This window comes from Paenibacillus sp. MCAF9, assembly GCF_052114265.1.
In the GTDB taxonomy this organism is placed as follows: Bacteria; Bacillota; Bacilli; order Paenibacillales; family Paenibacillaceae; genus Pristimantibacillus.
In genome coordinates this window covers 1-57671 of the sequence record NZ_JBFREL010000018.1, presented here as the reverse complement: position 1 = coordinate 57671, position 57671 = coordinate 1, and the positions used below count along the sequence as shown (strand labels likewise).

Sequence of the window (57671 nt, the reverse complement as noted above, 5' to 3'; positions counted from 1 at the left end):
GCTGGACAGATGGAAGCTTTTATCGTGCAGTGGCCTGCGATTGAGGGTGTGGTTGCCCTACGATCGGCTGCTATCTATAGCAGTATGGAGATTGGAATGGCTGAGGCGGGCGGGTATTTGCTCTCCGATCCTCCAGCGGCAGATAAGGCAGAGCAGCTTATAGCCCAGATGCTGGAGCAGCTAGAGCCAATGATGCAGGATACCCGTTACACCGCTTGGGATGCGGGGATGATTTTGCTGCGCGAAGGTCTTGAAGCCATTCTTGTATTATCTGCTTTACTTGCGTACTTGCAGCGTACCGGCAATCACGATAAACGCAAGTGGGTATGGTCTGGCGTATGGGTAGGACTTCTGCTTAGCGGTATTATGGCTGTTGTGCTAACGTATGCCATTGCTCAGGTCGCAGCTGGAAGTGCGCGTGAGTCGATTGAAGGTATTGCTGGCTTACTATCCGTTATTCTAATGATTACAGTTGGCAATTGGTTGCACAATAAGTCTAATATGAACAATTGGAATCAATACATCGACAAACAAATGGGCAGTGCGCTCGCAAGAGGAAGCCTATGGTCACTATTTGCTGTTTCGGGTCTAGCGATCTTCCGCGAAGGTGCGGAGACGACGATATTTTATGTTGGGATGGCACCGTCTATCGATCCGCTGCAGCTGGCTCTCGGATTTGGCGTTACGTTCATCCTGCTGATTGCACTTGGCTTTGCGATTATTAAATTTAGCGCGAAGCTTCCCATACGGCCATTTTTCCTTGTTGCATCCGCATTAATCTATTATCTCGTTGTTCGCTTCCTTGGCGAGAGCATACATTCCTTGCAGGTATCAGGGTGGGTTCCGTCACATACTGCTTCAGGCGTACCGACTATAGGGGCGTTAGGCGTATATCCGACTTGGGAAACTACACTGCCTCAGCTTGCAGTGCTAGTGTATATTATCGTAAAGATAAGTATAACGCAGCTGCGCAAAGCGGCATCACCCGGTAAAGCAGCAGAAGCCAAATAACGATGCAATGGAGCTGTTCCAAGAGCAGATAGAATCTGTTTTTGGGGCAGCTTATTTTTTTATTGATGCTTCATTATTATTAAATTGTGGTTAAGTTTAGTATGTAAGGCAAAATAATTACTCATAGCTTGCCAATAGGCGAATGGATTAGGTTTGTGGTATGATTTTTGAAAAGGGAGGAATCGGTATGAAAGGTCCGGGAATTCTTATTTCCGCATTAGTATTCGCGCTTCTTATCGCAATATTTGCGGTTATCAATATCGATTCGGTACATGTAAACTTTTTGTTTACGAAGGCAACCCTTCCGCTCATTCTCGTCATATTGGGATCGACGCTGCTTGGCGGCTTAACCGTAGGCCTGCTGGGGATGATTCGTCAGATTCGCTTGCAGCGAACGGTCAAATCATTAGAGAAGCAGCTTGCTGAATTTCAAACCGAGGCAGAGCTGCTTGGTTTATCCAAGGCAACGACTCGCACGGAGCCGAGCGAAGAGGCGGCAGTTCCACAAAAGGAATAATATAGTTATCAGATCGTGAGGCCATTCATGTTTATTTATACGTATGCATGCCATGAGGATGAAGCAGCTTTGTGTGAGCTGGAGCTGCAAGTCTTATTCGGCGAGAAGCCCAAACAAGGCGTTGTCATAAGTCAGCATAAGCTATCGGTTGATCGCAGCCCTTTCGTAAAACGGCGTATAGCCGTCATGCTGGAAGCTAACAGTATGGAAGAACTGATTGTTATGCTTCCGTCAATTGAGCTGGGTGGAAAAACGTTCAAGGTTGTTTATACGCAAGGCGATGAAGCCTTCACCTTCGATGAGCAAAGACAGCTCGAGAGAGCTGCCGGTGCGGTTATTCATGGCAAAGCCGATATGCGCAAAGCGGAGCAGCTGTTTGGTTTAATGAAGCTTTATGGTCGCTGGTACTTTGGACCGCTGGAAGAAAGCGGAGCTGTATGGCTGAGGCATCAGAATAAGCCGCAAAATTATTCAACTGCACTGCCAACAAGAGCAGCTCGTGCGATCGTGAATCTTGCGGCTGGGCAAGCAGCTGAACAGCTTAAGCTTATTGATCCGTGCTGTGGAATGGGAACCGTTCTGATTGAAGGCATGTCAATGGGAATCGACATTGAGGGGTTGGATCTCAATCCGCTTGCCGTGCGAGGCGCGCGCGCAAATCTTGCTCATTTTGGTTATCCAGACCGAGTAAGACTTGGCGATATGCGGCTTCTCGAAGGTCATTACGATGCTGCCATTGTAGATATGCCATACAATTTGTGCTCTGTCTTGCCAGAAAGCGAGCAGCTTGTTATGCTTGAAAGTGTAAGAAGGTGGGCGAAGCGAGCGGTTATTGTCACAACTGATCCAATGATGAGACAGCTAGAGCTGGCATCTTGGAGGATCATAAAAACCACAACCCTGAGTAAAGCCTCTTTTACCAGATATATAAGTGTAGTAGAATAAGAATTATGTAGCGCATGAAACGAGGTGAACCTATGTCTACAATCGAACAAAACGAATCCCAAGAGGAGCCTAAGAAGCTGACTCAAGCGGAGAAAGCGAAGCAATTGCTCGCTCAGAAGAAACAAGCGAAAGCTGGAGGAGCTCCAGGCCAATCGCATCTTTCTACGGGGACGCAGGCACTGAAGAGCCAGAACACGAAGAAAGTTAACAATCAGCGTAAAAAAATGGGTGTATAGCTGTTGATTCCAACTTTTTTTGAAATGCAGCAATAGCAACAATGAAGGACGCCAGCTGGTAACAGCTAGGCGTTTTTCTTATATAATAATATAAGAAGCAGGTTAATCAGCTTGAAATTCGCGGGTTCTTGCCTGAATTTACGGAAATTACAACAAAAGGCAAGAATGAATCAATCGACTATCCCGCATAATGAATATACACGGATGAATTAGAAAAAATAATAAAACATGAAAATGAATAACGTTTAAGTTAATTACGGAGGGATTCGTTATGACGGCGACCAAACCATCACGAATGAGTATCTATTTGCTTGCCGGTGTCGCAACATCCAATAGCATTTTTACGGAATGCAAGGTTAAGCTGGAACAAATGTTTCAATCCGATGGTGTCGAACCAGCTATCCACGTCATATTTCCTTATGGCGATGCCAGTCGCAGCTTGGTTAGACAAGTGCTAGAGGTGAAGAGCGACTTGTCCAACCGTTTAACGGCTGGCCGGATCGGCGGACAACATGCGCTGGAGAAAATCAAACAAACGATGAGCAGCGAGCGTTTATTGCTGATTGGACACAGCGGCGGCGGTGCCGCTGCTTATCAAGCGGCAAAAATGCTTTATGAGCAGGATCAAATCGAGGATTTTCGAATTGTGCAAGTTGGATCACCAAGAACGCCGATCGAGCCAAAGCTTCAAGAGCGCGTTAGTTATTTTCATTCCATCGACAGCTTGGGCAAGCTTAATGACCCGATTAGCCGAATAGGTACTTGGGGCGGATGGAGCATAAGCAAATATGCGATGCCAAGGTGGAATCGCATGAAGTACGCGCCAGGCTATGTTGAAGGAATTCCTACTGTGGGCGGGCATGCGGATTATTTTCGCCATACGGAGGATTTTAGCGACCAAGAGGCCGTTTGCAATCTAGATAAAACAGTGGACCGCGTGCGGGGTTGGTTGAAAGGGTGGGTCTGATCCTATACACTAAGGTGAGGGTAAGCAGCAGCTTCTAAAGTGAGATGCTTACGACCTAGGAGGTGAAGGACCCATGGCCAATACACATACGTACACAAAGAAAGAAGAAATTGCGAATGCCGTCACACATGGGATTGGGGCTGCACTCAGCATTGCGGCACTCGTCGTGTTGATCGTATTCGCGGCAACGAGGGGAACGGCCTTTCATGTTGTCAGCTTTACTATATATGGATCAGCCATGCTGCTGCTGTATGCAGCCTCAACGCTCGTGCACAGCTTCCCCGAGGGAAAAGCGAAGCGGGTATTTGAATCACTTGATCATTCGTTTATTTATGTCTTTATAGCAGGTACTTATACTCCGATTCTGTTCCATATCGTGCAAGGTACGCTTGGCTGGGTACTGTTTGGTATCGTTTGGGGAGCGGCATTAGTCGGTGTGGCGTTTAAAGCTTTTTTTGCCTCACGATTTTTATTCACATCAACGATTATTTACATCGCAATGGGATGGATTATCGTATTTGCTTGGAAGCCGCTCACAACGCATCTAGCTCCAGGCGGGGTGCAGTTGCTCGTAACAGGGGGATTGCTGTACACATTCGGAACGATATTTTATATGTGGCGTGCCTTTCCTTACCATCACGCCGTATGGCATTTGTTTGTACTTGGCGGTTCAATTGTCCATTTCTTTGCTATATTGCTATATGTTCTCCCAGCGAAATGACAAAGATTATTTGGACATAGAGAAGCAAATCTTACTCGCATGAAGCAAGCTGTGCGGGAGATGAGATTTGCTTTTTTTGTTTTTTTGCAGCAGCTCGGAATTAAACTTCAATTGCTGGGCACCAGCCTGGCGGCTCCGCGCAAATAGCCAAAGCAAAGGCGGGATCTTCTTGGGCAAGATCAGCGAAGTAGCTTGATAATATATGGTTTCCTGAGACTGAGCCCATACGGAATGAACGTTTCACCTCACCCTTTGCGTGCATATAGTAGTAAGTTTGTTTGGTTTTTGGTGATTGGTAAACGAGCGTAGGCAGATGGGGGACGATATCAAATTCATTTTGAAAACGCCAATGCGTACCAATGGATGCGTTGTAACTGCTTGCAAACTTCGGATCTCCGACTCGAGGTGCTCCATACGTATATATAATGGGATCAGTAAAAGCAGTGTTGTTCGCCAGATCGAGAGCAGCAAGGGTTGCAAGTGCTCCCCCAAGGCTGTGTCCTGTTATAAACAGCGGTCTGCCCTGTGGAAGCTGATTTATGATTTCAATGATTTGAGTCCGTGCTGACATATAGATGTCGGTAAACCCCTTGTGCGTTAGACCGGCATTTTTGACGGGGCGGTAAGTCGTTTGCTGGGCAATGAAATCAGATACCCAATCCACTGCAGAGTTGCTGCCGCGAAAAGCGAGCACAGACGCACGTTCAGATGTTAATACAAAACCGAATCGTTCATCGCTGTCGTCATATGCTTTAGCCGTAAATTCACTTACTAAGCTGTAGGTTCTAGGTACAAGAAATAATCCGTCCTTGTTATTGTATTGCATGTACGTTTGTCCGCAAACCGCAGCCAAAAACAGAGCTGTTCGAAAATCGAGATCCTGCGTGGTTAACGTACCTCTCGTATTTGCTGTCATACCATCCCTCCGCTCATACAACTCCGGTTCTCCCGATGTTTGTAATATATGATCAGCCCTGGAGATGGGTACCAGCGGAAAAAAATGGACTTCTTAAGGCAGCTCCAAGTATAATCGGGGAATAACGCGATTATGAAAGGGGATTCATAAATGACTCTTCAGATAGGTATTGCAGGTACAGGATGGTTTGGCATGATGCACGCGGAGAAGCTCGCTAAGCTTGCCGGCATCAAGGTAACTGCTTTCTTAGCAACTAGCCAGCAAAAAGCAGATGCAGCAGCACAGCGCTTTGAGGGTGCACGCGGTTATGATTCGATACATCGCATGCTTGATGATCGTAAGCTTGATGCGGTATATATTTGTGTACCGCCATTTGCGCATGGAGAGATTGAATCTGCATTGCTTGAAAGAAGCATTCCCTTTCTTGTAGAGAAGCCGCTTGGAGTGGACGAGCAGCTGCCATCTGAGATTTTGAAAGGAATCGAAGAGAAAAAGCTGATTACATCGGCTGGCTATCATTTCCGTTATATGGATGGAACCGACCGTGCAAGAGAGCTGCTGCGCGAGCGCACAACATTAATGGCGCTTGGCTATTGGATGGGCTCCATGCCGGGGGTAAGCTGGTGGCGCAAGATGGAAGGATCAGGCGGTCAATTTGTAGAGCAGACAACACATATTGTGGATCTGCTAAGGTATACGGTTGGTGAGATAAGTGAGGTTTACGCAGCTTACGGCAATCGATATATGAGCGGTGTAGAAGAAGGTGTAACGGTCCCTGATGTAGGCACAGTTACGCTGAAGCTAGTGGGTGGTACAGTTGCTACAATTAGCAATACTTGCGCTATTCCAGCTGGAGATCGTTCCGGCCTGCATATTTATACGAACAAAGGCGTGCTGGAGCTTGGCCATAGCGGATTGATTGACACAGAGGCTGGCCGCAGAACAGAGTACGCTAACCAAACGGATCCCTATGAGCTGGAAAATGAGGCTTTTCTTCATGCGATCCGAACCGGGGATGTTTCCCGCATTCGCTCCAGTTATGCGGATGCAGTAAGAACACATCAAGTGACAATTGCTGCTAATCAATCTGCTCGTACTGGATTGCCAGTTAAGCTTTAGAATATGATGTAAAAAACCGTCCATGAAGGTCATTGACCCTAGTGGACGGTTTTATTATGGGCTGACTATCATTATTGGCTTCGTTTTCTTTGGGAACGCGTTTGAGCTTGAGGGGGTTCACTTGATGCATTCGCAGAGGCTTTCTGCGAACGGCTGCTCTTCGAACGCTTGGAACGTTTTGTCTGAGAGGAAGAATCAGTAGTAACAATCTCCTTCGGATTGCGTCCATTTAACAAGTCGCCAGTCCAGCCTTTCTTCCAAAGCCATAAATACATGAAAATCGTAACGAATAAAATAAATACGTTCATCGCTGTAAAGCTCCACTTATTATCTTTAAATGGCAGGATCTCGAAGTTAACGCCCCATATACCGCCTATAATCGTAGCAGGCAGGAACAAGACAGTAAATATCGTGAGCGTCTTCATAATATCGTTGCCGCGAAAATTGGAGATGGCATCGTCCATTGAGATCAAGGTATCTATCTCCAGTGCGTAATGCTTCAGAAGCGCTTCGATTCTCTCCAGCTTATGCGTAATGCGTTTAAAGCTGTCCGTCTCGGTGAGTTCATCCATGAAAGCTTCCTGTGCAGCACTATGTACTTCTCTAATCGGAATGAAGAGATGACTCCAATGAAGCAAATCGTAACGCCTCTCAAAAATAGTATCGATAAGGCCGGTACGATTCTCATTGCGCATCGTCGTTTCAAGCTCTCCGAGTCTTTTTTCAAAACCATCAAGACCAGCATGGAACGTTTCCAGAATAATGCTCAGCATAATAAATAACGCTTCAGGAGCTGATTCGCAGCTCTCGAACTTTAGGTTATGGTCAATGGACTGAAGCCGGAGCGGAATGCGCATGTCATCATGCATCGTCAGCAGCCGGTCTTCTGTCAGCCAGAAGTGAAAAGGTTGAATATCCGATTGGTCGTCCGACACTTGGAACATAACAGTGCCGTATAGCAGCTTCTGCGAATGCGTCGCACCGCCAACGGATATATTGTTTGTTCTTCTGTCTGCGCATTCATCAATCCATGACGCACATTCCGGAAATAGCTGCTTTAGCTCGTCTCTCTGCTGCTGAGCCGCTTCCTGTTCCTGTTTGGTAATGGCTTTAATGGTCTTTTGTCCTTCGCTTGAAGAAACGGTTTGCCTTTGTGCACCTTTCCTGCTGGGCAAGGGCTCATTCCTTACGGTTTGCTGCCTCGCTTGCTGCAGTACATGCCATTCCCATCCTGCGGGATAGCGAAGCATCCGATGAATCATCGCTCTGCCTCCTGCTTGTCCGATTTTCCAATATCTATTCCTCCATCATACCGCGAACTTCAATGATGCACAACCTGATCATTTGATAACACAAAACCATCGTTATTCCATGTCAAATTTCAACACAATACGACTTAATCCGCCATAAGAAGGGCATACCAAGATTAGTATGCAACACAAGGAGGATAAGGCAATGGCAAAAAAAATAGGCATATTTGAAACGGAGCAGCAAGTCATAACGGCTATTGAACAGCTGGAGCAAGCGGGCTTCGTTCAAGGCGAGCTAAAAGTCATAGCGAAAGATTCTGAGCATTCTAGGCGAGTAGAAGCAGAGAGCGATGTCCATGTGGACGAGCTTAGAGAGCTCGAAGATATGCCTGACCGTCAAGGTTTGGGTAGTCTTGGCATGGCTGCAGCTGCTGGGTTTGCAGGAGCTGGCATGAATGCTGTTTATGGCATGACAGGTTACGGGACAGCGCCTTATGCTGCCGGAGGTTTTCCTTTTGCAGCGGCAATTCTGCTTGGCGATGACGATCACAGTGGAACGCTGCAGTCGCTTGGTCTTGAAAATGAAGAGGTTCGATTGTGCAGTGATGCTCTGCAAAGCGGTTCATTAATTGTTATTGTTGAAACTCTGGAAAGCAAATCGTTGTTTGACAAGGATGGCGGTCCGGATTTGTCACGGCTGGGGGCGGCAGAAGCTGTTTTTCGCGCCTGCAATGCCTCCAGCGTTATTGCTGGCGAATAGCTGCTGGTAACATTAGAAAGATAATATAGAGAAGTCTCACTTATCGCGCAGAAGCCATTTTTGCCGATAGGTGAGGCTTTTTAATTATGTATATAAGCCGTCCGACGGACGGCAGCCGCAATGAAAAGTTGTATCATTTATGTTGTTGATTATACATTTGCTAAGGATTTGCGATCCAGCTTTACGATTTCAGTTAAGGGATGCTCTTCGCCGATAATAAGATCACGCAGCAAATGGGATGCAAGCATGCTGTATACAGTACCGTTGCCGCCATAACCTAAGCAATAATAAACATTTTTCCAAGCGGGATCAGCACCTATAAAGGGCAAGCCGTCACGCGATTCGCCGAAGGTGGCGCACCATTCATAGGCAATGGGAGCCTGCAGCTCGGGAAATAAAGCCTTTAGCTGGCTGTGCAGCTTATCGCTGTGTTTCCTAAGTTCTTTATCGCTGTGAGTGGGCTTTTCAGTATGCTCATCCAAGCCGCCGACAACGACACGGCCGTCAATAGTCGTTCGCATATACAAATAGGGACGGGCAGTTTCCCATACGAGAAAGCGTTCGTGCCAGCTTTGAAGACTTGGCTGAACTTCAGTGACAAGCGCAAAGGAGCGATTCAGCTCTGCTTTGATCAGCTTGCCGCGAAGCTCTTCAGGCTCATACCCTACAGCATAAACAACATGCTCTGCTTCAATCTCATAACCGTCAGCTGTTTTTAGAAGATGGAGACCGCTTGGCAGCGTTTCATGTGCTACCACATCGGTTTGCTCATAAATCTCAAGCCCAGCTTCAGCAGCATCGTTTGCTACACCGTTTACGAACTGATAAGGATTTACCTCTGCGTCGCCGTGTGCAACGATCGCACCTGGCTTCTGAAACGGAAAATGTTTGGCGATGTCGCTCGGGGACCAGAATTCGACTTCAAGTCCACAAGCCTTTAAAGCCTCATATTCCCTTTTGAGTTTAGGAAGCTCCTGCTCCGAAGAGGCATAATATAGGCTGTTTCTTCTAATTAATCCTACATCGACAGAAAGGGAGTCAGCTGTTTTTTCAAGCATTTGGACTGCATCTCTGCACGCTTTATAGAAGATTTGGGCATCCCGCTCCCCGATTTGATCGATGAGGTCACAAAGCATAATATCGTTGCAAAATTGCAGGAGGCCTGTATTTGCTGAGGTGCTTCCGCCGGCTACCTGTCCCCGTTCAAGCATAATGGTGGAAAGGCCGCTTTTATTAAATACAGAAGAACAGATCGTACCTGACATCCCGCCGCCTATAACAGCCACTTGTGTTTTTTTGTTTTGCCGCAAGGGCGCATACACCTTGGGATTGTTTAATGTAACCGGCCAATATAAGTTACCGGTGTGCAGCTCTTTCATAGATCATCACTCCCTACGATAGTATTACCCGAATTTACGAATATGAAGCGATCGGGAGCTGATACTAACAAGAGGATGGATATTCAGCTAAACGGCGCTGCTTAGTCGCCTAAATTCCGCATCGCCATGCGGTATGCTGTAGGAGATTGGCCATGAAGCCGGCGGAATTGTTTGGAGAAGTACAGAGCATCCTGTAGACCGACTGATGCGGAAATTTGTTCAATGGTCAGCTCTGGCCGTTCCCTCAGCATGCGGCGTGCTTTATCGATTCGGAGCTTGAGCAGGAAAGTAACGGGAGATACGCCAATGCGCTGCTTGAACAAACGGGACAAGTACGCTCTATTGTAGCCAAGCGATTCCGCCATTTGTTCAATGGAGACCGGATGGGCATACTGCGTTGATAAGTAATGAATGACTTGTTGAAGCAAATGATCACCTTCTGCTTGGGAGGTACGGATTTCATTGCCGTTCTGGGTATTGAGCGCGCTTTTGTACTCGGCAAGGAGCAAATGCAAATAACCTACGGCCCTCATATCAGACGCAGCGCCTCCCCGCCGAAAGGTATCATAGATTTGACGAAACAAAGCAGCGGCTCGCCGCTTATCTGGCGTAAACACAACCTGTTGCTCGGCTGTTAAGCCAGCGGTTGCAACGAGATCGGCGGACAATGTGCCATGAAATGCGACCCAGCGATATTTCCATGGCGTGTCACCGTCAGATTCATAACTGATTAATTGTTCCGGCTCAATTAAGAACGTATGCCCTGCACGAAGCTCATGCTTAACCTCATCACAAATAAAGATGCCCGTTCCTTCCAGTACGATGTGCATCAAATAGAAGTCATAAACCTTGGGACCAAGCCGGTGGTACGGCTTCGTTTGGCTCTCGCCAGCAAACAATACATGGAGTAGGGAGTTTTTTCCATCACTGATAACGGGATTGGAGGCTACGGTATACATATCCTGCTGCATTTTACTTTACACCTGCTTTACAGTGGAATGCGAAGATGAACAATTGTAGAGTTTACACTATCATAGCATGTCCGATGTTTATGCGAGAAGTCACATTAATCCATATAAAAAGCACTTGCCGCCATTTAGTTTTACTGCTGCTTCCCGTATACTAAAGTTGTTATCCAAACATACAAAATCGATATAAAAAGGAACGTGATAGCAAATGGCAAACATTGAAGCGCTAACACAGCAGTTCATACAACAATACGGTGGAGACGCAAGCGACATCGCTGTATTTCATGCTCCAGGCCGCGTAAACTTGATCGGTGAGCATACAGATTACAACGGCGGCTACGTATTCCCAGCTGCACTTACTTTCGGAACGACGCTTCTTATCCGCAAACGCCCTGATCATCAGCTTGGACTAGCGACAACAAACTTCCCAGCGTCAAAAAACTTCTCGCTAGGCACAATTGTGTATGACGAGGCTGACGACTGGATGAACTATCCTAAAGGAATTGTTCATGAGCTTTTGCAAGCAGGCGTGAAATTCTCCAGCGGCTACGACTTGCTGTATCATGGCGAAATTCCAAATGGCGCTGGACTTTCCTCCTCTGCATCCATTGAGGTCGTAACAGCTTTTGCACTGCAAACACTTGAGGGACTTCCAACTGATAAAGTGAAAATCGCATTGCTGTCACAAAAATCCGAAAACGAGTTTAATGGCGTGCAATGCGGCATCATGGACCAATTCGCGGTAGCAAACGGCAAAAAGGACCATGCCATCCTGCTCATGTGCGATACGCTTGAATATGATCTCATTCCATTTGATTCCGGCAGCTATAAGCTGGTTATAGGCAATACGAACAAACGCCGCGGCTTGGTTGACTCCGCTTATAATGAGCGCCGCGCACAATGCGAGCAGGCGGTACAGGATCTTAAAGCAGCATTCCCTGAGCTTACGCTTCTTGGACAGATTAATCTGGAGCAATTCAACTCTGCAAAACATCTGATTAAGGATGAAACAGTTCGCAAACGCGCACAGCATGTGGTAGAGGAAATCGACCGTGTACTGCAATCAATCAAAGCATTGAAAGCAAACGACCTTGCGCAGTTTGGACATTTAATGAACGGATCACACGATTCGCTGCGCGATCTTTACGAAGTAACGGGTGCTGAGCTGGATGCTATGGTTGCGGCTGCTCGCCTCGTACCAGGCGTACTAGGTTCGCGTATGACGGGCGCAGGCTTCGGCGGATGTACGGTTTCGCTCGTTCACGAAGACAGCGTTGAAGCGTTCCAAGCAGAAGTAGGCCGCAAGTATAATGAAGCTACAGGCTTAACTGCTGACTTCTATGTATGCACAATCGGAAATGGCGTAGAGCGCCTAGTATAAATAGCATGATCATGCGACACCAAATGGAGAGGGGAAATGAATCATGGCAGTATTAGTAACTGGAGGGGCTGGCTACATCGGCTCGCATGCAGTAGCGGCATTGCAGGAACGCGGCGAGGAAATCGTTATCGTCGACAACTTGCAGCAGGGTCACCGCAAGGCTTTGCTTGGAGGCAAGCTGTATGAGGGTGATCTTCGCGATGCAGCTTTCATGGATACCGTCTTTAAGGAAAATGAAATCGATGCAGTGATCCACTTTGCAGCGAATTCGCTTGTTGGCGAAAGCATGAAGGACCCGGGCAAATATTATCACAATAACGTATTTGGTACGCTTTGCCTGCTTGAGAAAATGAATGAATACAATGTTCGTAAAATCGTATTCTCTTCAACAGCTGCTACTTACGGCGAACCGGAGAACGTGCCGATCGACGAGTACGATCGCACTCTTCCGACGAATGCTTATGGCGAAACGAAGCTTGCGATGGAAAAAATGATGAAATGGTTCGATGTTGCTCATAACATCAAGTTTGTTTCGCTTCGTTACTTCAATGCGGCGGGCGCTCATGAGAGCGGAAAAATCGGCGAGGACCATAGCCCGGAAACCCATTTGATACCTATCGTGCTCCAAGCAGCGCTTGGTCAACGTCCTCATATTTCGGTATTTGGAGAAGACTATGAGACGCCAGACGGTACTTGTGTCCGTGATTACATTCATGTAAGCGACCTTGCCGATGCCCATGTGCTTGCAGTGGATCGTCTTCGCAGCGGAGCTGAAAGCTCTGTATACAATTTAGGCAACGGAACAGGCTTTTCAGTCAAGCAAGTTATTGAAATTGCGCGCACAGTGACTGGCAAAGAAATCCCTGCTGTGTTCGAAGCTCGCCGTGCGGGCGACCCTGCTATTCTCGTAGCTTCATCAGATCGTGCTCGCAAGGAGCTGGGCTGGAATCCGAAGCGGGATAAGCTTGAGGACATTATCAAAAGCGCTTGGAGCTGGCATGAAGCGAATCCAAATGGATACAACGACTAGGGTTGACGCTTAAAGGAAAGGAGCTGCATCATCTTGGAAACTAAACAACAAGCAACATCAGCAAACGATGCGCTGATTCTTATAGAACGCTTGCTGCAATTTGGATTGCAGCGCAATCTGCTGAACGATCAGCTTGATACGTATGCAGCGAGAAACGAACTGCTTGATCTCTTTCACTTTACTGAGCCTTTTGAAGGCCAAGTGCCGGAGGAGCGACTCGAAAGCGCAGTACCGCTTCTGGAGCCGCTGCTTGACTATGGTTACGCAATTGGACTCATTCCGGATAATACGACGACATATCGCGATTTGCTTGATGCTCGCATTATGGGCTTCTTGCTGCCGCGTCCTTCTGAAGCCAGCGCTGCATTTCAGCGTTTGGCGAAGGAGCAGGGGCTAAAAGCAGCTACGGACGCTTTCTACAACTTGAGCATCGATTCGAACTACATTCGGATGGATCGCATTCGCAAAAACCTTTATTGGCTGCACGAGACAGAGTTCGGAAATCTTGAGATTACGATTAATCTCTCGAAGCCCGAGAAAGATCCGAAGGAGATTGCGCTGCTCAAAACGATGCCGCAGGCGAAATATCCGAAGTGCTTGCTCTGCGTAGAAAACGTCGGCTATGCTGGCCGTCCTGATCATCCGGCTCGTCAAAACCTGCGTGTCCTGCCGCTCACGCTGCAAGAAGAGCAGTGGTATCTGCAATATTCACCGTATGTTTATTACAATGAGCACAGCATCATTTTCAAAGGCGCACATGAGCCGATGGTTATTTCACATTCTTCATTCGCGAGACTGCTTGATTTCGTGGAATTGTTTCCGCATTATTTCATCGGCTCGAACGCTGATTTGCCGATAGTCGGCGGATCGATTCTAAGCCATGATCATTTCCAAGGCGGCCGCCATGTGTTTCCGATGGAAGCTGCATCAACAGATACGCTGTTTACTGACCCTAAGCTGCCGGGCTTGCGCTTTGGCATCGTGAACTGGCCAATGTCAGTCGTTCGGGTTAACGGGACGTCCAAAGCGGATGTTCATCGTGCAGCTTGCCATATTCTCGACGAATGGCGTAATTATAGCGATGAGGCTGTAGATGTGCTGGCATTTACGAAGCAGGCCGATGGCACAAATACTCCGCATAACACGATTACGCCTATTGCACGTCTACGGGACAATGGCGAGTATGAGATTGATCTAGTGCTTCGCAACAACCGCACGAGCGAAGAGCATCCGGACGGTATTTTCCATCCGCATCAGCATTTGCATCATGTGAAGAAAGAAAATATCGGCTTGATCGAAGTCATGGGACTTGCAGTACTGCCAGGACGCTTGAAGGATGAACTGGAGCAAATTGCAGCTTATTTGTCAGGGGCATCAGTTGCTGTTCCAGAAGAGCTTCATGCGGACTCTCATCCTCTCCATAAGCATGCGGAGTGGCTGCTAGCTCTAATCGATCGTTTTGGATCTTCAAATACTGCTGAACAAGCGAAAAAAATCGTTGAAGCTGAAACGGGCAGCAAGTTTCTAGAGGTGTTGAAGGACGCAGGCGTATACAAGCGCACAGCTGATGGCGCCGCAGCCTTTGAACGTTTCTTAACGTCTATAGGGCTCCAAAGAGCATAAAATAATAAAACCTCTATCCACGCGGGCCACTAGCGATTGGATGGAGGTTTTTGCTATCAAGCTTAAAAATGAAGCAATTTATATAATGTTTTATAATCATGCATTGTGAAATTATATTAATTTGTAAAGTGACAAAATTTATGGTATTTTTTATAGAATAAACAAACCTTTTTGAATTATATTTTTATTTCTCTATAAACTATTTATCGGAGGGGTCAAGATGTCCGAAAAAATGCTGCCGTTGGACGACTTTTTGCAGCTTAGCACTGATGAGCAAGTGGAAAAATTAAAGCGTTGGAAGATGGATTACACGCTTAAAGACATTCGGGAAGCTTGGAACTTCAAGCATTCCGCGCAATATTATATGCTGCTGAAGAAGCTTCGGATTTACGAAAGAGTTGTTAATAAATCAGATAAGTTTTATCCCGTCCAAGAGCAGCTCATAACGAGAACGAATGCTGGCGGAGAGCGCGGCTGGTCCGGCCAGTCTGCTTTCGCGGAGCGCAAGCTTCCGTCGGATAGCTTCGATTACCATTTAAATACGACGCTAAGCGGACCTGCACTTGCAGACAAGCTGGAGCGTATCGCACATTTTCTAAAAGGCGAGCACAAGGAAGTATCGATAAAGCTGTCTATAGAAGCTGCGGAAATAGAAGTGGAAGAGCTGGAGTAAATAAAAAGAACCGAGTTCGGCGAAGTTGCCTGGCTCGGTTCTTCTTTTGTAGAAAAATGAAAATAAATGTCTGATACTGGAATATTATGTTTGTAAATAGTTTATTGCAAACGCAGCTTTCCAAGCTCGGAAACGAGCGCTTCTACCTCGCTGATGCTGAATTTCTCTTTTGAAGCGACTACTTCGTACAGATCTTTTATATCCTCATATTTATTGAGATCAAAGTTAGAAGCCTGCATCGCTGCAGCGGAAGCCATTTTCAGCTTTGTCTTGATAACTTCAATCATAAACGCTACATTTTCTTGCGTTTGTAAGTTTAAATTCGTCATGGAGTGCCTCCTAAAGTTTTTGCGAGCCGAATTCGGCTTCGGAAATGGGCTTGTTCGAACGTTTTGCAATGCTGCAATTGTAACATGTTTCAAACGAGTATGACCACAAATTGAACAGTATCTTAAAATTGGATACAATTGAACAAGATACGATTGGCAATCGAAGACAGGGCAGGTGCAATACGACGGAACAGCTAACGAGCAGTGAATTGGAGTCCTTTTTTAGTGCCATTGCAAATAAGTATATGAATCGCAGCGGCATTGTATTTGTATGTATAGGCAGTGATCGTTCCACAGGGGACTCTCTTGGCCCATTAGTGGGAACGATGCTTAAGGAAAGAGGTTGGCCGAATGTCATTGGAACATTGGACAAGCCATGTGATGCACATACGGTTCAGCAAGCCGCTCAGTCGCTGCATAAAGATGATGTTGTCATTGCCATTGATGCATGCCTTGGCAAACCAACTTCCATTGGCCGTTTTATTTTGCACGAAGGACCGCTTGAGCCAGGAAAGGCAATCGGCCGCAGACTTCCAGCAATCGGGCATTATAGTATTGCAGGCGTGGTAAATGCTAACGGACCCAAGGCTTACTGGATGCTGCAAACGACTTCGCTTTACCAAGTGATGCGTATGGCAAGCGAGATCGCGTGCGCGGTAGATTCAGCTTGGGGCCAGCATTCGGACAGCTTTTCTTATGTTAATCAAACATTACAAATTCCATCCGTGTAGAGGAGCATGATCAAATGACAAATGAAAATAGTGAAGAAATATATTCAATCGCACAGCGTAGGCTTTTCTTGAATAACGGATTGGAGCTTGCCTATTATGATTCCCATCCGGATGACGGAGGCGCAGCGGATGGCATTAGCGAGGTTGTCGTTTTGCTGCATGGCTACTGCGGCAGCTCTTCCTATTGGGAGCATATCTTGGATGGGCTAGAGCAATCTGTACGGATCATTGCGCCAGACGCACGCGGACATGGAAGAAGCTCGGCGCCAAGTGATGAGGTTTATACGATGGAATTGTATGCGGAGGATATTGCTGAGCTGCTTATCAAGCTGCAAATTCATAATGCAGTATTGCTTGGACATTCCTTAGGGGGCTATATTACTCTTGCATTCGCCGAAAAATATGCCAAGAAGCTTTCTGGCTTTGGCCTGATCCATTCAACAGCGCTAGCAGATAGCGACGCTGCCAAAGAAAACCGTGATAAAGCAGCAGGGGCGCTCGAGCAACATGGCGTGAAAACATTCGTTGATGGTCTTATTCCTAAGCTGTTTGCTCCCGCTAATGTGGAGGCTTTGTCCGCTGAAGTTGAGCAAGCAAAGAAAATAGGCTATGGCACATCCCTGCAAGGCGCAATCGGCACAGCAAAAGGAATGAAGGCACGTCCAAACCGGACGCAGGTAATCGAGCAAACTGAGCTGCCAGTACTACTTGTTGCAGGGGTGTCAGATAAGGTTATTCCGGTGGAGAGTGTTTTTGCAGCATCCAACGGCTGGGCCGTGAAAGTGGAGCTTGGCAGCGCAGGTCATATGGGAATGATCGAAGAGCCGAAGCAATTGATCAATGCTATTCTTAGCTTTGTAAAGAATAAGCAGCAGTAGATTGGCGAGAGGGGGAACCAGATGTTTCAGCGCGATTATTTCATGCGAATGATTGAGCAAATGACAGAAGCAGTCGGTCAAATTATGAATTTGAGGCGAGAGCGCAAGCACGAGGAGGCTTTGCTCTACATCGATGAGCTTCTTGATACGAAGTTTAGGCTAAGCAGCAAGCTTATTCGTTCCCTTTCGGATGAAGACTTACTAAAAATGATGACCACGAACGGGATATTGGAAACGGATCATTTGCAAGCCATCGCTCTTCTGATGAAGCAGGAAGCTGAATTGACTGCCGACTTGGGACGCGAGGATGAGAGCTACATCGCGTATGTGAAGTCGCTGCATTTGTTTCTAAGATTATCGCTAGTAGATGCGGCGCCAACGATTACCGAGCCCCGCGAACAAATAAAGGAGCTGCTTGAGCGGCTGAAGCCATATGAATTGCCCCTTGCTACGAAACGTTTGTTAATGGAATGGCATGAAGCAGAAGGGCGTTATGACGCTGTTGAAAATATGATGCATGAGCTGCTTGAAGATAACGCGCTGACGAACGAGGAAGCAGAAGCAGCCTATAGACGAATGTTGCTGCAACCAGACGAGCGCCTAGAAGCGGGAGGGCTGCCGCGCGAGGAGATTGAGCAGGGAATTGAAGACCTTGCCAAGCAGCAAACAGACGATATAGCATAAGCGTACGTATAGTGAGCTTAGCTTCAAAACTGATTTAGGAGTGATTGGACAGCATGACGGAACAATGGCAGCAAGAAATTACGAAATGGATCACTGGCAAAGAGCTGCTGCAGGCTACGCTTAGCCAGCCGAAGCGGAAGGACGGAACCGCAGCGCCTAAAACAATCATTCGTCCCATTGAGATGAAGAACGGCTTGTTTTATCAATTTGAATATCATTTTGCAAACAAGGTTACGCATGACAATGTTGCAGAGCCGCAAGCGGCTGAGCGAGTCATCGATTTGCTGCAGGAGAACTATCGTCAGGCGCTTGTAAAAACGAGCGAGGCTGACGTTCAATTGCTCTTTAGCAAAAAAGGGAAAGCAGCTATTTTAAAGAAACCGCCAACTGGTGATTCGAGCAAAGCGAATTTGCAGCATAATCGGCAGAAACAGCGTATTTTGTCCGAGAGTCAAGCGGCCCCTTTTCTTGTTGAGCTTGGCATTATGACGCAGGAAGGGCTTGTCCACGCCAAAAAACAGGATAAATACAGACAAATCAATCGTTTTCTAGAGATGGTAACGGATGTGCTTGCTTATTTGCCAACGGACAGGGAAATTACGATCGTTGATTTTGGCTGCGGCAAATCTTATTTGACGTTTGCGCTTTACCATTTGCTTGCAGTGGAGCAGAAGCGGAATATTAACATTATTGGACTTGACTTGAAAGCCGATGTCATTGCTTTCTGTTCAGAGCTTGCGGAGAAGCTGGGTTATGACAAGCTTAAGTTTCTCGTAGGAGATATTGCTGAATATGAAGAGCTGCAAGCTGCTGATATGGTTGTCACTCTGCATGCATGCGACACGGCTACGGATGCTGCGCTTGCCAAAGCTGTTAATTGGGGAGCCTCCGTTATTATGTCGGTGCCTTGCTGCCAGCATGAGCTGTTCAAGCAGGTAAAGAATGATGTACTATCACCGCTACTTTCTCAAGGCCTGCTGAAGGAGCGTTTTTCCGCACTCGCCACGGATGCCGCAAGAGGAACTTTGCTGGAGGTTTTGGGGTATAAGGTTTCGATGCTGGAATTTGTAGATCCAGAGCATACGCCAAAAAATCTGCTCATTCGCGCGGTTCGTTCAGAGCAGCATGGGCTTTCTATGAAAAAATGGGAAGAGTATGAGCAATTTCGTCAGTTTTTGAACATTTCCCCGTCGCTGGAGCATATGCTTTCCGAACGATGGCCTAATCGCATCTCCAAATAATATTGCTTATTGGCGAATGCTACACTTTGAATTTTTTGAGGGTAAGCAATTGTCGATAGTATTAACATTTGCTACAATGGAAGAAGATGGCTATCAAATGAATGGGTGAACCGTATTGGAATGGATGATCTGGCTAGACTTTAGTATGTTTCTAGTGCTGCTCGGCTTGTTTTTCTACGTGTTTGCCTCCAGCAACGTTACGATTTTGCATCGTATGTATTTGACTTTGCATGTCGTTTTTATGTGTTGGACGCTTTTTCAATTTGCGTCCCAGACGACAACTTCTACGCTCTTTAGACTATTTTACGTTTCCATATCGTATGTAGGACTTTCTCTGCTTGGCATTGGATGGTTCGTATTCATCGTATATCTCACCGGCCAGTCGTATGTTATACGAAAGAGCCGGTTGTTCATTTTAGCGATGCCCGCGCTTATTTCTGTAGCTGTGGTTATCATTAACCCAAATGGCATGTTTCTACGAATTAACGATCAGCTAAGTCCGCTCAAGCAGCTAGAGCAAGGGCCGTTGTACTGGATTATGATTACGCAATTAATTGTTTATGTAACCGTTTCTTTTGTTATTATGTTTTATAAGCTGCGCGGTGAAAATTCGGTACGGCAGCGCACATTAATCAAAACCGCAATAAACGGCATGTTTGTACTCGTTTCGTTTGCGATTACAGATTTATTTATCAATGTTCTATTAATTGAAAAAATGAATCAATATATTCCGCTTATTTCAGTAGGAATGGCTGTTGCCGCTGTTTATTTGGTACATGCCATTAGACGGAACAAAGTACTCGATATTATTCAAACCGTACAAAGAGATGTAATGAATACGATGTCGATGGGGATTATCGTACTCGATGAGAATGATATCATCATTGATGTGAATAAAGTAATAAAGCCGATTCTGAGGCTGCGCATTGGCGACAAGTTTAATTCCGCTCATCTAGGACCGCAATTCAAAGGCGAGGTTACTAGAGATATTGCTGCTTTTTTTGAAGAGCAGAATAAGCGTCCGTTGGACAGGCTTGAGATTGAAATTGCAATTCAGCATGACAAGCATAGGCATATTATCGTACAGTCTGCGCCTATATTGAACAATAAGAAGACATTGGTAGGCAGAGTACTGACTTTCCAAGATGTGACGGAGCTTCGCCTGCTAGTCGAAGAAACGAATGTTCAGAACGAGCTGCTTCAGGATCGGAATCGCGATCTGCTTATTATGCAGGACGAGCTGTTTCAAGCGAATAAGAAGCTGGAGCATATGGCGATTACTGACGGTTTGACCGGCTGCTATAATCGGCGTTACTTGCTGCATCAATTGGAGCAAGAAGTGATTGCTAATATTCGTTATGGCATACCCTTCTCTATATTTTTATTTGACCTTGATCATTTTAAATTGATTAATGATAAATATGGCCACTTAATTGGTGATGAGGTGCTTTGCGGTACGGTTGATGCCGTTAGAGGAGTTCTGCGATTTACGGATATATTAGCTCGTTATGGCGGAGAAGAATTTACGGTGTATTTGCCGCATACCAACCGAGACCAAGCTGATCAGATAGCGGAGATTCTTATGGAATCGGTTGAGCAAAATAAAATAAACACGGGAACCTCGGAGGAGCCGGTATCGGTCACGATAAGCATGGGCGTAATCTCTATTGAACATGTTGATCCAACCGATTTAGTTGATCCAAAAGCTTTTTTAAGAGAGTTGCTTGCACAGGCAGATGCCGCATTATATGAGGCCAAGTATAATGGACGTAATCGGATTGTTAAACGAAAATTAGCCTAGCAGCCTGAACAGTATGTTTAGGCTTTTTCGTGTTTGCTGCATAGTCAGTTGGACATAGTTCTGATAAAATGGACTTGATCCGGTTACAATCGCTAAACTATCAAAGGCGGGAACTAATCTAATGAGAAAAATGCAGATTGGAATGGTCAAGCCGGGAGACAAGGTGGCTAAACCCATTTTTCAAGAAAACGGCAACGTGCTTCTAGGAGAAGGGGTTGAATTGAATGATCGTTACATCGATCGATTGCGGAACTTAGGCATCGATTTTCTATTCATAGAGGATGGGTTGACGGCGGATCTGATTCCTGAAGATACGATCCGTGATGAAACGCGTAAGCAAGCGGTCGATACTATTTACAAAACGATGAACTCCTTCAAAGACCAGACCGTAACAAAAGGGCGAACGATCGCACCGGATATGGGCCGCAATTTTCGGGCGGTATTCGGCCAAATTATGCAGGATTTATCCTCAAGACCAAACATGCTAGTTAATTTAACGAGCATTCATGCCATGGAAGGTTATTTATTTCAGCATTCCTTTAACGTGGCTGTGCTTTCAGGCATTATGGGCATGGCAAAGGGCTTTAATCGCAATCAGCTTGAAGAGCTTGGCATTGGCGCGCTGCTCTTCGATATCGGTATGACAAAGGTGCCGCCAAAGCTGCTGGCTCATACTGGCGGTTTATCGCTGGCGGAACGTGAAGTCATCAAAAGCCATGCGAAGGACGGGTTCGATATATTACGCAAGTATCACGATATATCTATCGTTTCTGCACACTGCGCGCTTCAGCATCATGAACGATTTAACGGATCAGGTTACCCGCGCGGGCTCAAGGAAAGCGAGATTCATATGTATGCTCAAATCGTAGGATTAGCGGACACTTTTGATGCATTAACTTCACCAAGGCCTTATCGCAAACGGTACACGGCAAGCGAAGCGATTGAGTTTTTATTTGCTGCCGGCGGCACTTTTTTTGATCTGGACTTGATTAAGCTGTTCTGTCGGCATATATCAATATATCCAGTTTCGACTTCGCTTTTGCTTAGCACTGGTCAAGTTGGTGTCGTTTCAGAAAATACGGAGCTCGCTGTCCATCGTCCCCGTGTACGAATTATTATGGAGCCAGACGGCACAATGCCGGCATCGCCTTATGAGATTGAGCTCAAGAACGAGCTTCATATTACAATCGTAAAGGAGTTGTAATTATTTTTTGTAGGAAATAGGCGCTATGTCTTTCGTGCTTACTTGAATATTAAACACAGATAGAAACCTTCCCTTAGAGGCAAATTGCTGCTAAAGTGGAAGGTTTCTTTTTTTGCAATAATGACAGAGTTGCTTTATATCTGGTACTTTTTAAGGTAAAATAATGAGAAATAGAGCTAATAGGGGGATGTGCGTACATTTATGGGATCATTACAGCACCACAAACTGTCCAAGCTCGAAGTGTTGCGAAGAGTGCTGTTTATTACACTAGGCGCTGCGCTCGTCTCAGTTGGGCTGGAAATCTTTCTAGTACCAAATCATATTATTGATGGCGGTATTGTCGGCATATCGATCATGGCCTCCTATTTAACGAAAGTGCCGCTTGGTCTTTTTCTCTTTCTTCTTAATCTTCCATTTTTGTTCCTTGGTTACAAGCAAATCGGCAAAACCTTTGCAATATCGACGCTGTACGGCGTTTCGGTCATGTCGCTAGGAACGTTTTTGCTTCATCCCGTACCGCCTCTTACGGTAGAGCCTTTTCTAGCTGCTATATTCGGCGGTGTCATTTTGGGCATTGGCGTTGGCATGGTTATTCGCTTTGGCGGATCGCTCGATGGTACCGAAATTGTTGCGATCGTGTTTAATAAGCGTATTCCTCTTTCGGTTGGCGAGACCGTTATGTTCTTCAACTTATTCATTCTCGGCAGTGCAGGCTTCGTGTTTGGCTGGGATCGGGCGATGTATTCGCTTATCGCGTATTACATTGCTTATAAATTGATTGATATCACGATTGAGGGCTTCGATGAATCAAAAGCGGTGTGGATCATTAGCGATGAAGCGAAGGAAATCGGCGCAGCGATTATGTCCCGTCTTGGACGCGGAGTTACTTACCTGCATGGCGAAGGCGGCTTTACTGGCGGCAGCAAACGCGTTATTTTTTGTGTCATTACGCGGCTTGAAGAAGCGAAGATGAAGTCGATTGTTCATGAGCTTGACCCTGTGGCGTTTCTTGCCGTCGGCAATATTCACGATGTGAAGGGCGGACGGTTTAAGAAACGGGATATTCACTAATGATGGTAGTAGGGCGTGTCTGAGAACTCTGAGGACAGCAAATTCTGCCGAATTTTCGTTCCATGCAAGGCGTGTTTGTGAAGGCGTACCAGGGGTACGTCAAGCAAACGGAACGAAGCAGGGGGCGAAAAGGCGGTGAAAGGTGCCACTGAACGGGTTTTCAGACATGCCCTAGTCAGTTTCTAAGAAATGCGAGGCCGATTTGGCTTGCACAACCACTTTTGCTTTGAGATGAAGGAGACCAGCAATTTGGATGAGTTTGCGAGTATTCATCATTGGACGGCAGGCAGGCAGGGAACTGCTTGGCAGCGCGAGCGCGGCGTGGTTATAGGGATAGGCGATGATACCGCCGTAGTTGATCCCGCTTCTGCTGCGGATGGCATTGCTGCGCCAAAGCGGATGCTGCTGGCCGTCGACACGATGGTGGAGACGGTACACTTCAAGCCGTCGACGATGCGGGACGAGGATGTCGGCTATAAGGCGCTTGCCGCCAATATTAGCGATATTGCCGCGATGGGAGGCGTGCCTTTGCATGCGCTCGTCTCGGTCAGCGTGCCGCCATCGTATACGCCGGAGCGAATGCGGAGGCTGTATGATGGGCTGTACGAGTGCGCCGAGCGCTACGGGGTTGCCATTGTAGGCGGCGATACGACGTCGGCGCCGGAGCATTTGGTTGTCGCTGTAACGGTGGTTGGCACCGTGGAAGCAGGGCGTGAGCTGTGTCGCTCGGGCGCTAAGCCGGGCGATGCGGTGTTTGTGACCGGCGCCGTAGGCATGTCGGCGGCGGGATTGCATGCGCTCCTTGCAGAGGAGGAGCGCGCGGTGCTGCAGCCCGCGGATTTCAGCGCGAGTAGGGAAGGTTTGCTTGTGCAGGCGCATCAGCGGCCAAATCCTTCAGTGCGTGCGGGAAGGCTGCTGCTTGAGCATGGGAGCTGTCGTTCACTTAATGATGTAAGCGACGGCCTCGCGAGCGAAGCATGGGAAATTGCTGAAGCGTCGGGGCTTCGCCTCGTGCTGTATGAGAAGCTTCTGCCAAAGAGCGGCAGCTTGGCAGCTTACGCTTCAAGCGTAGGAATAGATCCGCTGGAATGGATGCTGTATGGCGGAGAAGATTACGTCTTGCTTGGCACGATAGCGCCTGAGCATGCGGAAGCGATGCGAGCAGCTTTTCACCTTGAAGGTATTCCTTTTTTTATTATTGGGGAAACCGAAATGGGAGAGCCCGCTGTTGAGCTCATTCGACATGATCAAGCGTATAAGGAAAAAGAGTCGCTGCCTCATTTGGAGAAGAGAGTTTTGCTTAAGAAACGCGGATATAATCATTTTTCGACATGAACGGGTGAATAGCATGCAACAACAGATAAGCCATGCCACTTGGCTGGCACAAACGGAACAAGACACTGTAACGCTAGCCGAACAGCTTGCAGCTTGGGTAAAACCAGGTACATTGCTTGCATTGGATGGTGATCTGGGTGCGGGAAAAACTAGATTTTCACAAGCTTTTGCAGGCGCAATCGGTGTGAAAGGCATTGTGAATAGTCCAACATTTACAATTATAAAAGAATATGAAGGGAATCAGCTTCCCTTTTATCATATGGATGTCTACAGGCTGTCGCTGGAGGAAGCGGATGAGCTTGGGTTGGATGATTATTTTTATGGCGAAGGCGTAACGATTGTGGAATGGGCTAGCTTGATTAAGGAGCTGCTGCCAGCTGAGCGGTTGGAGCTGTATATTGAGCATCTTGGCGATGAAGCACGGCGTATACAATTGACCGGCTACGGTGATATTTACGCAGGCTGGTGTGAAGTTTTAAGCAAGTTAGGAGCAGACAGATGAGTAATGAGCAGAGAAATCAAACGGGACCGATACTCGCTTTAGATACGTCCACGGCGTCGATGGCAGCTGCTATCGTTAGCGGTCATGAGGTACTTGCGGAAATTCAAACGTTAGCGGAAAGAAACCATTCTGTACACGTTGTGACGCATATTCAAGAAATGCTGCGAAAAAGTGGCCTTGCTACTACGGACATCGAGGCGATTGCGGTTGGGAATGGACCAGGATCATATACAGGAATGCGTATCGCGATCTCTGTAGCAAAAACGTTGGCATGGGTATGGAACAAGCCGCTGGTGAGCGTGTCCAGCTTGGAGGCCATAGCATATGGTGCTTGGCATCAGCAGGTGAGCGGAAGTGCGGAGCTGGAGAAAGCGCGTAATGGCGAGCATTGGGTATTTCCGATTATGGATGCAAGGCGCGGTCAGGTGTATACATCGGCTTTCTCGATGACGGATGCGTCTGAATGGGCTCGCTGGCTGGATGATGGCGTTCGTATTATGAAGGATTTTGTAGATCAGCTTGAGCAGCGATTAGCGAATTTGCCGGCTGGAAGCATACGGAGCATCTCACTCGTCGGCGACCTGTCGCTTCACGAAGAAAGCGCGATCCGCTTGAAGCAGATTGGCGAGGCAGCAGGCGTTATCGTTCAGCTTCAACCCTTTATCCAAGAGGGCAAATGGATAGCAGAGCTTGGCCTCAAAAGACTGCAGTCAGGTCTATTAGAAGATCCGCATACTCTTATTCCTAACTACACTCAGCTAACTGAGGCTGAGGTCGTATGGAAGGCAAAGCAGGCAGGTGAAGCTAAGGCATGAAATTAGAAGTGAACAAACTCATTTTTCGAGCGATGACCATGGCAGACATACCCGCTATCGTTGCGATTGAACAGGAAGCCTTTACGAGTCCATGGACTGTGGAAGCATTCACGAATGAGCTCATGAACAACTTATTTGCTCGCTATATGATTATGGAATATGAGGATCAAATAATAGGCTACGGCGGCATGTGGGTTATTATGGACGAAGCACATGTAACGAATATTGCGGTACGCTCAGATTATCGCGGGCAAGGTTTAGGAAACTGCTTGCTTAATGAGCTTCAGCGGACAGCAGTTTTCTTTGGCGCGGTAAAGATGACGCTAGAGGTTCGTCCCTCCAATGAAATTGCGCAAAACCTTTATCGGAAATACGGTTTTGAGCCTGCCGGCGTACGCCCGCGGTACTACTCGGACAACAATGAAGACGCGCTTATAATGTGGGCTGAGCTAGACAAAGAGCGGTTGAAGGTAAGGGAGCAATGAATGTGAATCAATCGAAACAGGCAGTGAATGAACGGCCAGTAAATGATCTTGTTTTGGCGATCGAAACGAGCTGCGACGAAACGTCAGCGGCGGTTATTCGCGGTGGAAAACATATTTTATCGAACGTCGTATCCAGCCAAATTGAAATCCATGAACGATACGGCGGTGTAGTTCCCGAGATTGCATCACGTAAACATGTAGAGTCGATTACATTGATAATAGAACAGGCTGTCAAGGAATCAGGGCTGACGCTAAAGGATATGTCTGCTATCGCAGTCACACAAGGTCCCGGTCTTGTAGGTGCTTTGCTCGTAGGTATTGTAGCGGCCAAAAGCCTGTCTATGGCATTAGATATTCCATTGATCGGTACGCATCATATTGCAGGTCATATTTATGCAAATGAGCTCGTTCATGACATTATATATCCATGTATGGCGCTAGTTGTTTCGGGGGGCCATACAGAGTTAGTGCTGTTGAAAAGTGAAGGTGATTTCCAAGTCGTTGGCCGTACTAGGGACGACGCAGTCGGTGAAGCGTATGACAAGGTAGCGCGGGCGCTGCATTTGCCTTACCCAGGCGGACCGCATATCGACAAGCTTGCAGTCGAAGCAGAGGAATCGATTACTTTGCCTCGTGCATGGCTGGAACCGGATAGCTATGATTTTAGCTTTAGCGGCTTGAAATCAGCAGTACTAGCGGTTATTAATCAGACGAGAATGAAAGGTTTAGTCTTGAATGAGGCGGCACTTGCTCGCGGATTCCAAGAGTCAGTCACTGAGGTGCTCGTCACAAAAGCTCTGCGCGCAGTCAAACAATATGGTGCGAAGCAGCTGCTGCTTTGTGGCGGTGTGGCAGCGAATAAGGGCTTGAGGGCAGCTTTAAGTGCAAAGTGCGTGTCAGAACGTGTGCCTCTGCTCATACCGCCAAATTCGTTGTGTACAGATAATGCTGCAATGATTGGAGCAGCGGCTTATTTGAAGTTAAAACGGTCGCAATTTACAGATCTTGACATGAAAGCTGATCCTGGTTTATCCCTTGAGAGCTGGTCAGTGAGCAATATGCCGCATTCATTGGCCGAATAGGGGTTAATAAAAAATATTTTCAATTGGAATTGACAGACAATTTATTAGAGCATATAATAAGCAACAATACTTCAAACTTCAACTTCATACGTTACAAACGCAAAGAACAGGAATAGTAAAGCTTGTCCGGGAATGTCTGAAACGTCAATATGAATGTGCATCATTCATACGTCGTTATGATACAAGAGAGCTGCGGGATGGTGCAACGCAGTCGAAGGATGCTTGAAACTCGCCTGGGAGCGGAACAGTGGAAACGATGGCAGCATGAGTTCATGCTGATAGCCATGCAGGTACATTGTTACGGTTAACCACCGTAATCGGGTGCATGTGAGTCAACATCCGGAGTTGGCCATATGCTTAAGTTGGGCGTCCCTGCTCGTTTGCGAACGTATGGGTGTCAACAAGGGTGGTACCGCGCGGGTCATAATAACCTGTCGTCTCTTGATTCAAGAGATGACAGGTTTTTCTTGTTGTCTTGAAGTGAAGGATTTAACGAATTAATGATTATCAACAATCCATATAGAGTGAAAACGCAATGAACAGGAGCAGTAGAACAGTAGGCTGGCAAAATGAATTTCAAGATATGTTCATCAAAAGCGGATGAACGAATTGAAATCGTACAGAGAGCTGCGGGGTGGTGTGACGCAGTCGAAGCTGAGGTTTGAATCTCGCCTGGGAGCGGAACGTGGGAAGCAAGCTGTCATAAAAGACAGTTTTTGTCTACAACGTTACGGTTAGCCGCCGTCATCGGGCATTTAAGCGGGCTCGGTTCCCGCAGCAAGCTATTCAATATTGCCTTTTTGCAAGGCAGCATTGTTTAAGCTTCTGCAGCAAGAACCGGTCAATTAGAGTGGTACCACGGCAGCGTAAGCGCGTCGTCTCTTACAAGGAGACGTCGCGCTTTTTTTTGTACCCAAAAATTAAAAAAATACATCCAAACGAATCCCTAGGAGGAATTAACAATGACAAACGAAATGAAAAAAATCCAAATTTTTGATACAACTCTTCGTGATGGCGAGCAGTCACCAGGTGCTTCGATTGATCCTGAACGTAAAATTATTATTGCACGCCAGCTTGGCAAGCTTGGCATTGATGTTATTGAGCCAGGTTTCCCGGTTTCCAGCCCAGGCGAATTCGCGGCTGTACAGCAAATTTCACGTGAGCTTCAGCATGTAGAGATCGCAGGTTTTGCGAGAGCGGTAAAGGTTGATATTGACGCTGCAGTGAAAGCGACACAGGATGCAGCACGCAGACGCCTTCACTTGTTTATATCCTCCTCCGATATTCATCTTAATCATCAGCTTCGCAAATCTCGGGAAGAGGTCATTAAGATTGCGAGAGATATGGTTGCTTACGGCAAGCAATTCGTAGATGAAATCGAGTTTTCTGCAATGGATTCCACACGATCTGGCAGAGACTTTGTCATTCAGCTCGTTGAGGCGGTTATTGCGGAAGGTGCGACCATCATTAACCTGCCTGATACGCTTGGTTATGCTATGCCAGAGGAAATGAGCGAACTGTTCCGCGCGGTGCGCAAGCAAGCCAGAGGCGGAGAAACGGTGAGATATAGCGCCCATTGTCATAATGACCTAGGCCTTGCTGTAGCTAACAGTATTTCGGCTATTAATGCAGGTGCCACGCAAATTGAAGTGACTGTAAACGGGATTGGCGAACGCGCGGGCAACTGCTCTCTAGAAGAGCTGGTTATGGCAATAGAAACGCGCAAGGATGCTATCCAAGCAGAAACAAACATTAAAATTAGCGAAATTTATGAAACCTCTCGTTTGGTTAGCCGCGCGATGCATTTCCCGATTGCCTACAATAAGCCAATCGTTGGCCGCAATGCATTCCAGCATGAATCGGGCATCCATCAAGACGGCTTGCTGAAAAACCGCAACACGTATGAAATTATGGATCCGGAAGCGATGGGCATTTCGCGGAACATGATTATATTAGGCAAACATTCCGGCCGCCATGCGATTAAACATCGCCTTGCTGAGTATGGCATCGATATGACAGAAGTGCAGCTGCAGGATGTGTACGATAAATTCAAGGAAGTCGCTGATGCTCAAAAAATCGTGACAGATGATGAATTGATTCGTATCGCAGGTGAGCTGACACAGACGCAGCCAGATCCATATGTACTGGTTGATCTGCATGTTCACGCGGGTACGCAGCCTTCACGTACAGCGACGGTTACCATTCGTGAGAATGAGTTTGGTGTAGAACAATCTTATATCGCAATGGGAGGCGGCCCCATTGAGGCAGTGATCCATGCCATTCAACAAGCGATTCCAGTAGCAGCGGAGTTCGAGGATTTGGAGCTTCATTCGCTATCAACTGGCGAGGATGCGCACGGTGAAGCGGTCGTCAGCATTATTCATCAACAGAAACGATTCCGCGGTACATCCATTCATAGTGATATTGTGCTTGCAGCTGCTCAAGCCTATGTTTCAGCGTGCAATCAAGCAGTTATGACGACAGGAAGCAGAGTGGTAGAAGAAATCCAAGCTAAAGCTGCCAACTAATTTCAGATAAGGCCAACGGATTGCTTTTCCCATAGTAGAGTGAGTTCTCTCTATTATGGGAATAAGCGCTGCTGTCGGCATAAAACCTCAAGGAGGTATATGCGATGAGTAAAATTATTCAATATTATAATCAGTTTGATGAATGGGGGCGTCTCGATAGAGCGCCCCTTGAGTTTATCGTCAACTGGCATTTTATTCGAAATTACTTGCCTGCGCGTGGACATATTTTGGATAATGGCGCCGGGCCCGGAAAATATGCGATGGAACTAGCTGATAGCGGCTATGATGTCACGTTAACAGATTTGACCCCAAGGCTGGTACAATTAGCCGCTGAGAAGGCAGAGGAGCTTGGGCTTACAGATCGTTTTAAAGGTTTCCACGTTGCAGATGCTAGAAGCTTGAGCTCGTTTGCCGACGAGACATTTGATGCTTCATTGATGATGGGGCCGCTCTATCATTTACAGAAGGAAGAGGATCGTGAACAGGCGGTTAAGGAGCTATATCGTGTAACACGGAGCGGAGGTTATGTGTTTATCGCCTTTATGACACGTATTAGGCATTTGCTTACTGCTCTTGCTTATCCGCAAAGCTGGAAGCCTCTCGATTCAATGGATGAGATTCAGCAGTTTATGGATTCGGGCGTTTTTAATCATTCAGATGAAGGCAGATTCACGGGAGCCTATTACTATGATATCGATACGATTACGCCGTTTATGGAAGCGCAAGGATTTGAAACGGTCAAGTTGATTGGTTCCTCCAGCGTTGCAGGAGCCCTTACAACGGAGCAGTTCGATTATTGGAGGTCTCAGGGAAACAAACAATTCTCCGATTACATGCAAATGATTTATGATTCTGCTGAAAATATTCATTTATTAGGCTCAGCTTCACATTTGCTTTACATCGGAATTAGAAAATAGCAATAAAAAATTACCAAAATTAGTGTTGTGCACAAAGTTATCCACAAAGAGGCTTCGTTTTGTGGATAAAAGAGTGAAATGCCCGAAAACACTGGATTTACGAAAGATCAATATTGTGAACGGAAAGGGGATATTATTTGCGGTGTATAACTGTGGATAATGTGCATAACGTGGATAAAATAAATAAATGTAAGAAATTGTACCTATAAAACGACGGATTCCGCTAAAATGCTACTCTTATACGTAGGTACTATCGACAGAATTAACTAACAATTTATACAGAACTGTTGATATCTCTGTGGATAATGGTGATTGGTTGTTTATAGCAGCTTTTGGAATCATTAGTAAGCTTCCTATTGTTTTGCGCTAGCATTGCGGTCACGCAAAAAAATTGCGTGAATTACTAGACAGGTTTTCGGTGAAAAAGTTAACGGTATGCGTTATCTTGAAACTATGACGCATACCAAAACATAAATCTCACCTTATAGCTTTTAGTGATAGACAATGCTTAAGTGTGAATGGAGGTTAACCAAGGAATGGATAAGCAAACGATCATTCAGGTAAGCTCGGTCAGCAAGTACTATGGTGCGAATAAGGCAGTGGATCAGGTTTCCTTCAAAGTAAACGAAGGTGAAATATTCGGTATTATCGGTACGCACGGCGCGGGAAAAACGACGTTGCTAGAGATGATAATGGGGATTCGTATGCCCGACCAAGGCAGTATACGGATCTATGGACATGATGTGGTGCTGGATGCAGAAAAATTGAAGGAAGACATCGGAATTCATCTGCAAAGCACAACCTTAGTAGATAAAATGAATGTTCGAGAGGCAATGGAGCTTTTCCAAGGTTTTTATAAACGGAAAAATAATTTGGATCACATCATTGAACAGTTTGGGCTTAGTCCATATTCGGATAAACTAGTTAAACGTTTATCAGGCGGTTGGAGACAACGTACGGCACTAGCTATCGCATTGGTGAACGATCCAAAAATCATATTTTTGGATGAACCCACAACAGGACTGGATCCGCAAGCCAAACGTGATTATTGGTCACTGCTGCAGATTCTTAGACAACAAGGGAAAACAATTATTGTCGCTTCTCATGATATGGAGGAAATTCAGCGCAATTGCGATCGCGTATGCGTGATGCGCAAGGGAGAATTCATTACTTGCGATAACCCGTCTACACTTATTGCACAGCTGCCTGGTGGCGGCATGACAATGGAAGCCGTTTATATGCATCACGCAGTTGAGATGAATGGGAGTGTCAGCATATAAGAAAAACAAAAACTAAAAGTATGTTTATTGCACATGTATTCCTCAAGGAGGGCTTTTTAGTAAATGGATCATCGAGATCGCATCGAAAGTCCGTCAGTCGAGCGCAGAAAACTATTGGAGAAGAGAATGGAGATGATTACAAACTTAATCAATCAAATGAATGAGGGGGAGAGTCAGAAGCAAGAAGATCAAAAGCAAAAAAAACAAAAGCGCAGAGGCGACTGCAACGGCATAAGGACACTACATCGGTTAGGACGATTTGTAACTGTATTTCAGCGTATGTTTATGTAACGATTTAGTAGTATAATATAATGATCTTGATTTGGCGGAGGATCGATTGTGAACGATTGTATTCCACTCATTGGTCAACACATGCGTTTATTGGTTCAGCGTTTCTTTACAGCTGAGCCTCTTGCACGTTATGCAGAGCAGTTTATTGCGGACAAGCTTGAAGAGACGATTCGATTTGGTCAATTGACGGTTATTCATTACCGCATGTTTGGCGGAAAAGGCGAAGACCCCATAAAAGCAGCTGCTGCAGTCGAACTATTTATTTTGGCGTCGGATATATTGGATGATTTGCAGGATCAGGATGTTCCAAGCAAGCCTTGGATGAAAGTCCCAATGCCTATAGCCATTCATGTAGCATCCTCTCTACTAACCTTGTCGCAGCAAGCAATCTTATGCAGCACTTCTAATCATGAAATACGATTGGCACTCACAGAAATGATGAATGCGCAGCTTCTGAAGGCCGCAAATGGTCAAATGCTTGATATTGTGAATGAAATGAACGACGAGGAATCCTATTTGGATGTCGTAAAACAAAAGTCTGCTACGCTTCTTCAACTAGCGTGTATGGCCGGCGTAATGTTGGCAGGTCGCCCTTGGAATGAAACCGTTGCGGAATATGCGCTAGAAATAGGTATTTCAGCTCAAATTCAGAATGACCTCCGAGATTTGCTGCGATGGGATGAAAAAAGTGATTTTCTTCAACGTAAATGCACTTTGCTTACTCTGTATTTAATAGAAGGAGAAGCAGAAGAGGATCGCTGGATTAAAGAGTATTTTGAGGGTCGGTTAGCTTCCGAAGAAATTGCGATGAAAAGAGAGCTTTTTCTTGAAACCTGTGAAAGAACAGGAACTATATTATATGGCTCTGTCATGAGTCGGATGCACTATAATCGCTTTGAGGAATTAGTAGACTCCATACAGGAAATAAGTCCTTGGAAAGCGGAATTTTTGCACATAATAAACTCTAAAAATGCATAACAACAAACCACGCAAAACCTCTTTCGGTAAATACGAATCACTTTTGCGTTTCCTGTCGTATCTATTCCTGTTATAGTAGAGAAGAAGAAAAGATTACTAATATAGTAGTAGAGAAGCGGAGGAGTTAATATGTTAAAAGAAGCTATTCGTCAGTTGGTAAGCAACACTGAAAAAATGTCTATGGCTATGGGTGGACAAATGCAAGTAGCAGGTGTTTCAGTTGCTGAACAACGCGCTCTTCTTGGCGAACTAAAGAACAAAAACGAAAAAAATAGCGGCTACGCATACATGTGGAATTAGCATACTGATTTGTAGGGAAGGAAGAGGAGTGCATGAGACCTAACTTATTTAACCGAATTGTTGCAATCCTCTTCCTGTTTGTCTTGTTAGGTTCTGTTTTATATTTAACCTCGGTAATCGTAAGAATTCCTTCAATCGGTGCTGTACTAGTGGAGGAGCCAGGTAATCGTTATTTTGTTAAGTCGATAGAACCAGCGGGACAAGCGGATGTAAAAGGTATTGAAATAGGCGATCAGATTTTAGAAATAAACGGTAATTCAGTACAGGAGTTTGAGTATGTAAAGAAATATAATTCAATTGAATCCGCAGATTACGTTCTTGTTTTACATAAGGATAAAGTTACACAGAAAATTGAGTTTCCCAAGGGGTGGACAGGCGACCATTCGTTATGGGAGCTGCTGATTCAGTTGTATATCCCTGGTGTTTCACTCATTATTTTTTGTGCATTTTCAGGATTTTTGTATGCAAAACGAAGGAACGATAAGGCTGTAATCATTCTTATTTTGTTTTTTATTTCGATTGGCTTAAGTTACTATAGTTCTGCAGCATCAAGTCGAAGCGATTCTGTAGGGCTTACTATTATTTATTTGGTTCTACCCAACATACCATTGCTGTTTATGAGCTTCATGAACATTTATTTAAAGCGATTCGATGTTCATTTTATTAGTAAATCAATATTGAACACTTTATATGGGATTGTGGGTTTTGTAGGGATCATAAGCTTGATTTATATCTGGACAGATTTGGCGTCAAACAATATCTATACCTATATTCAAATAGCCTATAGCAGTTCTGTGCTGATAGGTAATTTTGTATGCGTTTATATGCTTGTGCGAAAGTTTATAAAGCATCGGCGTACAAAGTTGCATTCTCTGTTCACAATCACGTTGATCTCGCATCTAGTTGCTTTTACTCCGTTTGCATTAATGAACCTGCTTCCTCAAATTATTGGTAAGGACCAAGTTTTTCCAGCCGCTTTTACTGCGCTATTCCTATTCTTATTACCTATCGTTTATTTCTATCTGTCTACCTCAAATCAATTATTTGATATTGACTTTATTCTAACTAGATTTAAATATTATACGGCGCTAGCCTTTATTCCAGCTGTCATTGTGGCGGCACTTGTAGCGTTTGTATTACTAGGAGAGAACAATCCGTCATGGTCCGCGTGGTTTGGCGTATTTTTTGTCATTTACATCGGAATGACGTTGTTTTTATATGGGAAGGAACAAATTGATCAAAGGTTCAGACCTAAGCTCTTTAAGGCGATGTATAGTTATCAGGATAGTCTGGATCGTTTCTCGCGAAAAATCGCTAGAGTAATGAAGCAAAGCGATTTGGAAGCTGTGCTTAAACAAGAGATTAGTGATCTGCTGCCAGTTAGTCGGATTACTTTTTTACTTATTGAGCAATCGGAGAATACCGTATACCCGATGGGCGATCATCCTGAGGAACTTATCACTGCTGAGTTTTTGCTCGGAACTGTAAATTCCTTACAGGTAGGCGAATTAATCGAGCTGCCTTATGGACTCGGTCTCGTAATAGGCAGACAAAGGTCAAGGTACCATATTTTGTGGATCGGCATGAAAACCAATCATACGCGCTTTAATTCGGACGAGCTTCGTTGGCTTAAGACGATGTCCAATTATTCCAGCATCGTATTTGAGAATCTATATTTAATTGAAGGTTTAATTGAGGATTTAGAGTCGGAGGTTCGCAAAGAGCATTCAACTTCACCATGGGTGCTGCGCCTTCTATTCTGTTTGTCTGAGAACGAGAGAAGAAAACTTGCTGCTGACTTGCATGACTCAGCTCTGCAAGATCAGCTGCTTTGGTACCGGAAGCTTGAAGCCATTATGATGGACTATCCGATTTCGAATAGTTTGGGACGCGAGCTGGAGGATATTAAAGAAGGATTGCTCGATGTTATCCATCAAATTCGTGAAACTTGTAATGAACTGCGTCCCCCGCTTTTGAAGGAGATGGGAGTAGTCGAGGCTGTTGAATCGATTATCGAGCATACTCAAATGCGTGTTAACTTTGCAGTGGATTTTCGTGCAAAATCATTTAATCGTCCGCTTAACGAGGAACAAATTACGGCGATTTATCGGATCGTACAGGAATTGCTGCGTAATGCGGACAAACATTCTCAAGCTAAATTAGTTGTTCTTGAGCTTGAGCTGCGCAAAGGAACGATATATTTCCGATATCAAGATGATGGTGTCGGTATGGATGTAAATCAAATGAGTGTTTCTTTTGAACATATGGGCTTGTCAGGCATTAAAGAGCGGGTGACTGGTCTGGAAGGTGACATATCATTTTATTCGGAAAGCGGTAACGGCTTAGAGGTTGTCATCTTGCTGCCAGAGATCATGACAGCCGGTAGATCGGAGAGGGGTATATCGCGTGATTCGTATCTTATTAGTTGATGACCATCCTTCTGTCGGAGAAGGAACCAAAACAATGATTGAACAAGACAGCGAGATGTCGGTATCGGTCGTTTTGTCCGCCATTGAGGCGCTCGATATTGTACAAATCCAGCAATTTGATCTCATTTTATGTGATTTGAATATGCCTGGCATTAGTGGATTGGAATTAACGAAACGTCTTATTCAACAGGATCCGGAGCGCAAGGTTATTATTTACTCGGGCTATGAGATTGGCTCGCATTTTAACTTGCTGATCGAATCAGGCGTCTCTGGTTTTATTTCCAAGACAGTATCAAGAGAACAGCTTCATAATGCGATTCGATGTGCCATGAGAGGGGACACGGTTATTCCAATCACCCTGTTAAAGCAGCTTAGAAGGCATGAAGTAACGATCGGACGGACAGAAGTAGCTGTTGAAGATGTGTCTATTAATGAGAAAGAACAGACCATACTACATGAAGTAGCTACTGGAATTAGCAATAAAGAATTGGCAGCTATGCTTCATGTTAGCCAGCGAAATGTCGAATATCAGCTGTCGCGTATATTTGATAAACTCAACGTGCGGTCCCGCTCGGAAGCAATTAAGGAAGCACAGCGTTTAGGCTTGATCAGCTTAGAACAATACTAGTATTAGGTTAGATAACTCTAGGTTGTTTAGGTGGTTAAGTAGGATAGGAATGAATAAAACCGGCAGCTAAAGGATTATCCTTAAGCTGCCGGTTTTAATTGATTTACGAAACTTACATGTATTGTTCCCATTCCTCATATGCGGTCGATAGTGAGGTTTTAACAGCTTCAATGGCAGCTTGAATTTCTTGAATACGGATGTAATCATTAAAAATCGCAGGATCAGTGAGCTGTAATTCCAAATCGGTTATTTGCTGCTCCAGCGTAGCGATTTCCAGTTCTAATTGTTCAACTTTACGCTGCCGTGTACGTTCTTCACGTTTTGCTTGCTTGTCCGCCTCATAAGAGTTGGCAGGTGAAATGTCGGATACGGCTGTTGTTTTTGAGTTTGAAGCCTGTTTTGACAGTGCTTCGAGCCGAGCTTCTTCGATTTCACTTTTTTTCTCTATCATTTCGTCATAATTTCCTAGGAAATGATCAGTACCTGACGACTTTAGTTCGACAATTCGTTCAGCCATCTTGTTTAAGAAGTAACGATCATGTGAAATGAAGAGCAAGGTTCCTTCATAGTCAAGCAGTGCAGCTTCAAGAACTTCTTTGCTAAATAGATCGAGATGGTTGGTAGGCTCATCCAAAATAAGGACATTGGCCTCTGCAAGCATAAGCTTCGCTAGAGATACACGTGCTTTCTCACCGCCGCTAAGGGAAGAAATTCGCTTGAGTACGTCTTCGCCGCTAAATAAGAAGTTGCCGAGCACCGTACGAATACGTGCCTCCTCCATATGGGAGTAACTGCCCCAAACCTCTTCAAGAACAGTATTTTGACCGTTCAGCCGCGTTTGTTCTTGGTCATAATAGCCGAGTTTGACGTGAGTTCCAAACTTAATTGTACCTGTAGTTGGTTCATTTTGACCGACAATAACCTTTAGCAGTGTGGATTTCCCAATCCCGTTCGGACCAATTAATGCAACGGTTTCACCACGAGTAAGCTGGAAGGATACATTTTTAAAGATAGGTGTGTCCTTACCTGGGAAAACAACGGAAACCTCATTAACAGCAAGTACGTCTTTGCCTGTCGAACGCTCGATTTCAAATGTGAAATGTGCTTTTTTCAAATCACCCTGCGGCTTGTCCAGGCGATCCATTTTGTCCAAAGCTTTCCGTCTGCTTTGTGCACGTTTGGTCGTTGAAGCTCGAACAATATTTCGTTGAACAAATTGCTCCATACGCGAAATTTCGTCCTGCTGTTTTTCGAATTGACGCATGTTGATTTCGTACTCGGCAGCTTTCAGCTCCATATAGCGGCTGTAATTTCCAGTATACCGCTTGGAGGTATGACGCTCGATTTCGATAATCGTTTGAGCAAGAGCATCTAGGAAGTAACGGTCATGGGATACGACCAAGATGGCACCCGAATATCCGCGCAGATAGGACTCTAGCCACGTTAAAGTCTCAATGTCGAGATAGTTGGTAGGCTCATCAAGCATGAGCAGATCTGGTGCCTGAAGCAATATGCGAGCGAGTGCGAGCCGTGTTTTCTGGCCGCCGCTTAATGTTGATATTAAAGTGTCAGCTGGAAATGTTCCGAAACCCATACCGTGAAGAACACTGTTAATACGCGTGTTGACCTCGAAACCGCCTTGCTCGCGGTACCAATCTGAACGCTTGGCATAGCGATCGAGTATGGCTGTATAACGTTTCTCATCCTGATGAAGTTCGGGATCTGCAATTTTGACTTCGAGATCACGAAGCTCTTGTTCTGCTTCAATTAGATGCGAGAAAACGGCAAGCATTTCTTCACCAATCGTTCGATTGGATTGCAATCCGCTATTCTGAGCGAGATAACCAATTTTAGTTTCTTTGGCTTTATGAATAGCGCCAGAATCTGCGGACATTTCGCCTGCAATGATTTTGAGCAGTGTAGACTTGCCTGCACCGTTCACACCTACGAGACCAATACGTTCTCGTTCCAGCACTTGCATCGAAATATTGGATAATACGACATTTACGCCGTAGCTTTTTGTTACGTTAGAAACCTGCAGCAGCATTTTGAAACCTCCAACAAATAAATGGTAAAGAACGAATGCTCATACTACATATTAGTGTACCATAAACGAGCGCTAGCATTGGCGAAAGTTGCACAACAATGTTAAACTACAATTAATGAAAGAAAATGATGGGAACTAGAATAGGTGAATGCTTTTGGTTGAACCAAATCAACGGGGCGATAAGGCTTACATACGAAGTCAGATAACAATAAAACGAAATAAATTACCAGTCGAGCAGCGGCGATTATGGTCAGAAGCAGCTTGCACGAAAGCGATGGCTTTTATCGAAAGCCATTCGGTCGGCGCGTTTATGGTGTACGTGTCTTTTCGGAGCGAGCTTGATTTGTCGGGTCTCATTGAATGGGGCTGGCGAACAGGGCGAGAAGTCATTGCGCCAAGATGCATCGCAGCAGATCGTTCCATGGAGCTCTATACCTTGCGTAGCTGGGATGATCTGATACCTGGTTCATATGGGATTATGGAGCCGAATCCGAATACAGCGCAGCCTTTTAAGGACAATTGTGAGCTGGGTGTTGTGTTTGTGCCGGGACTAGCCTTTGACCTTCAAGGGGGCCGGCTTGGTTATGGAGGCGGTTATTATGACCGCTTTGCTGAATCATTTCAAAACAATGCTTCTAAGCCGTACTGGCTTGGAATAGCGTTCGAGGCGCAGCTCATTGATGAGGTGCCACTCGAGGGGCATGATTTGAAAATGGATGGCTTGATTACTGAAAAAAACATGTATTTATTTTAGAGGAAATGCAGCTGAATGATTGCCAAGCGAGCTATGAACGTTAAAGGCGAACCGTTCATTAGCGCTAGAAGGAGCGTTTGAGGTGGAGTTGACACATTTTAACGAGCAGGGCCGGGCGCGAATGGTAGACATCTCTGACAAGGAAGTCACTTCCCGCACGGCAGTCGCTCAAACAAGAATAACGATGAACCGAGATACATTAGAACAAATTAAGGCTGGCAAGATTGGGAAGGGCGATGTACTGGCTGTTGCTCAGGTTGCTGCAGTTATGGCTGCCAAAAAAACGTCAGATTGGATTCCAATGTGCCATCCGCTACCGCTCACAGGCATCAATGTGGTTTTCAGCGATAACGGAACGGATGAGCTTTACATACAAGGTACAGTAAAGACAACTGGAAAAACCGGCGTGGAAATGGAAGCACTGACAGCCGTGTCTGCCGCAGCTCTAACGGTCTACGACATGTGCAAAGCGCTGCAAAAGGATATGGTTATCGGTCCTACGCAGCTGGTTTCAAAAACGGGCGGAAAAAGCGGCGATTATCGAATTTCGTCAAACCCATGAGCGAAATAGGAATGGGAGGAATGGTATATGCGGTGGAAAGTAGCAATTTTGACAGCAAGCGATAAAGGATCACGTGGAGAACGTGAGGATACGAGTGCCCAGGTTATCCGTGAATTGGTTGAGGAAGAGCTGGGTGGAGAAATAATTGATTATCGGATTGTACCGGATGAGCAGGATGAAATAATGGCAGCCATCATAGAAATGACAGAGTACTTCCATGCGGATCTTGTGCTTACGACGGGAGGCACAGGTCTTGCAGAGCGCGATGTTACGCCCGAGGCAACGCTCAAGGTTATTGACCGTGCAGTTCCGGGTATTGCGGAAGCGATGCGTATGGGCGCTCTCCAAAAAACAAGAAGAGCAATGCTCTCAAGAGGCGTCTGCGGCATAAGAGGCAGCTCACTAATCGTTAACTTGCCTGGGAGCCCAAAGGGCGTACATGAGAGCTTAATGGCGATCATGGATCAATTGCCGCATGCTCTGGGCATTTTATCCGGAGAACTGGGGGAACATAGCGTATGAGTCAGCAGCAGCATCATGCAGAGAACGGAACGGAGCAGCATGGATCGACTACGCTAAGAGAAGTTTCCGTATATGATGCGATCGGGCTGCGACTGGCTCATGATTTAACGCGAATTATCCCAGGCCAGTTTAAGGGTCGATTGTTCAAAAGAGGCCATGTCGTGGTAGAAGCGGACATACCTAATCTTCTCGATATTGGCAAGGAGCATATCTATATTATGGAGCTTGGAGAAAACGAGCTTCATGAGGATGATGCAGCCATTCGAATGGCTGAAGCGTTGTATGACGAGAAACTCGTTCTTTCAGAGCCGCATGAGGGCAAGGTGAGCATTAAAGCAAACCAGCTAGGCCTTGCGGAGATTGATAAGGCGTTAGTTGATGCGATTAATGAGCTGGGTGAAATTGCATTAGCAACGATTAAGGCAAAAACAGTCGTTAAGCCGGGACAAGCGCTGGCTGCAACAAGAGCCATTCCGCTTGTCGTACCCAAATCGAAGGTGGAGACGGTGGAGAGGCTTGCAGCCGAATACCGTGAAGCGAATGGCGGAGCTTCACCGCTGCGCGTTCGCCCTTTCCGTAAATTTCGCGTCGGTTTGTTGACGACGGGCGGCGAAGTTTTTAACGGAAGAATTGAAGATAAATTTGGTCCGGCAGTAAGAAGCAAGCTTGAGGAGCTTGGATCAGAAGTGGCAGAGCAGCGATTTGCACCCGATGATCGACAAACAATTGTCAAGGAAATACACTATTTGCTTGCACAACGTTATGATATGATACTAGTGACTGGCGGAATGTCGGTAGATCCCGACGATCGCACTCCTGGAGCCATAAAGGAAACAGGCGCGAATATCGTGAGTTATGGAACTCCGATGCTGCCAGGCTCAATGCTGCTTATTGGTTATTTAAACGGAGTGCCGATATTGGGGCTTCCAGGCTGCGTCATGCATGATCCATATACATCATTCGATGTGCTGCTGCCGCGGATTCTAGCGGGAGATACGATTGTTCGTGAAGATATTGTCAGCATGGGATATGGCGGCTTAAACAGCTGTTAAGTATGAGCTGCTTAATAATGATGCTGCTACATAAAATTACGAGGAGGTTGGCAAATGTCAGGAATTGGTGCAACAGGTGTTATACTGCTTGTGTTGGTTGCTTTGCTACTATTTGGACCAAACAAGCTACCAGAACTTGGACGTGCATTCGGGCGGACATTGCGTGAGTTTAAATCCGGAGCAAGAGAGATCATGGATGATGATGATCGTGACCGTGACCGCAAGGACAAAGATTCGAGCCGTGTTGAAGTGAGTCGCTCGGAAAATAGTGATAAAGACAATAAGCGGCTGCCGGATTAATCGGGCCCGCTTTTTTCTTGAAAAAAAGTTTACCGCTAGGCGAAGGAGGTATCGTGCAGGTGGGATCGGAAGGAAACAGCAAATCGGAGCATAAATCACGTAAAGCGCTTCTTCGAGAAGAAGGGTTGATGCCGCTTTTGGAGCATCTTGGCGAGCTGCGCAAGCGGATCATTTACGTGCTTATTATTTTAACGTTAGGCTTAGTCGTCGGACTTATATTTGCACAGCCTACCTATAACTTTCTAATGAGCCAGAAGCCTGCTAATACAATTTCGTTACATACGTTTTCCCTTTGGGATGGCATTGGCATGTATATGAAATTTGCATTTGTCATCGCTTTAATTATTTCTTTGCCTGTTATTGCATATCAGCTTTGGGCATTCGTAAAGCCGGCTTTGCGCAAGAACGAGCAGCGTTCCACACTTAAATATGTTCCGTTTGCACTAATCATGTTTTTAATTGGATTGGCGTTTTCTTATTTTGTCGTCTTTCCACTCGCTTTTAATTTTACAAGAACAGTATCACAGCATTTAAATCTTGAAGAGACATATGGCATCGCGCAGTATTTTACGTTTATGTTTAATCTGCTCATTCCGATATCGCTGTTATTCGAACTGCCGCTTGTCATCATGTTTTTGACAGCTATTCGTTTAGTGAATCCACAGCGGCTGCGCAAAATGCGCCGTCTAGCGTATTTCATCATGGTGCTTATCGGAGTTATGATTACACCTCCGGATTTCATATCGGACATATTAGTGGCAATCCCATTACTCGTTCTATATGAGATTAGTGTGTTCTTATCAGGCTCGGTACACAAAAAGCAGCTTGCCGCTGATGCAAAATGGGAAGCGGAGTATGGCGAGTCAATGTCTGAAGCATAGGAAGAAGAAGGGGAATGTCCTCTTCTTCTTTTTTTATATAAGAAGCTTATAAAGGGCTTATAGTTCTCCGTCAAAGCTGCTTTAGCATCCAGAGGACGCCGAAGGCGTTTTTGAGTGGTTGACAAAAACGTCATTTCCGCATAATATTTAAACAGTTGTTTAAAACAATTGTTTAAATAGAGAAAACGGGAGTGGATCATATTGAAAAATGCACTAATTGCTTTTATGAAACGTCCAACGACTATCGTTGGTATATTTACGGCAATCATGTTCCAGGTTATTTTTTCGGTCATTTGGATGACAGGTTATAACGGTGTTACGGACCGCGTACAAAATTTGCGTATTGCTATTGTGAATGAAGATGCACAGATGGGACAGAAGATTGCTGGCAACCTTGTTCAGAACTTGCCTTTTAACATGAGTGAAATCAGCAGCATTGATGAGGCGAAGCAGCAGTTGAATGAGCGTGAACTGCAGATGGTTGTATGGATACCGGCGGATTTCTCTCAGAAGGCTTCAGCAGCCGATGGTACAGCCTCCATTCAATATGTAATAAACGAATCAAATCCAGCACTCATTAAAAGTATTATGAGTGGTGCAGCCGGGCAAATAACAGCAGAAGTAAATAAACAGGCCGTAACGGGCGGCATTCAAACGGTACTTGGCAACATGCAGCTGCCAGCAGAGCAAGCTGGAGCAGCGGCACAAGGATTGTCAGAGCGTGTTAAATCTGAAATTCAGTCAACGAACGTAATACAAGGAATGAACAATCAAATGGTTCCGATGATGCTGGTGCTTGCTTCTTATGTCGGCGCGATGATCATGGGTATGAATTTTGAGCAATCGTCCCTTTCACTAGGAGCAACAACAAGCAGATGGAAACGTTTCGGCGCAAGAAGCGTAATTAATGTAGGAGCAGGTGTTATTGTTTCGTTAGTAGGTTCTTCCTTGCTTGCTGCATTTGGCGGTCAGATGGAACAAGGATTTCTTCATATTTGGTTGTTCCAGCTGATGTTCGTATTAACATTTATATTCGTTTCGCAAATGTTTATTTACTTGTTTGGTTTAAGCGGCATGCTGTTCAATATTATTTTATTGTCGGCACAGCTTGTTACTTCTGGTGCGATCGTACCGCGTGAATTGTTATCCGACTTTTACGTCAAGCTTGGTGATATTCTTCCAGCGACGTATGCCGTTGAAGGTACGATGAATATTTTGTTCGGCGGCCCAGCGGCTACAGCTGACTCTTTGTCACTTAGCGTTATTGCTGTCGTTGCCTTTACGGTTAGCGTAGCTGCGGTGGCGCTGAAGCGCCAAGCCGCTCCTGTAGTGCAGCCTACAGCAGTTATTGCAGGGCAAAAAAGATAATTCAACTGCAGTTTGCTGTTGGCTTAGAAGTGGTTCAAAATAAAAGATATTGTTTTTTATGGGGGCCCGTCATGACAACAGGAGAAGCGGATATTAAAATTAGAATATTGTCAGCTGCCAAAAAGCTGTTTGCGGAAAATGGCTTCGATAAAACGACCGTTAGGCAAATATGCGAAGAGGCTGGAGCTAACGTTGCGCTTGTCTCGTATCATTTTGGCGGGAAAGAAAATATGTTCTATGCTTTATTTGATTATTATTTTCCAAACAATCAAATTGCCGAGCTAGACCCCATGCAGCTAGATCCGGTAGAGGGTGTTAGACTTATTGTTCGTGAGGTAACTAATTTCCGCTACAGCGATTATCAATTAATTAATATTATTCAGCAAGAAGTTATCATGAACACGGATCGTATTGAGAAGATACGCAAGCATGTGATGCCGATGTGGGGGAAGCTCCGCTACTGGCTCAAAGAGGGCAAGGATCAAGGTTTATTTCAATTCAACTCCTTAGATAACACCTTGTTTTCCATTATCGGTACGTTGCTCTTTCATCGGAATAGCCAATATTGGGCTATCTTGCATGAAGAAGAACGTTCATCACAGGAAGCAATCGTCGAGGATTTAACCTTATTTATTTTGGGTGGATTGTACTATAGAGGCGAATAGCTGAAAACCATGAAATACCGTGCGCGAGAAATCGCCGTACGGTATTTTTTTTTGTTACAACCTTCTGCTATTCATAAACTACTGGTACAATTTAGGTGCAACGATTATGAAAGTATGGAGTTTCGCATAATGCCCGTTTAGTATAAAGCCAGCAGCTGCGCAGGCAGAATAGGAGCGAGATTATACAAATGAAACGTGAACGGATACAGGAGATTTTGGAGCAGCATAGGAAAAAAGGGCTGACGCTTCTTGCCTCAGGCGGCGAAACGCAGAAGCCAAGTTCGCAACTGTGGAATCAGTTCATTAATGAACAGCTCCTTGAAGAGATTAAAATGGAAGCCGATCGCTTCATGCTTACCCCTAATCCCGAGCTCACCTACTCTCTCTTTCGTGTTTATGGAGATACGGGAGAGCGCTTAGCTTATGAACGTGTATATTTTGAAAGGCGAAAAAGATTGAATTCGTATGTCATTATGGCGCTGCAGGACCCGGAAAATACAGACTACGAAGTTGCCGCTCTTAATATGATCTGGTCGGTTTGCAATGAGTTTACTTGGTGTCTGCCTGCTCATTTTAATGAAGGATCAGACAGGCTGGACATCGATTTATTTTCGGCGGAGACCGGGTTTGCACTAAGTGAGATTAAGTTGTTATTAGGCGACCGTTTACCGGATTTGCTGCACAAGCGTATAGAGGCTGAGGTAGAGAATCGCCTATTCCGTCCTTTTTTGGAGCAAGGCCCATTCGGGTGGGAGACAGCGGATCACAATTGGGCGGCTGTATGCGCAGGTTCGGTTGGGGCAGCGGCGCTTTATCTCATTGAGGATTCGCATAGGCTGTCGCAAGTGCTGGAACGTGTGCTTCATTCGCTTGATTGTTATTTGAGTGGATTTGGCAATGACGGCGCGTGCGCGGAAGGTTATTTATATTGGCAGTATGGTTTCGGATATTATGTATATTTTGCTCAGATGTTAAAAAGGGCAACAGCTGGAGAAATCAACTTATTTACTTCGAATAAGGTGAAGGAGATTGCACTTTTTCAGCAGAAATGTTTTACGGGAAGCAGCACGGTCGTTAACTTTAGTGATTCGCGTCCTGAAAGCGGTATATTTATGGGGCTCAGCTGTTGTCTGCATCAGGAGTTTGCAGAGGTCATTGTACCGGATGCGAGCCTTAGAGCGGAGTATGCTGCTGATCATTGCGGACGCTGGGCGCCGGCGATTCGTAATTTGATGTGGGTGAAAGAAGAATGGATGGCGGCGACTGAAAGTAAAACGATCTGGCCTGCCGAGTCCTATTACTTATCTGATGTGCAGTGGCTTCTGTCCAGACATGCAAGCGAGAACGGCGGCAACTACAGCTTTGCGGCAAAAGGGGGCCATAATGAGGAGCCTCATAACCATAATGATGTGGGCCATTTTATCGTACATGCGGATGGACAAGCTTATTTAGCAGATTTGGGCAGCGGAAAATATACGGCGAAATATTTTGGCCCGGAACGGTATTCGATTTGGTGCAATGGCTCTCAGGGTCATTCGGTTCCTATTATAGACGGCTCTCATCAGCAAAATGGGGCTTCGTTTCGAGCGGCAGTTATGGAAGCGTCAACAAATGCGAGTAGGGATAAGTTTGCGCTGGAAATCAGCTCGGCATATGGACATTCCAAGCTGGAGCGAATGGAGCGCCGATTCCTATGGGAAAAGGAAAAGCTGCCGCGCCTGACGCTGACGGATACGATTTGGATGATACCAAATGGAGAAGAAGCTGATGCTGAGCGGCAAGTTACAGAGCGGTTCATTACGTTTCTTGTTCCTGAGCTGGCGGAGGAAGGTCGAGTGATTTTAACAGGACAACGCCAATTGTTCATTAATTATGATCATCAGGTTTGGAAGCCGGTCGTTACCGCAAGGAGCGATATCGATCATTATGGCGTTGAGCGATTCTGGTATACGCTTGATTTTGAATGGAAAGCAGCAGTTGAAGTGCCGTTGATTGCAAATTTTATTTTTCAATTTGAATCATAACTACAATATTCGATGCGAGGAGCGAGTAAGGATATGGAGCAGATCAATTGGGTAAATGAAGCTTGGGCAAATGTACATGAGAAGGTTACGAGAACGAGCAATCGGATTGGTGCAAGATTTCCGCATGCAAGCGTCGATGGAACGTATGTGCTTGAGGCGCCTCAGTGGTGGACAGCTGGTTTCTGGCCGGGCTTGTTATGGCTGCTGTATCGTGATTCAGAGTCGAAGGATGATCGATATAAAGATATTGCCGAGGCATGCGAGCAGCAATTGGATGAAGTATTGTTCGGATATGATCGCTTGGATCACGACATCGGCTTCATGTGGTCGCTAACGAGTGTAGCCCGCTATAAGCTGCTTGGTGAAGAGCAATCCCGTAGACGAGCGTTGTTAGCGGCTAGTGTACTCAGCGGAAGATTTAATGTAAAAGGAAATTATATTAGAGCTTGGAATCCTTGGGGCGAAGGAGACCGCAACGAGGGCTGGGCGATTATTGACTGCATGATGAACCTGCCTTTACTCTACTGGGCAAGCGAGACAACGGGAGATCCAAGATTTAAGCATTTGGCGATGGAGCATGCGGATACGGTGCTGGAGCATTTTATACGGACGGACGGTTCGGTTAATCATATTGTAGTCTTTGACCCGCATACGGGTGAATTTGTAAGTGTGAACGGCGGACAAGGCTTTGCGCCAAACTCAGCGTGGTCGCGCGGAGCATCGTGGGCGATTTACGGAATGGCACTTAGTTATAGGTATACGGGCGAGGCTCGGTACTTGGAGGCGGCGAAGCGGGTTGCTAATTTCTTCCTTGCGAACTTGCCTGAGGATTTCGTTCCGCATTGGGATTTCCGCCTGCCATCAGGTGTAGAACGTTATCGCGACACGTCAGCTGGCGCTTGTGCTGCCTGCGGTCTGCTCGAAATCGCAAGCTCAGTTCCTGCAGAAGAATCGGAGCTATATCAAGCGGCTGGCGAGCGAATATTACGTTCATTGTACGAGAATTACGGCGCATGGGATGATGAGGCGGAGGAAGGCTTGATTTTGCATGGGACAAGCCATTATCCAGAGCGGAGAAACATTGATGTGCCGCTTATTTATGGCGACTATTTCTTCGTAGAAGGTTTAGCGCGATTAAGAGGGGATTCCTCGACATTCTGGTAGAGGAGAGGTAACGAACATGCAAATCGAAAGTGGATCACAGATAAACGAAACGCTTCCTATGCGCAAATACTGGCTGGAGCAGATGCTCGCTATTGGCGAACCTGTGCTTAACGCCCTTGCGGAGCGCCGTCTTAAAGAGACGATGCCTATAGAAATCGCAATAACTGCTGGAGAAGCTGGTGACGAGAAAGCAGCCGCTGAACTTAAAGCTGACCGAGCGAAATTCACGCATTTGGAAGCGTTAGGACGCCTTTTATCCGGTATGGCTCCATGGCTTGAGAATCAGTACATTAATGGACACGAAGAGGAGCTGCGAATTCGTTATGCCGCGCTTGCTCGTGAAGCAGTGGATGCGGGCACTGATCCAGCTTCGCCAGACTATATGAACTTCAGCGATGGTTACCAGTCGATTGTCGATGCTGCTTTTTTGGCGCTTGCGATATTGCGTGCTCCGAAAGAGCTTGGTGAAAAGCTGGAGCATCGTGTGAAAGCAAATGTAATTACGGCGCTGAAGCAAACGAGATCGAGAAAGCCTGTCTTCTCGAATTGGCTGCTTTTTGCAGCAACGATTGAAGCGGCGCTGCTTAAGCTTGGCGAGCGTGACTGGGACCCGATGCGGATCGATTACGCGTTGAAGCAGCATGAGCAGTGGTATTTGGGTGACGGCGCATATAGTGATGGTCCGGATTTCCACTGGGATTACTATAACAGCTTCGTTATTCAGCCGATGCTGGTCGATGTGCTTGCCGCAGCAGGTGATGAGCACGAGGAATGGCGAGCCATGCAGGGTGCTGTTGCGAGCCGTTCACGGCGTTATGCAGAAGTGCTTGAGCGGCTAATTGGAACGGATGGAACATACCCGCCAATTGGACGTTCGCTTGCCTATCGTTTCGGAGCCTTTCAAAGCCTAGCTCAGCATGCCCTAAATGATGATTTGCCGGCGTCCGTCACAGCATCTCAGGTACGCTGTGCGCTTACCGCAGCGATTCGTAGAACACTTGAAGTGCCAGGCAATTTTACAGCGGATGGATGGCTTACAATCGGCTTCTGCGGACATCAGCGAGATGTTGGCGAGCGATACATATCAACGGGAAGCCTCTATTTATGCGCTGCGGTGTTCTTGCCGCTTGGCCTTGCAAGCGAGCATCCATTTTGGAGTGGAGCGGACGAGGCTTGGACTTCTAAAAAGGCGTGGTCAGGACAGGCTTTTGGCATCGATGCGGCTTTGAAGTGAATTTTTACTGATCCTGAGGTAGTTTTAAAAAGACATTTCTGTAGGGAAACGATCTGAACATTATCGTATTCTCAAGATATAGTTGGCGCATAATAATAGCTTGAGCGAATGACTATGGACGTGCCAATCTGCACAAAAAAGATTTAGTTCCTTCTGCCTAGTGTAAATAAACGGAAAAATGAAACCAAGCACTTGAAATTAATAACGAAAATGAGTATGATAAAAATAGTTGTTAGCACTTGAAGGTTTCGAGTGCTAACGAGAATATAAGCAGCGACAAATTTTGAAGGAGGCTATTTTCAATGATCAGACCTTTGGGTGAACGCGTATTGATCGAAGCAATCGCGAAAGAAGAAACAACCGCTAGCGGTATCGTATTGCCGGATTCGGCGAAAGAAAAGCCGCAAGAAGGCAAAGTGATTGCAGTTGGAAGCGGCACGCTGAAAGATGGTGTTCGTATTGCTCTTGAAGTCAAAGAAGGCGACCGCGTTCTTTTCTCCAAGTATGCAGGCACAGAAATCAAATACGATGGCAAAGAGTATTTGATTATGAAAGAAAGCGAAATTCACGCGATTTTTGAATAACAACCCGCTTAGGGTCACATAGAAGGCAACACATAAACTAAGCAGTTCTACTTAAACTATTTTGGGAGGTTTCTGTTAATGGCTAAGGAAATTAAATTTAGCGAAGACGCTCGTCGCGCAATGCTGCGCGGTGTTGATGCACTTGCAAATGCAGTTAAAGTAACACTAGGTCCAAAAGGCCGCAACGTGGTACTTGAGAAAAAATTCGGAAGCCCGCTTATCACAAATGATGGTGTTTCCATTGCAAAAGAAATCGAGCTTGAAGATGCTTTTGAAAACATGGGCGCTCAACTTGTTAAAGAAGTAGCTACAAAAACAAATGACGTAGCTGGTGACGGTACAACTACGGCAACTGTTCTTGCACAAGCGATGATTCGCGAAGGCTTGAAAAACGTTACAGCTGGCGCTAACCCTATGGTTATCCGCAAAGGCATCGAGAAAGCTGTTAAAGCTGCTGTTGAAGAGCTTAAAGCAATTTCGAAACCAATCGAAGGCAAACAATCGATCGCACAAGTTGCTTCGATCTCATCTGCTGACGATGAAGTAGGCCAACTTATTGCTGAAGCTATGGAAAAAGTCGGCAACGACGGCGTTATCACTGTAGAAGAGTCGAAAGGCTTTGTTACAGAGCTAGAAGTTGTTGAAGGTATGCAATTTGACCGTGGTTATGTATCTCCATACATGATTACTGACACTGATAAAATGGAAGCTGTCCTAGACAACCCTTACATTCTTATCACTGACAAAAAAATTACGAGCATTCAAGAGATCCTTCCGGTTCTTGAGAAAGTCGTACAATCCGGCAAGCAATTGCTAATCATCGCTGAAGACGTAGAAGGCGAAGCTCAAGCTACTCTAGTAGTGAACAAACTTCGTGGAACATTCACTTGCGTAGCTGTTAAAGCTCCAGGCTTCGGTGACCGTCGTAAAGCTATGCTTCAAGATATCGCTGCTCTAACAGGCGGCCAAGTGATTACAGAAGAGCTAGGCCTTGAGCTTAAATCAACTGGCGTTGAATCACTAGGTTCTGCTCGTCAGATCCGCATCACTAAAGAAACAACAATCATCGTTGACGGCAGCGGCAACTCCGCTGACATCGTTGCTCGCGTAAACCAAATCCGCGCTCAACTGGAAGAAACAACTTCCGACTTTGACCGTGAGAAGCTTCAAGAGCGTCTTGCAAAATTGTCTGGCGGCGTTGCAGTTATCAAAGTTGGCGCAGCTACAGAAACAGAATTGAAAGAGCGCAAACTACGCATCGAAGATGCCCTCAACTCCACTCGTGCAGCGGTTGAAGAAGGTATCGTATCGGGCGGCGGTACTGCCCTCATTAACGTATACAACGCTGTTGCTGCTGTTAAAGCAGAAGGCGACGAGCAAACAGGCGTTAACATCGTTCTTCGCTCCCTTGAAGAGCCGCTTCGCACAATCGCTGCGAACGCTGGTCAAGAAGGTTCGGTTATCGTTGAGCGTCTGAAAAACGAAAAAATCGGCGTAGGCTACAACGCAGCTACTGGAACATGGGTTAACATGTTCGAAGCAGGTATCGTTGACCCTGCTAAAGTAACTCGTTCAGCATTGCAAAACGCAGCTTCCGTTGCAGCTATGTTCTTGACAACTGAAGCCGTTGTTGCTGACAAACCTGAGCCGAAGGGCGCAGGCGCTGGCATGCCAGATATGGGCGGCATGGGTGGAATGGGCGGCATGATGTAATAAGGGGTTAAATCCCTTATACATCAAGGGTTTTCGTCAGTGAAAATCCTCTTTATCATTATCTTATAACTTTGAGACCTTCCAGATTATTCTGGGAGGTCTTTTTGCGTTTATCGAAATACAACGTGAATAAGGATATTGGAGAAGAGGGAGGTAATCGCTGCCAACGGGGCAACTGCCTATGTGAATATTAAAGCCAATTTACAAAATGACAATAATGTAACATAGGAACCCTTAATTGTTAGGGGAATCGATGGTCGTTTGCCTATCTGTCTTTTAAGATATAAGAGGCAGAGGAGCTGGTGTGAAATGAATTTTTTAGAAGAAAATATTCACTTATTTAGACTGGTTAATGACCTAGGGAAACAATATCCATACTTAAATCCTGCTATGGTTTTTATTGCTGAGTTTATGGTGTATTTCTTGGTTTTAGGTGTTGTCTTCATTTGGTTTACTAGACATAAACAGAGTAGAATGATGATTGTTTGTGCAACTATTACTTTTGTATTTGCTGAAATCATTGGGAAAATAATAGGCAAATTTCATTCGAATAATCAACCATTTGCTGAGTTGGCAAATGTTAATAAATTAATTGAAAAAGCAGTTGATAATTCTTTTCCAAGCGATCATACCATATTGTTCTTTTCATTTTGTGTATCCTTTTGGTTATTTAGAAAAGGCTGGTGGTTTTTATGGGTTATACTAGCTTCCCTTGTTGGTATTTCTCGTATTTGGGTCGGTGTCCACTATCCAGCAGATGTCCTAGTAGGAGCTATGATAAGCATCATTTCAAGCTCAATTGTTTACCTTGTTGTTCCTAAGTTAAGCTTGACTCAGAAATTGCTAGGGGGCTATGCGAAATGCGAAGAATTGCTTCTATCACCACTAACTAAATCGAAAAGGAATAGATCAAAGGAGTATTAAGAGGAAATAATGCACATAGAAAAAGATAATAGATCCAGTCATTTATCAGGCTGAGAAGCCTATAGGAAAAAATAAAGCCAAAGATAGAACTGTCGTTCTATCTTTGAATCTATATTGAACAGAATTATTCTAAAATGTCTCTGCGTTTCAGTACATTCTCGACTTTATGCAAATGAGCTTGAATGAGCTGGCTGGCCAGCTCGCTGTTTTGAGCTAATATTGCATTATATATGGATTGATGCTCTTTTAAGAGAAGTGTGGAAGAGGACTTGTCTTCGAAAAACCACAGCTGACGAGTTTTTCCCATTGTTTCGGTTAGCTTAGAAGTAAGTGAACTCATTAATGTATTAAGCAGCTTATTATGTGAGGCAGCCGCTATAGCTAGATGAAATTCGATATCCGCATGTTCACTCATTTGTGTATTATTCATTTCCAACGCTTGCTCCATTTGTTCAATAATCTGCTTTAAGTTCTCTAGATCCCTATCATTTCGACGCTCGGCAGCGAATGCAGCACTGCCGCTTTCAAGCCAAATACGAACTTCCAGTATCTCTTTTACACTTTCCGATTCCTCGAATGGATCTCGCGAGTTGCTCTGCAAGGTAGGCAATACTTTATTGACAAAGGTACCTCCGCCATGCTTTACATCTATCCAGCCTGTTGCCTTTAATGCGCTCAATGCTTCACGAATTGTGGAGCGGCCTACTCCAAAGGAGGTACTCAAGTCAACTACGGACGGTAGTTTTTGACCAGGTTGTAAGAGACCTTCCTCAATTTGTGAGAGAATGGCTCTTCGGACAAGCTCATGTCCTTTTTCAGTTTCTACCTTTATCGGCTGCATAGAGCTTTAAACCTCCCGAAAATAAAACTATAGACTATACTGTACAACTTTATTACACTATAATCAATACAAAGTCATCAGATGACCTGCTCAATTTGATTATGGAGGAATCGTTCATGTTGAATGAAGCTGTAGTTAGACCATTACGAGATATTGTAGGAGAAAAATTTTTTCGGACAGATCAGGAGGCGTTAATCGCACATTCCTATGATGGAACGCCGATGTTGCAGGCTTTGCCCGATGCAGTTATTTATCCAGAATCAACAGAGCAAGTTTCAGAAATTATGAAAATAGCTAACAGCAATCTTATTCCGATTGTAACAAGAGGCTCGGGTTCGAATCTTTGCGGTGGTACAGTACCATTGCAAGGCGGAATTGTGATGGTTATGCATCGCATGAATAAAATTATTGAAGTGGATATGGAAAACTTAACGGCTATTGTCCAGCCTGGCCTAATTACTGGACAATTCATTTCACATGTTGAAGGGCTAGGACTATTCTATCCACCAGATCCAAGCAGTATGAAAATATCTACAATAGGCGGCAATATCGCTGAATGCTCAGGCGGTCTAAGAGGCTTAAAGTACGGAACCACAAAAGATTATGTACTCGGCTTAACTGCTGTGCTGGCAAATGGCTCAATCATCCGTACTGGCGGGAAATTGACTAAAGATGTCGCTGGGTACGATTTGACGAAACTGTTAGTAGGCTCTGAAGGAACTCTTGCTGTTATTACAGAGGCGATTCTTAAGCTTGTGCCACTGCCAAAAACAAAGAAAACGATGGTTGCGATGTATAAGGATATTTATGGTGCAGCACGTACGGTATCAAAAATTATTAAAAATCAAATTATTCCAGCAACTTTGGAAATATTGGATAATCCGACTATTCGGGTTGTTGATGACTTCGCGAAAATCGGTTTGCCACTAGATATGGCCGCGATCCTCATTATTGAGCAGGATGGTGAACCAGAAATGGTTGAACGCGATATTGAAAAAATACAACTTATTTGCAAGGAAGAGCAGGCGGATCGCATTGAGGTAGCAGCGGATCGTGAAGAAGCAGAAAAGCTTCTGACAGCTAGACGCAGCGCATTTACCGCACTCGCTCGCCTGCGCCCGACGACGATACTTGAGGATGCTACTGTACCTCGTTCTAAAATTGCGGAAATGATATTGCGTACAAATGCAATCGCCCAAAAATATAATGTGAATATAGCGACCTTTGGGCATGCAGGTGATGGAAACCTGCATCCAACCGCAACGACTGACGCACGTGACCACGAAGAAGTGCATCGTGTTGAGGAGGCATTTGCTGAAATTTTTGAAGCTGCAATCGAACTCGGAGGCACGATTACTGGTGAGCATGGGGTCGGCGTTGTGAAAGCCCCTTATTTGGAATGGAAGGTTGGAGAAGCGGGAATTGAAGTAATGAAAGGAATCAAAGGCGCTTTCGATCCATTGAATATTTTGAATCCTAGTAAGATGTTTGCTAAGGAAGCGAAGAAACGGGTGGTGGTGCAGCATGGCTAGTACTACAGGAAAACCGATTATCGAGCATGCTAATCCTCTTGCTCGTACTTTATTAGAGAAGCTTGACTACGATCAGTTAACAAATTGTATGCGATGCGGCTTCTGCTTGCCTGCTTGTCCGACATTCCATGAAACAGGTATGGAGCCTGCCTCTCCACGTGGACGCATTGCGATGATGAAGGCAGCTGTTGATGGACTAATGGTTCCAGACCAGCAGTTCCAAGATCAAATGAACTTATGCTTAGGCTGTCGTGCTTGTGAACCAGCTTGTCCGGCAGATGTAAAGTATGGTCAATTAATTGAACAGACGAAAGAAGCGATCGAGGAGCACGCAACGCATTCATTGCCGATTAAAATTATTCGCAAGACGGTTTTCAAACATTTATTTCCGAAACGTAGCAGCTTGAAGCTGCTTGGAGGCTCGCTTGCGGTCTATCAAAAATCCGGCTTGCAAAAAGTAGTGCAATCAACCGGTGTAATGAAGCTGTTTCCTAAACAATTATCTGAGATGGAGTCTATCTTGCCATCTGCCAGTCCAAAGGGTGTAGTTGAGCGTCTGGGCACTTTTTATCCTGCGAAGGGTGAACGAATCGCCAAAGTTGCGATGTTCCGCGGTTGTATCATGGATGTTATGTTCGCAGATACGAATGTGAATACAGTTGAGCTGCTGTCTGCTGCGGGCTTCGACGTATATATTCCTGAAAGTCAGGTCTGCTGTGGTGCGCTGCATGCTCATAGTGGAGAAATGAATGACGCTCGCGAACTGGCAGCTGTAAATATCGATATATTCAAACAGCTCGATGTCGACTTCATTGTATCCAATGCAGGCGGTTGTGGTGCGCTGCTCGTTGAATATGACCATCTTATGCAGGAAAATAAAAAGTACAGCGAGCCAGCAAAATGGTTTGCTTCAAGAGTGATTGATGTCAGTACATTGATTGTAGAAAAGGGACGTGTACCGAAATTTGTACAAAAAGCAAGTTCTCAAGATGCCCGAAAAATCAAAGTGACGTATCAGGATTCCTGTCATCTGCGCAATGTGATGAAAGGCTCGAGCGCCCCCCGTAAATTAATGAGGGAAGTAGTTAACGCTGAATATGTTGAAATGGGCGAGTCTGATCGCTGCTGCGGCTCTGCTGGCATATACAATGTCGTACAGCCTGAGATGGCAGGTGCCATCCTTGAGCACAAAATGGAACATGCGAATAACACACAAGCAAGCTATATGCTAACGAGTAATCCAGGCTGTCTGCTTCAAATGAAGCTTGGAATAGAAAAGCATAAGCCTGATCAGACGATGAAGGCGATGCACATCGTTGATTTTTTGCATGAACGGATGATTGTATCAGAGTAACAACTATTAATTATAAGTTTGTCAAAATGTATTTTGCTATTGTATTAGGTTGTCTAAATTGTTTATGATATTATTTAAGGTGTTAATTAAATCTTGAGTAGGTAGATTATGAGTTTAAATGACAACATATTAATTAAGATTCGTGAAATGAGAGAAAGCTTTACTCCAGTTGAACGATTGGTTGGAGATTACATTTTAGAAAATAAAGAAGAAATCCCTCATTTATCGATTAAGGAATTAGCTCAATCTAGTAAAACAAGCGATGCATCTGTCCTTCGTTTCTGCAAGACGATGGGGTACAGTGGATACCGCAATTTTATTGTGAGTATCTCCGCTTCTTTGGGCTCTCGTGATGAGGATCCAAAGGCTCAATATACAGATATTCAGCCGGGTGATGATCTCTCGACAATTATTTCAAATATTTCTTTGAATAATTGCAAATCCATTGAGGATACGCTTAGTGTCATCGATCGAAAAGAAATTGCAAGAGCTGTAGAATTATTATGCCATAGCAAGCGAATTGTTTTCTTTGGAATAGGTGCCTCAGGAATCGTTTGTATGGACGGGGAACAGAAGTTCTCACGAATTAATAAGATGTGCCATGCCTATACGGATGGTCATAGTCAGCTCACAGCAGCAACGTTACTTGAGAAAGATGATGTTGCCATTTTCATTTCCAACTCTGGCGCAACTAGTGATATTATTGATGCTCTGATCATTGCTCAAAAGAACAAAGCGAAATGTATTGCGATTACGAAGTACAATAAAAGTGAGCTTGCTGTGCGAGCGGATATTGTTCTTAGTATATCAACACCTGAAATTACAATTCGCAGTGGTGCGATGGGCTCACGTATTGCTATGCTTACGATTATCGACATCTTATTTGCTGGTGTCGCAAGTGCAGAATATGAGGAAGTAAAAACCTACTTGACAAAAACGCATAATATAGTGAAGAAAAAACTGAGATATTAGGTTCTTCTTTAATGAATGGGGAAGAAAGGGGCTGTCCCAAAAGCGTTAAGCTCACTGAAGGGATAGCTCGCTTTGAACAGAAATATTGCAAAATATGAAAAATAGCCGTACAGGGTGGTCTATTCCTGTACGGCTATTTTTTTCTTTTGGTCTATGGTTGCTTTCTTCATCAG

General features: G+C 45.4%; 56 protein-coding genes (1 of these 56 running past the window's edge). 49 read left to right on the top strand and 7 right to left on the bottom strand.

Annotated elements, in window-relative coordinates; all coding sequences use genetic code 11:
- The 6 genes from AB4Z45_RS22570 to trhA form a co-directional block, all read left to right on the top strand.
- On the top strand, positions 1 to 1011 hold the 3' portion of the coding sequence (locus AB4Z45_RS22570; RefSeq protein WP_441911710.1) for an FTR1 family iron permease. 801 nt of this gene lie to the left of the window's left edge; the window shows 1011 of its 1812 coding nt (coding positions 802–1812); the start codon falls outside the window, past its left edge; it ends in the stop codon at positions 1009 to 1011.
- 187 nt (positions 1012 to 1198) lie between these two features.
- Positions 1199 to 1528, top strand: coding sequence for a LapA family protein (locus tag AB4Z45_RS22565; RefSeq protein WP_441911709.1), 330 nt, complete (start codon positions 1199 to 1201; stop codon positions 1526 to 1528).
- 27 nt (positions 1529 to 1555) lie between these two features.
- Positions 1556 to 2473 carry a TRM11 family SAM-dependent methyltransferase gene (locus AB4Z45_RS22560; RefSeq protein WP_441911707.1) on the top strand — a complete coding sequence of 306 codons (918 nt, stop codon included), beginning with the start codon at positions 1556 to 1558 and terminating at the stop codon, positions 2471 to 2473.
- A gap of 32 nt (positions 2474 to 2505) precedes the next feature.
- Entirely contained in the window at positions 2506 to 2709 is a 204-nt protein-coding gene (locus tag AB4Z45_RS22555; protein WP_179089865.1) for a hypothetical protein, read from the top strand.
- A 271-nt stretch (positions 2710 to 2980) separates the two neighbouring features.
- Positions 2981 to 3676, top strand: coding sequence for a lipase family protein (locus AB4Z45_RS22550; protein WP_441911705.1), 696 nt, complete (start codon positions 2981 to 2983; stop codon positions 3674 to 3676).
- A gap of 73 nt (positions 3677 to 3749) precedes the next feature.
- Complete coding sequence (gene trhA, locus AB4Z45_RS22545; protein WP_441911703.1) at positions 3750 to 4397, top strand: PAQR family membrane homeostasis protein TrhA; 648 nt, start codon at positions 3750 to 3752, stop codon at positions 4395 to 4397.
- Positions 4398 to 4497: 100 nt separating this feature from the next.
- Here the strand turns inward: trhA and AB4Z45_RS22540 are convergent, their stop codons facing one another.
- Positions 4498 to 5313 (bottom strand): lipase family protein, encoded by an 816-nt coding sequence (locus AB4Z45_RS22540; RefSeq protein ID WP_441911701.1) that lies wholly within the window; start codon positions 5311 to 5313, stop codon positions 4498 to 4500.
- Between the two features lie 150 nt (positions 5314 to 5463).
- Here AB4Z45_RS22540 and AB4Z45_RS22535 point away from each other — a divergent pair, with 150 nt between their 5' ends.
- Entirely contained in the window at positions 5464 to 6432 is a 969-nt protein-coding gene (locus AB4Z45_RS22535) for a Gfo/Idh/MocA family protein (RefSeq protein WP_441911699.1), read from the top strand.
- 71 nt (positions 6433 to 6503) lie between these two features.
- On the opposite strand, the gene AB4Z45_RS22530 is transcribed toward AB4Z45_RS22535, so the two are convergent.
- Positions 6504 to 7694, bottom strand: a complete 1191-nt coding sequence (locus AB4Z45_RS22530; RefSeq protein WP_441911697.1) for a magnesium transporter CorA family protein — start codon at positions 7692 to 7694, stop codon at positions 6504 to 6506.
- Positions 7695 to 7887: 193 nt separating this feature from the next.
- On the opposite strand from AB4Z45_RS22530, the gene AB4Z45_RS22525 reads away from it, so the two are divergent.
- Entirely contained in the window at positions 7888 to 8442 is a 555-nt protein-coding gene (locus AB4Z45_RS22525) for a general stress protein (protein ID WP_076269644.1), read from the top strand.
- Positions 8443 to 8591: 149 nt separating this feature from the next.
- On the opposite strand, the gene AB4Z45_RS22520 is transcribed toward AB4Z45_RS22525, so the two are convergent.
- Entirely contained in the window at positions 8592 to 9821 is a 1230-nt protein-coding gene (locus AB4Z45_RS22520; protein ID WP_441911695.1) for an NAD(P)/FAD-dependent oxidoreductase, read from the bottom strand.
- A 101-nt stretch (positions 9822 to 9922) separates the two neighbouring features.
- A complete protein-coding gene (locus tag AB4Z45_RS22515; RefSeq protein WP_441911693.1) occupies positions 9923 to 10792 on the bottom strand; it encodes an AraC family ligand binding domain-containing protein in 870 nt (289 codons plus the stop codon).
- 205 nt (positions 10793 to 10997) lie between these two features.
- Between AB4Z45_RS22515 and AB4Z45_RS22510 the strand changes: the two genes are divergently transcribed.
- From AB4Z45_RS22510 to AB4Z45_RS22495, 4 genes are all read left to right on the top strand, one after another.
- Complete coding sequence (locus tag AB4Z45_RS22510; RefSeq protein WP_441911691.1) at positions 10998 to 12170, top strand: galactokinase; 1173 nt, start codon at positions 10998 to 11000, stop codon at positions 12168 to 12170.
- A 43-nt stretch (positions 12171 to 12213) separates the two neighbouring features.
- Positions 12214 to 13200 (top strand): UDP-glucose 4-epimerase GalE, encoded by a 987-nt coding sequence (gene galE, locus AB4Z45_RS22505; protein ID WP_441877407.1) that lies wholly within the window; start codon positions 12214 to 12216, stop codon positions 13198 to 13200.
- A 33-nt stretch (positions 13201 to 13233) separates the two neighbouring features.
- Positions 13234 to 14823: a UDP-glucose--hexose-1-phosphate uridylyltransferase gene (locus AB4Z45_RS22500; RefSeq protein ID WP_441911690.1), complete on the top strand. Its 1590-nt coding sequence runs from the start codon at positions 13234 to 13236 to the stop codon at positions 14821 to 14823.
- Positions 14824 to 15043: 220 nt separating this feature from the next.
- Positions 15044 to 15496 (top strand): hypothetical protein, encoded by a 453-nt coding sequence (locus AB4Z45_RS22495; protein ID WP_076269650.1) that lies wholly within the window; start codon positions 15044 to 15046, stop codon positions 15494 to 15496.
- A 101-nt stretch (positions 15497 to 15597) separates the two neighbouring features.
- Here AB4Z45_RS22495 and AB4Z45_RS22490 read toward each other — a convergent pair whose 3' ends face one another.
- Entirely contained in the window at positions 15598 to 15825 is a 228-nt protein-coding gene (locus AB4Z45_RS22490; RefSeq protein ID WP_076269651.1) for a DUF1128 domain-containing protein, read from the bottom strand.
- 110 nt (positions 15826 to 15935) lie between these two features.
- On the opposite strand from AB4Z45_RS22490, the gene yyaC reads away from it, so the two are divergent.
- The 20 genes from yyaC to AB4Z45_RS22390 all read left to right on the top strand — a co-directional run bounded on the left by yyaC (position 15936) and on the right by AB4Z45_RS22390 (position 37005).
- Entirely contained in the window at positions 15936 to 16556 is a 621-nt protein-coding gene (gene yyaC, locus AB4Z45_RS22485; protein WP_441911689.1) for a spore protease YyaC, read from the top strand.
- 14 nt (positions 16557 to 16570) lie between these two features.
- Positions 16571 to 17434: an alpha/beta fold hydrolase gene (locus AB4Z45_RS22480; protein ID WP_441911687.1), complete on the top strand. Its 864-nt coding sequence runs from the start codon at positions 16571 to 16573 to the stop codon at positions 17432 to 17434.
- Between the two features lie 21 nt (positions 17435 to 17455).
- On the top strand, positions 17456 to 18118 hold the full coding sequence (locus AB4Z45_RS22475) for a DUF6483 family protein (RefSeq protein WP_441911686.1): 663 nt from the start codon (positions 17456 to 17458) through the stop codon (positions 18116 to 18118).
- Between the two features lie 53 nt (positions 18119 to 18171).
- A complete protein-coding gene (locus AB4Z45_RS22470) occupies positions 18172 to 19359 on the top strand; it encodes a class I SAM-dependent methyltransferase (RefSeq protein WP_441911685.1) in 1188 nt (395 codons plus the stop codon).
- Positions 19360 to 19483: 124 nt separating this feature from the next.
- Entirely contained in the window at positions 19484 to 21160 is a 1677-nt protein-coding gene (locus AB4Z45_RS22465; RefSeq protein WP_441911773.1) for a histidine kinase N-terminal 7TM domain-containing diguanylate cyclase, read from the top strand.
- 121 nt (positions 21161 to 21281) lie between these two features.
- Entirely contained in the window at positions 21282 to 22364 is a 1083-nt protein-coding gene (locus tag AB4Z45_RS22460; protein WP_441911684.1) for an HD-GYP domain-containing protein, read from the top strand.
- A 201-nt stretch (positions 22365 to 22565) separates the two neighbouring features.
- Positions 22566 to 23435 carry a YitT family protein gene (locus tag AB4Z45_RS22455; protein ID WP_076269656.1) on the top strand — a complete coding sequence of 290 codons (870 nt, stop codon included), beginning with the start codon at positions 22566 to 22568 and terminating at the stop codon, positions 23433 to 23435.
- Between the two features lie 231 nt (positions 23436 to 23666).
- Positions 23667 to 24770 carry a thiamine-phosphate kinase gene (thiL, locus tag AB4Z45_RS22450; protein ID WP_441911771.1) on the top strand — a complete coding sequence of 368 codons (1104 nt, stop codon included), beginning with the start codon at positions 23667 to 23669 and terminating at the stop codon, positions 24768 to 24770.
- A 13-nt stretch (positions 24771 to 24783) separates the two neighbouring features.
- Complete coding sequence (gene tsaE / locus AB4Z45_RS22445) at positions 24784 to 25272, top strand: tRNA (adenosine(37)-N6)-threonylcarbamoyltransferase complex ATPase subunit type 1 TsaE (RefSeq protein WP_441911683.1); 489 nt, start codon at positions 24784 to 24786, stop codon at positions 25270 to 25272.
- Positions 25269 to 26087 carry a tRNA (adenosine(37)-N6)-threonylcarbamoyltransferase complex dimerization subunit type 1 TsaB gene (gene tsaB / locus AB4Z45_RS22440; RefSeq protein ID WP_441911681.1) on the top strand — a complete coding sequence of 273 codons (819 nt, stop codon included), beginning with the start codon at positions 25269 to 25271 and terminating at the stop codon, positions 26085 to 26087. Before tsaE ends, tsaB begins: the two co-directional genes overlap by 4 nt.
- Positions 26084 to 26572, top strand: a complete 489-nt coding sequence (gene rimI / locus AB4Z45_RS22435; RefSeq protein ID WP_441911679.1) for a ribosomal protein S18-alanine N-acetyltransferase — start codon at positions 26084 to 26086, stop codon at positions 26570 to 26572. Before tsaB ends, rimI begins: the two co-directional genes overlap by 4 nt.
- Before the next feature lie 2 nt (positions 26573 to 26574).
- Positions 26575 to 27654 (top strand): tRNA (adenosine(37)-N6)-threonylcarbamoyltransferase complex transferase subunit TsaD, encoded by a 1080-nt coding sequence (gene tsaD / locus AB4Z45_RS22430; protein WP_441911677.1) that lies wholly within the window; start codon positions 26575 to 26577, stop codon positions 27652 to 27654.
- Between the two features lie 962 nt (positions 27655 to 28616).
- Entirely contained in the window at positions 28617 to 30182 is a 1566-nt protein-coding gene (locus AB4Z45_RS22425) for a 2-isopropylmalate synthase (RefSeq protein WP_441911675.1), read from the top strand.
- A gap of 104 nt (positions 30183 to 30286) precedes the next feature.
- A complete protein-coding gene (locus AB4Z45_RS22420; protein WP_441911673.1) occupies positions 30287 to 31099 on the top strand; it encodes a class I SAM-dependent methyltransferase in 813 nt (270 codons plus the stop codon).
- Positions 31100 to 31635: 536 nt separating this feature from the next.
- Complete coding sequence (locus tag AB4Z45_RS22415; protein WP_441911671.1) at positions 31636 to 32379, top strand: ABC transporter ATP-binding protein; 744 nt, start codon at positions 31636 to 31638, stop codon at positions 32377 to 32379.
- Between the two features lie 63 nt (positions 32380 to 32442).
- Complete coding sequence (locus AB4Z45_RS22410; protein ID WP_441911670.1) at positions 32443 to 32670, top strand: hypothetical protein; 228 nt, start codon at positions 32443 to 32445, stop codon at positions 32668 to 32670.
- Positions 32671 to 32718: 48 nt separating this feature from the next.
- Positions 32719 to 33648, top strand: a complete 930-nt coding sequence (locus tag AB4Z45_RS22405) for a polyprenyl synthetase family protein (RefSeq protein ID WP_441911668.1) — start codon at positions 32719 to 32721, stop codon at positions 33646 to 33648.
- A gap of 129 nt (positions 33649 to 33777) precedes the next feature.
- Complete coding sequence (locus AB4Z45_RS22400) at positions 33778 to 33948, top strand: competence pheromone ComX (RefSeq protein WP_339207229.1); 171 nt, start codon at positions 33778 to 33780, stop codon at positions 33946 to 33948.
- Positions 33949 to 33980: 32 nt separating this feature from the next.
- Complete coding sequence (locus tag AB4Z45_RS22395; RefSeq protein WP_441911666.1) at positions 33981 to 36377, top strand: ATP-binding protein; 2397 nt, start codon at positions 33981 to 33983, stop codon at positions 36375 to 36377.
- On the top strand, positions 36355 to 37005 hold the full coding sequence (locus tag AB4Z45_RS22390) for a response regulator transcription factor (protein ID WP_076269667.1): 651 nt from the start codon (positions 36355 to 36357) through the stop codon (positions 37003 to 37005). The genes AB4Z45_RS22395 and AB4Z45_RS22390 overlap by 23 nt, the downstream gene beginning before the upstream one ends.
- A 112-nt stretch (positions 37006 to 37117) precedes the next feature.
- On the opposite strand, the gene AB4Z45_RS22385 is transcribed toward AB4Z45_RS22390, so the two are convergent.
- Positions 37118 to 39052 (bottom strand): ABC-F family ATP-binding cassette domain-containing protein, encoded by a 1935-nt coding sequence (locus tag AB4Z45_RS22385; RefSeq protein WP_339207234.1) that lies wholly within the window; start codon positions 39050 to 39052, stop codon positions 37118 to 37120.
- Positions 39053 to 39206: 154 nt separating this feature from the next.
- Between AB4Z45_RS22385 and AB4Z45_RS22380 the strand changes: the two genes are divergently transcribed.
- The 14 genes from AB4Z45_RS22380 to AB4Z45_RS22315 all read left to right on the top strand — a co-directional run bounded on the left by AB4Z45_RS22380 (position 39207) and on the right by AB4Z45_RS22315 (position 52799).
- The gene (locus AB4Z45_RS22380) at positions 39207 to 39806 is read left to right on the top strand and encodes a 5-formyltetrahydrofolate cyclo-ligase (RefSeq protein WP_441911665.1); all 600 of its coding nucleotides are present in this window, start codon (positions 39207 to 39209) and stop codon (positions 39804 to 39806) included.
- 82 nt (positions 39807 to 39888) lie between these two features.
- On the top strand, positions 39889 to 40368 hold the full coding sequence (gene moaC / locus AB4Z45_RS22375; RefSeq protein WP_441911663.1) for a cyclic pyranopterin monophosphate synthase MoaC: 480 nt from the start codon (positions 39889 to 39891) through the stop codon (positions 40366 to 40368).
- A gap of 27 nt (positions 40369 to 40395) precedes the next feature.
- A complete protein-coding gene (locus AB4Z45_RS22370; RefSeq protein WP_054026672.1) occupies positions 40396 to 40890 on the top strand; it encodes a MogA/MoaB family molybdenum cofactor biosynthesis protein in 495 nt (164 codons plus the stop codon).
- Positions 40887 to 41942, top strand: coding sequence for a molybdopterin-binding protein (locus tag AB4Z45_RS22365; protein WP_441911661.1), 1056 nt, complete (start codon positions 40887 to 40889; stop codon positions 41940 to 41942). The genes AB4Z45_RS22370 and AB4Z45_RS22365 overlap by 4 nt, the downstream gene beginning before the upstream one ends.
- Before the next feature lie 54 nt (positions 41943 to 41996).
- Positions 41997 to 42242, top strand: coding sequence for a twin-arginine translocase TatA/TatE family subunit (tatA, locus tag AB4Z45_RS22360; RefSeq protein WP_076269672.1), 246 nt, complete (start codon positions 41997 to 41999; stop codon positions 42240 to 42242).
- 128 nt (positions 42243 to 42370) lie between these two features.
- Positions 42371 to 43123 (top strand): twin-arginine translocase subunit TatC, encoded by a 753-nt coding sequence (gene tatC, locus AB4Z45_RS22355; RefSeq protein ID WP_076269790.1) that lies wholly within the window; start codon positions 42371 to 42373, stop codon positions 43121 to 43123.
- 201 nt (positions 43124 to 43324) lie between these two features.
- On the top strand, positions 43325 to 44491 hold the full coding sequence (locus AB4Z45_RS22350; RefSeq protein WP_441911659.1) for a YhgE/Pip domain-containing protein: 1167 nt from the start codon (positions 43325 to 43327) through the stop codon (positions 44489 to 44491).
- A gap of 71 nt (positions 44492 to 44562) precedes the next feature.
- Positions 44563 to 45156, top strand: a complete 594-nt coding sequence (locus AB4Z45_RS22345; RefSeq protein WP_441911657.1) for a TetR/AcrR family transcriptional regulator — start codon at positions 44563 to 44565, stop codon at positions 45154 to 45156.
- A gap of 188 nt (positions 45157 to 45344) precedes the next feature.
- Complete coding sequence (locus tag AB4Z45_RS22340; RefSeq protein ID WP_441911655.1) at positions 45345 to 47180, top strand: hypothetical protein; 1836 nt, start codon at positions 45345 to 45347, stop codon at positions 47178 to 47180.
- Between the two features lie 33 nt (positions 47181 to 47213).
- Positions 47214 to 48344, top strand: coding sequence for a glycoside hydrolase family 88 protein (locus AB4Z45_RS22335; RefSeq protein WP_441911654.1), 1131 nt, complete (start codon positions 47214 to 47216; stop codon positions 48342 to 48344).
- A gap of 16 nt (positions 48345 to 48360) precedes the next feature.
- Positions 48361 to 49578, top strand: coding sequence for a DUF2264 domain-containing protein (locus AB4Z45_RS22330; protein ID WP_441911652.1), 1218 nt, complete (start codon positions 48361 to 48363; stop codon positions 49576 to 49578).
- 302 nt (positions 49579 to 49880) lie between these two features.
- On the top strand, positions 49881 to 50162 hold the full coding sequence (gene groES, locus AB4Z45_RS22325) for a co-chaperone GroES (protein ID WP_441911650.1): 282 nt from the start codon (positions 49881 to 49883) through the stop codon (positions 50160 to 50162).
- A gap of 78 nt (positions 50163 to 50240) precedes the next feature.
- Positions 50241 to 51875, top strand: a complete 1635-nt coding sequence (gene groL / locus AB4Z45_RS22320; RefSeq protein WP_076269676.1) for a chaperonin GroEL — start codon at positions 50241 to 50243, stop codon at positions 51873 to 51875.
- A gap of 309 nt (positions 51876 to 52184) precedes the next feature.
- Entirely contained in the window at positions 52185 to 52799 is a 615-nt protein-coding gene (locus tag AB4Z45_RS22315; protein WP_441911648.1) for an undecaprenyl-diphosphatase, read from the top strand.
- 124 nt (positions 52800 to 52923) lie between these two features.
- On the opposite strand, the gene AB4Z45_RS22310 is transcribed toward AB4Z45_RS22315, so the two are convergent.
- Positions 52924 to 53640, bottom strand: a complete 717-nt coding sequence (locus AB4Z45_RS22310) for a FadR/GntR family transcriptional regulator (RefSeq protein WP_441911646.1) — start codon at positions 53638 to 53640, stop codon at positions 52924 to 52926.
- Between the two features lie 116 nt (positions 53641 to 53756).
- On the opposite strand from AB4Z45_RS22310, the gene AB4Z45_RS22305 reads away from it, so the two are divergent.
- From AB4Z45_RS22305 to AB4Z45_RS22295, 3 genes are all read left to right on the top strand, one after another.
- Entirely contained in the window at positions 53757 to 55172 is a 1416-nt protein-coding gene (locus tag AB4Z45_RS22305; RefSeq protein ID WP_441911645.1) for an FAD-binding oxidoreductase, read from the top strand.
- On the top strand, positions 55165 to 56526 hold the full coding sequence (locus tag AB4Z45_RS22300) for a (Fe-S)-binding protein (RefSeq protein WP_441911644.1): 1362 nt from the start codon (positions 55165 to 55167) through the stop codon (positions 56524 to 56526). Before AB4Z45_RS22305 ends, AB4Z45_RS22300 begins: the two co-directional genes overlap by 8 nt.
- Before the next feature lie 108 nt (positions 56527 to 56634).
- A complete protein-coding gene (locus tag AB4Z45_RS22295) occupies positions 56635 to 57498 on the top strand; it encodes a MurR/RpiR family transcriptional regulator (RefSeq protein ID WP_441877315.1) in 864 nt (287 codons plus the stop codon).
- The last annotated feature ends 173 nt before the right edge of the window (positions 57499 to 57671 follow it).

Bases quoted from the DNA above. Each gene is read 5' to 3' on its own strand.
- AB4Z45_RS22565 (WP_441911709.1), top strand. From the start codon at position 1,199: ATGAAAGGTCCGGGAATTCTTATTTCCGCATTAGTATTCGCGCTTCTT.
- AB4Z45_RS22560 (WP_441911707.1), top strand. From the start codon at position 1,556: ATGTTTATTTATACGTATGCATGCCATGAGGATGAAGCAGCTTTGTGT.
- AB4Z45_RS22555 (WP_179089865.1), top strand. From the start codon at position 2,506: ATGTCTACAATCGAACAAAACGAATCCCAAGAGGAGCCTAAGAAGCTG.
- AB4Z45_RS22550 (WP_441911705.1), top strand. From the start codon at position 2,981: ATGACGGCGACCAAACCATCACGAATGAGTATCTATTTGCTTGCCGGT.
- trhA (WP_441911703.1), top strand. From the start codon at position 3,750: ATGGCCAATACACATACGTACACAAAGAAAGAAGAAATTGCGAATGCC.
- AB4Z45_RS22540 (WP_441911701.1), bottom strand. From the start codon at position 5,313: ATGACAGCAAATACGAGAGGTACGTTAACCACGCAGGATCTCGATTTT.
- AB4Z45_RS22535 (WP_441911699.1), top strand. From the start codon at position 5,464: ATGACTCTTCAGATAGGTATTGCAGGTACAGGATGGTTTGGCATGATG.
- AB4Z45_RS22530 (WP_441911697.1), bottom strand. From the start codon at position 7,694: ATGATTCATCGGATGCTTCGCTATCCCGCAGGATGGGAATGGCATGTA.
- AB4Z45_RS22525 (WP_076269644.1), top strand. From the start codon at position 7,888: ATGGCAAAAAAAATAGGCATATTTGAAACGGAGCAGCAAGTCATAACG.
- AB4Z45_RS22520 (WP_441911695.1), bottom strand. From the start codon at position 9,821: ATGAAAGAGCTGCACACCGGTAACTTATATTGGCCGGTTACATTAAAC.
- AB4Z45_RS22515 (WP_441911693.1), bottom strand. From the start codon at position 10,792: ATGCAGCAGGATATGTATACCGTAGCCTCCAATCCCGTTATCAGTGAT.
- AB4Z45_RS22510 (WP_441911691.1), top strand. From the start codon at position 10,998: ATGGCAAACATTGAAGCGCTAACACAGCAGTTCATACAACAATACGGT.
- galE (WP_441877407.1), top strand. From the start codon at position 12,214: ATGGCAGTATTAGTAACTGGAGGGGCTGGCTACATCGGCTCGCATGCA.
- AB4Z45_RS22495 (WP_076269650.1), top strand. From the start codon at position 15,044: ATGTCCGAAAAAATGCTGCCGTTGGACGACTTTTTGCAGCTTAGCACT.
- AB4Z45_RS22490 (WP_076269651.1), bottom strand. From the start codon at position 15,825: ATGACGAATTTAAACTTACAAACGCAAGAAAATGTAGCGTTTATGATT.
- AB4Z45_RS22480 (WP_441911687.1), top strand. From the start codon at position 16,571: ATGACAAATGAAAATAGTGAAGAAATATATTCAATCGCACAGCGTAGG.
- AB4Z45_RS22475 (WP_441911686.1), top strand. From the start codon at position 17,456: ATGTTTCAGCGCGATTATTTCATGCGAATGATTGAGCAAATGACAGAA.
- AB4Z45_RS22470 (WP_441911685.1), top strand. From the start codon at position 18,172: ATGACGGAACAATGGCAGCAAGAAATTACGAAATGGATCACTGGCAAA.
- AB4Z45_RS22465 (WP_441911773.1), top strand. From the start codon at position 19,484: ATGATCTGGCTAGACTTTAGTATGTTTCTAGTGCTGCTCGGCTTGTTT.
- AB4Z45_RS22460 (WP_441911684.1), top strand. From the start codon at position 21,282: ATGAGAAAAATGCAGATTGGAATGGTCAAGCCGGGAGACAAGGTGGCT.
- AB4Z45_RS22455 (WP_076269656.1), top strand. From the start codon at position 22,566: ATGGGATCATTACAGCACCACAAACTGTCCAAGCTCGAAGTGTTGCGA.
- thiL (WP_441911771.1), top strand. From the start codon at position 23,667: ATGAAGGAGACCAGCAATTTGGATGAGTTTGCGAGTATTCATCATTGG.
- tsaE (WP_441911683.1), top strand. From the start codon at position 24,784: ATGCAACAACAGATAAGCCATGCCACTTGGCTGGCACAAACGGAACAA.
- tsaB (WP_441911681.1), top strand. From the start codon at position 25,269: ATGAGTAATGAGCAGAGAAATCAAACGGGACCGATACTCGCTTTAGAT.
- rimI (WP_441911679.1), top strand. From the start codon at position 26,084: ATGAAATTAGAAGTGAACAAACTCATTTTTCGAGCGATGACCATGGCA.
- AB4Z45_RS22425 (WP_441911675.1), top strand. From the start codon at position 28,617: ATGACAAACGAAATGAAAAAAATCCAAATTTTTGATACAACTCTTCGT.
- AB4Z45_RS22420 (WP_441911673.1), top strand. From the start codon at position 30,287: ATGAGTAAAATTATTCAATATTATAATCAGTTTGATGAATGGGGGCGT.
- AB4Z45_RS22415 (WP_441911671.1), top strand. From the start codon at position 31,636: ATGGATAAGCAAACGATCATTCAGGTAAGCTCGGTCAGCAAGTACTAT.
- AB4Z45_RS22410 (WP_441911670.1), top strand. From the start codon at position 32,443: ATGGATCATCGAGATCGCATCGAAAGTCCGTCAGTCGAGCGCAGAAAA.
- AB4Z45_RS22400 (WP_339207229.1), top strand. From the start codon at position 33,778: ATGTTAAAAGAAGCTATTCGTCAGTTGGTAAGCAACACTGAAAAAATG.
- AB4Z45_RS22395 (WP_441911666.1), top strand. From the start codon at position 33,981: ATGAGACCTAACTTATTTAACCGAATTGTTGCAATCCTCTTCCTGTTT.
- AB4Z45_RS22385 (WP_339207234.1), bottom strand. From the start codon at position 39,052: ATGCTGCTGCAGGTTTCTAACGTAACAAAAAGCTACGGCGTAAATGTC.
- AB4Z45_RS22370 (WP_054026672.1), top strand. From the start codon at position 40,396: ATGCGGTGGAAAGTAGCAATTTTGACAGCAAGCGATAAAGGATCACGT.
- AB4Z45_RS22365 (WP_441911661.1), top strand. From the start codon at position 40,887: ATGAGTCAGCAGCAGCATCATGCAGAGAACGGAACGGAGCAGCATGGA.
- tatA (WP_076269672.1), top strand. From the start codon at position 41,997: ATGTCAGGAATTGGTGCAACAGGTGTTATACTGCTTGTGTTGGTTGCT.
- tatC (WP_076269790.1), top strand. From the start codon at position 42,371: ATGCCGCTTTTGGAGCATCTTGGCGAGCTGCGCAAGCGGATCATTTAC.
- AB4Z45_RS22345 (WP_441911657.1), top strand. From the start codon at position 44,563: ATGACAACAGGAGAAGCGGATATTAAAATTAGAATATTGTCAGCTGCC.
- AB4Z45_RS22340 (WP_441911655.1), top strand. From the start codon at position 45,345: ATGAAACGTGAACGGATACAGGAGATTTTGGAGCAGCATAGGAAAAAA.
- AB4Z45_RS22335 (WP_441911654.1), top strand. From the start codon at position 47,214: ATGGAGCAGATCAATTGGGTAAATGAAGCTTGGGCAAATGTACATGAG.
- AB4Z45_RS22330 (WP_441911652.1), top strand. From the start codon at position 48,361: ATGCAAATCGAAAGTGGATCACAGATAAACGAAACGCTTCCTATGCGC.
- groES (WP_441911650.1), top strand. From the start codon at position 49,881: ATGATCAGACCTTTGGGTGAACGCGTATTGATCGAAGCAATCGCGAAA.
- groL (WP_076269676.1), top strand. From the start codon at position 50,241: ATGGCTAAGGAAATTAAATTTAGCGAAGACGCTCGTCGCGCAATGCTG.
- AB4Z45_RS22315 (WP_441911648.1), top strand. From the start codon at position 52,185: ATGAATTTTTTAGAAGAAAATATTCACTTATTTAGACTGGTTAATGAC.
- AB4Z45_RS22310 (WP_441911646.1), bottom strand. From the start codon at position 53,640: ATGCAGCCGATAAAGGTAGAAACTGAAAAAGGACATGAGCTTGTCCGA.
- AB4Z45_RS22305 (WP_441911645.1), top strand. From the start codon at position 53,757: ATGTTGAATGAAGCTGTAGTTAGACCATTACGAGATATTGTAGGAGAA.
- AB4Z45_RS22300 (WP_441911644.1), top strand. From the start codon at position 55,165: ATGGCTAGTACTACAGGAAAACCGATTATCGAGCATGCTAATCCTCTT.
- AB4Z45_RS22295 (WP_441877315.1), top strand. From the start codon at position 56,635: ATGAGTTTAAATGACAACATATTAATTAAGATTCGTGAAATGAGAGAA.